Raw genomic sequence first — 57,671 nt, 5'->3', positions numbered from 1 at the left:
AGCTTTCTTTAGAATAGTCACTCGTCCAATCTTTGCCCTATACCAAAGGTTTGATTATTGGGCGTCCCAAAGTATTACTAGTATTCACTACTAGATTGTTCCACCAAAATACATGCGTGAAGAAGCGCATGGACATCAAAACAAAAAAAATGCAAGTACTAAAAAGAAATGGAAAAAAAGAAGATGTCTCTTTTGATAAAATCAAAAAACGCATTGAGTATCTATGCAACGGTCTTGACCTTCGTTATGTAGATTCTATTGAAATTTGCAAAAAGGTTATCCAAGGTTTATACGATGGTGTTAGTACAACTATCTTAGATAATTTGGCTTCTGAGACTGCTGCTACTATGGCTACTCAACATCCTGATTACGCAATTTTGGCAGCCCGTATATCGGTTTCTAACTTACACAAAAACTCTAACAATTCTTTCTCTAAAACAATGAAAGCATTGCACGAGTATATTGATCCTAAAACAGGAGAAAATGCCCAGTTAATATCCAATGAAACATTTGATATTATTTGGAAAAACCGCAAAGTGTTTGATACGGCTATCAAACATGAGAATGATTATGAATTTGACTACTTTGGTTTTAAAACCTTGGAGCGCTCTTATTTGTTGCGCATGGATGGTAAAATCGTAGAACGTCCTCAATATATGTTGATGCGTGCTGCCATTGGCATTCATGGACAGGATATTGTTTCTGCAATCCAAACCTATAGTTTGATGTCCGAAAAGTGGTTTATCCATGCTACCCCAACTTTGTTTAATGCTGGAACTCCAAAACCTCAATTGTCTTCTTGCTTTTTGTTGAGTGCTACCGAGGATTCCATTTCTGGTATTTTTGAAACCCTAACACGTTGTGCCAAGATTTCTCAGTCTGCCGGTGGAATTGGATTGAGCATTCACAATGTTCGTGCACAAGGTAGTTATATTAAAGGAACAGGGGGTACTTCCAATGGTATTGTTCCTATGTTGAGAGTATATAATGATACGGCTCGTTATGTTGACCAAGGAGGTGGGAAGCGGAAAGGTGCTTTTGCGGTTTATCTAGAACCTTGGCATGCTGACATTTTTGATTTCTTAGATCTTAAAAAGAATCACGGTAAAGAAGAAAAACGTGCTAGAGATTTATTCTATGCTATGTGGATTTCTGATTTATTCATGCAACGTGTAGAAGAGGATGTAGAATGGACGTTGATGTGTCCTAATGAATGTCCTGACTTGTACAATACGTATGGTGAAGAATTCGAAAAATTATATCAAAAATACGAAGCAGAAGGAAAAGGAAGAAAAACAATCAAAGCGCGTGAATTGTGGACCAAAATTCTTGAGTCTCAAATTGAGACTGGAACGCCTTACATGTTGTACAAGGATCACGCTAACTCAAAGTCAAACCAAAAGAATTTAGGTGTTATTCGTTCTAGTAATCTTTGTACTGAGATTATGGAATATACCTCTAAAGACGAAGTGGCTGTTTGTAACTTAGCTTCTATCTCTTTACCTAAATTTGTGATTAATGGTAAGTTCGATTTTGACAAACTATACGAAATTACTAGAATAGTTACTCGCAACTTGAACAAGGTTATCGACATTAACTATTATCCTGTACAAGAAGCCTACAATTCTAACATGCGCCACCGTCCAATTGGTATTGGTGTGCAAGGTTTGGCAGATGCCTTGATTTTAATGCGCTATCCATTTGATAGTACAGAAGGAAAAATGCTTAATAGAGCTATTTTTGAAACGATGTACTATGCTGCCGTAACAGAATCTGCTGAACTAGCAAAAGAAGAAGGTCCTTACCAATCTTATGAAGGCTCTCCTATTAGTCAAGGAATTTTGCAATTTGATATGTGGGATCAAACTCCTTCCTCAAAATGGGATTGGGATAAACTTCGCGCTAACATCAAAAAATATGGTGTTCGCAACAGTTTATTATTGGCTCCAATGCCAACAGCCTCAACATCTCAGATCTTAGGTAACAATGAATGTTTTGAACCCTATACTTCTAATATCTACACTCGCAGAACACTTTCGGGTGAGTATATTATTGTTAACAAGCATCTGCTGAAAGATTTGATTGAGCTGGGCTTATGGACAGAAGAAATCAAAGAGCAATTGATGGCTGCTAACGGATCTATCCAAAATATCAAAGAAATTCCAGACGATATCAAAGCGCTCTACAAAACAGCGTATGAAATTAAGCAACGTCATATTATTGACATGTCGGCAGATAGAGGGGCATTTATTTGTCAATCGCAAAGCTTGAATTTATTTGTAGAAAATCCAACATTTGCTAAATTAACATCTATGCATTTCTATGCATGGAAAAAAGGATTAAAAACAGGCATGTATTACCTAAGAAGTAAGGCAGCTGTTGATCCTATCAAATTTACATTATCAGCTAAACACCAACAAAAATTTGTTAAGGCGGAAACAGTTGATCCTGCCAATACGGATGAAGGTATTTCTTGTAGCCTAGATAATCCTGACGATTGTCTAATGTGTGGTTCTTAATAAAATGTCTTTTGTTTTGATAGCAAACAAGAATTAAAACGTACCATATAAAGGCGAGCAACTCCTTAGGGTTGTTCGCTTTTTTTGTTAGTAGCGAGTTATCAAATTTAGCAATTGCCTCAAAATTCTTGGAATAAGAAATCTTTTTTGTTCTATGACAAAAAAGAATTACTTTAGAGCATGCAAGTATACTCAACATTACAATTAGGCGAATTTCATCCTGTTTTTTGTGAAGATTTTTTATACTCAAAACAAATTCATCAAGACTGGTTAGTTGCTGGAGTCATGGATGGATGTTCTTCTGGCAAAGACAGTCATTTTGCGGCGACTCTATTTGGCAAAATATTAAAAAAAATCCTACAAGAATTTCCTTATCTAGCACTTAAGAACGCCAAATTGGAATTGGAACAGCTTTCAATACAGCAACTATCTCATCAAGTACTTTGTCAATTTTTTTCGCTCATTCAAACTGAAAAAAATAATCTTTTTTTGGAAATAGAAGAACTAGTCGCTACTTGTCTTATCTTAGTTTATCATTACCCAACTCAAAAGGCTTTGATAACCGTCAGTGGAGATGGCGTTGTAGCCATCAACGATCAAATTATAGTGATAGAACAAAATGACAAACCTGATTATTTAGCTTATCACTTACATAAAACATTTGATCAGTGGCTGACCAATCATACCACTCAATATAGCTTTGAGCAAGTAACTAACCTAGCCATTTCAACAGATGGTATTCTGAGTTTTGCGAAAAACAATACGGAAACAGTCTACGAAATTGACCCTATTAGGTATTTAATGCTTGATACAGATTTCAGTCAACAAGACAATATGCTTGACCGAAAATGTCTTTATCTAGAACAAGAGTATGGATTAAAACCTAATGACGATGTAGCAATTATTCGGCTATTTTAAATCCAATAAGGCTTTCGGAGGGCTCAAAACTCTAAAAATGATAAAGGCTTGGGAACTTTCTAGAGCAATTCTTCTTTTAAGAAGACGTAAAAAATCATATTAACATCATTTTATTTTCATGTTTCAAGCAACTCTAAAAAACCAGATCAACGAAGACATATCTATTTTAGTGCAACTAGATAACCACTCTTGGAATTACCTTTGTGAATGTGGTGATGCTAGCAATTGGACTGTTAAAGAAGTTCAAAATATCAATGCCGTTTTTATTAGCCACACACACATTGATCATTTTGTAAATTTTGATATGGTCATTCGACATCAAATTGGAATTCAGCGCAAAGTTGTTATTTGTGGTCCTAAGGATATTACACAGCAAGTTCAAGCCAAATTAAAAAGCTATACTTGGAATTTAATTGAGTTGGGGGCGGTTGTATATGAAATTCGAGAGCTAATTTCTGAAAATGAAATTAAGGTATTTGAATTGGAACCACCCGTTTGGGAATTAGTAGAAAAAAATCCTCTCTATAGCAATATTATTTTCCAAGAAAAAAATTTTACTGTCACTGGCATTTTACTCGACCACAAAATTCCAACTTTAGCTTATTTGTTCAAAGAAATAGATACCGTCAAAATCGACATTCAAGCCAGTGGGTTTCGTGGTGGCAAATGGGTTCGAGAACTAAAAGAAGCCTTTGAACAAAAGCAAGCAGAAAGAATAATTATTATTGAAGACCATCAATATCAGGCCAAAGACTTATTTCATTTGTTGCATCTACAAAAGGGTGATTCATTGGGAATTATTATGGATCATGCTGCTCATCCAGAAAATCACAGGAAAATTACAAGTCATTTTTCCGACTGCCGCCAAGTTTTTATAGAATGTTTTTACAAAAATGAAGATAAAGCTTTTGCCGAAACAAACTACCACAGTTATGCTGCTATGTCAGGAAAAGTAATGCGAGAAGCAAATGTTTTGCAGCCTGTTCCCGTTCATTTTTCTAGAAAATATGGTCCAGAAGATATCGAGCTATTGATACAAGAATTTAAAGCTGCGTTGTAATATAGTACAACATTAGCTCGTTGGCAATTAACAAGCTAATGTTGTAAATTGTTTTAATATTCAAATTCCATATTGGGTTTGGGAAAACCAAAGAGGTGCTTTTCTCGAATGTATTTGGCTACTTTTTGAGAAACAAATTTTGTCCATCCTTTCTCGTTCTCTCGCAACATTCTCAAAGCTTTGATGGAGTATATTTGCAATAAATCTTCATTATAACTTTCGATATCAACGACATGCCTATTTTCTACAATATGCTTGTACAAATATCGAATCCCATCAGGAATAGGTAAATTGCGGCACGTCATCAATTCGCTTCCTCCCTCGTTGTAAGCAGGATAAACATAAACCCGAACATTGCGTGTAAAAATTTCTCCATAAGAAGTAATCAACCGACCGTCTTTATTTCGATAATATTTGCTATTCACAATATCTAACAAGCCCTTTGCACTAATGACAATACCCAACTTGGCCACTCTATAATCTGCCAAGTAATTAATCAAACGCTTGTATTCGTTACAGTTTGTAATCATCACACATTTTCCCAGATGATTGAGCAAAGAAGCCCGATCTAAAAAATCCTGTTCCTCTACTTTCCCTGTATCCCGACACAAATCTTTTAACGTAATTTCAGCCAGTATGCTAGTTCCCCTTGTTGACAAATCTGCCTCTGCACTAAATTGTTTTGTAGCCGACTCAAACCGATCTAACGTCCTCAAAGTAGCAGGTCTGAAACTACCTCGAACAACCAAAGCATTGTGCTTATACATAAATTCTGAAGGATGAACAGGCACGCCTTTATTATTAAACATAGCCACATCCGTCATTTTTTGCTTGACCAGCTCCAAAGTAACCAAGCGATTGTCTATGTCTATAAATTGCGGTCCTGTCAACCTCAACATATCTATTTTGACTCGGTTTTGGATTCCCTCTAACAAAGAAGCCATTAATTTGGTATAATCTCCATAATAGTAATAAGACCCATATATCAAATTAACGCCCAGCATTCCCACTGCTTGTTGTTGCAAAGCAATATCATTATCCAACAATTCAATGTGCATTACAATATCATTAGGTTCTGCTTGCGGATGAAGCTGAAAGCGCAACCCAAGCCAACCTTGACCTTTGTTTGTTTTGTGATAATTAATTGTTTCTACGGTATCGGCAAACGCAAACAAACGAGACTCAGGGCGCGTGTTACTCAAACGGTCAAGCATTAAATCATATTCATGGTCTAACATTTTGTACAATCTAGATTCGCAAACATAACGCCCCGATTGCTCTGCTCCATAAATATCATCACTAACTAGCTTGTCGTAAGCCGAAATTGTTTTTGCAATTGTTCCTGAGGAAGCCCCTGCCTTGAAAAAATACTGCGCTACTTCTTGCCCTGCACCGATTTCTGCAAAAGAACCATAGGTGTTGCTGTCTAAGTTTATTTCAAGTGCTTTTTGACGGGTTTCAAGAATTTGTACTGCCATAAATAATGTAAAAATTTGATTGATTTGCTTAATATTTTTTAGAGTCTACTAACCTATTTTGCTTCGAAAGTAGTAAACCAACTATTAATTTTCGAATATACTAAAATAAAACCGCTTATAAAATTAGTAGTTCGTGGATTTTTTGCTTTACCCTCTCTCTCTTCAAATTACTCAATAAAGTTGATTCCTTTGAGTACTGTTACAAAACCAATATACTTCTTTGCTAATTTGATAGAATTATACGGTAGAACTTATTGTAAACGAGACAATATTACCTATCTTAGTTCTCTTATTTCTAATTTAGATTAACACGCTCATGCCATCCAAATTTTCCCTTGTCCTACTTCTATTTTGGACCATATACGCACAAGCTCAAAATAATACTGACAGCCTTGTTCAAGCCTTGCCCAGTATGCCTAATGATAGCAATAAAGTAATTGCTTATCAAACAATTGCACAACAATATTTAACGACTCATTTGGACTCTTCTGTTGTTTACGCTAAGCAGGGACTTCAGTTGGCAAAAAAACTAGGTCTTTATCAAGGAATTATCCGTTGTTTAAATGTAACAGGCAATTACTACGAACGTAAAACAGATTATCCTACCGCTTTAGATTATTATAACGAAGCACTAGAAATTTGTGAACAACACGACTACACAGCAGGTTTTGCTATTGTACTCAACAATATTGCGATTATCCATACCAGAACAGGAGCACACGAAAAGGCATTAGCACTTTATTTTGAAGCATTAAAAGCAGAAGAACAAACCAACAACCCTAAAGGAATTGCTCAAGCATATAACAATATTGGGATTGTTTATTATTATCAAAAAAACATAGATAAAACATTAGAATATTTTGAAAAAGCAATCGCCATTGAAGAACGTCTAGGAGATATTGAAATTTTAACCAAAGGTTATAACAATATTGGAGCATTGTACAACTACCAAAAGAAGTACCAAAAGGCTCTAAGTTACTATAAAAAATCCTATACGCTTAGCCAAAAATTAAAGGATAAACAGGAAATGTCTATTAATCTTAACAATATAGCTGTCGCCCATCATAGTTTAAGGAATTTGGACTCTGCGGTTATTTATCTCAATCAATCGATACAATTGCGAGAAGAATTAGGAGACAACAGAGGGGCAGCTTACTCTTACCATAATTTTGCGGCTGTTAGTAAAGATCAAGGCAAACCCAAAGAAGCAGAAAGGTTTTACTTAAAAAGCTTGGCTTTGTCAAAAGAGAAAAGCTTGAGAGAAATTGAAATGGAAACCTATAAAAGCTTAGCCCAATTATGGAGCGAACAGCAGCAATTCCAAAAGGCAAATGAGTATCTTAATTTGCATATTAATGCCAAAGATTCCATGATTAATGAGCAAAGCACCCAAGCTATTGCTGAAGCTGAATCAAAATACCAAGCCGAAAAAAAGGAAAAAGAAATTTTATTGCAACAAGCACAAATTGATCAACAAGCCTTAGAGATTAACCAAAAAAATATCCAGCTGCTTTCCTTGGGGAGTATGGCTGTTATTTTGATCTTGATTGGAGTTTTAATTTTTAACTATTTGAGACAACGCAATCTACAGCTTCAAAAGGAACATCAACTGAAAGAGGCCATGGGAAAAATAGAAACTCAGAAAAAATTAGCCCAACAACGGTATCAAATTTCTAGAGATTTGCACGACAATATTGGAGCTCAATTAACTTTTATTATTTCCTCTATTGACAACCTAAAGTATGCCTTTCAATTAGAAAATTCATTGAACAAAAAGCTTAAAAAAATTACAACCTTTACCTCAAATACCATTCAAGATTTGCGAGATACCATTTGGGCAATGAACAAAGATGCCATTAGCTTCTATGATTTAAAACAACGCATTAATACTTTCCTAGTCGCTGCTAAGGATGCCACGCAGCATATTGATTTTCGTTTTATCATCAACGATCAACTGCCTGTTAACGGCACTTTGTCTTCGGTTGAAGGAATGAATATTTATAGAATCATCCAAGAGGCCTTGAACAATGCCTTAAAATATGCCGAAGCAGATCAAATAGAAATTAGTATTAATAAAACAAACGGTACGCTCTATTTTAAAATTTGTGATAATGGCAAAGGTTTTGACGTAGCTAATGCCACCTTAAGCAATGGTTTACACAATATGCGCAAACGTGCCCAAGAAATGGGCGCTGATTTAGAAATAAACTCTCAACTGAACGTAGGAACTTTTGTCACTCTAAAACACGTTGTGCATTAAGAAACGGCTTCTTATCTCATTTTGTTAACAGAGCCCCAAGAAGCCGCGTAATTTGTTTTTAACCGATAATTATTGACGATGCCCATTCAAATTGCTATCGCAGAAGATAATATCTTCTTGTTACAAAATATTAAAGAAAAATTATCTTTTTTTGATGACTTACAAGTAGTTACCATTGCTACCAATGGCAAAGAATTAATGGAAAAATTGGAGGGCAACTTTCACTTGGATTTGATTTTAATGGATATTGAAATGCCTATTATGAATGGCATTGAAGCAACGGCTAATGTCAAAAAGAAATACCCACAAATTAAGATTGTTATGTTAACGGTTTTAGACGATTATGATAGTATTTTTAAAGCCATACAGGCAGGTGCCAACGGCTATTTGTTAAAAGAAATCAATGCTTCTGATTTGCACAAAAGTATCTTGGAAACCATAGATGGAGGTGCTGCAATGACACCAGTTATTGCTCAAAAAGCTTTGCAACTATTGCGAAACCCCAATCTAAAAAAAGCTAATTTTAATCAAGAAGAGATCAAACTAACCAAGCGAGAAGTTGAAATTTTAGAACAGCTCAGTCATGGTCTTTCTAATACAAAAATTGCTACTAATTTAAATCGTTCTCCCAAAACCGTTCGCAATCACATTGAACGAATCTACAAAAAGCTACAAGTGCATTCTAAACTTGAAGCGGTTCAAAAAGCTAGAAATAATTTTATTATTTAAGATTGCTGTAGAATTATAAATAACCATATAAAAAGATTTCTATAAACTTTAAAAATACTCATGAATTATCTATTTGTTGATAAAAATCCACTTATGATTGAGGCTTGGAAAATAGCCTTTGATTCGTTTAAAAATGTTCAAATACTTGAAGGAGATATTACAACTATAAAATGCGATGCACTAGTAAGCCCTGCAAATTCCTTTGGCTTCATGGACGGAGGAGTTGACTACGCTATTTCAGTCCGTTTAGGGTGGGATTTTCATCGTAGACTTCAAAAGGAAATCCAAGCATTACCTGAAGGAGAACTATTAGTAGGCAAATCCCTTACCTTAAAAACAGGAGATGCTCACATTCCTTATTTGATATCTGCTCCAACAATGCGAGTGCCCATGAGTTTTAATATTGCTACCTCTGTCAATGCGTATTTGGCGATGAAAGCTGCTTTGATTGCAGCTAAGAACCATCCATCCATTAATTCTATTGGTATTCCTGGTTTTTGCACAGGCGTAGGAAGAATGTCTCCTAGTGTTTCTGCCAACCAGATGCTACAAGCCTTTTGTGAAATTGAATTAGGTCAAAAAACAACTATTAATAATTTTGTCGATGCTCAAAAAGCTCATTTCAAAATTAATCCCCAAGGCAAAATATACGATTAGATACAAGGCTACTTGTGCCCAATAATCTCCACAAGTTTTAAAAAATTCGTTTGTAAATATCAAAATGGGGCAAATGCCCTATTTTTTGGTTGTGCATCTTGCTATATCTTTGTAATAACAAATACCAATTACATATTCTTTTAAATAGTTGCTTTTTACAATAGTTAGTTGCGCTGCTACTTCGTGGTCGTTAAAACCACGACACAGTAGCAACGAACCGAGCTATGCGAGCTCACACAAAGCTACCACATAAAGCATGCTATTTACAACCAAAAATTACCTAAAATGAAGAACGTATTTTTTTTCTTGGCAATCAGTGTTCTATTTATCGCCTGTATCAAAGATCCTTTTGCCCCTACTACCAACAACAACAATGGTACACCTGCTACTCCAAATGCTTGTCCTAACGCTGATGGAGCATTGTGGGCTGTAAAATCAGTCACCAAACAACAATCTGTTCCAAATGTTCCAGCCTTTGAAATTACAGTTGGAACAGGCGTTGGTTTTTTCACTTCCAACGGGCTTTCTGCTGCTACTCCCACTCGTGTTTCTATCGGTGACATCAAAGTCAACGGTACCAAAATGGACTATCAAGGAGAAACCTATCTTGCAACAGCAAGTGCCTCCCAAGCAACAGGTATTGACTGGTCTAATGGCGTTTCATGGGAGGCAACTGGAGATAATGGCTATCCAGCCTTTACTCACACGCCAACCAATAACTTTCCTACTGTTACCGAAATTACTAGTGGCGATGTCGTTACCAAATCTTCTGGCTATACACTAACTTGTAACACTGTATCGGGTGCCGATTCTGTTCTATTTTTAGTTGGTGGAGTACACAAGACAATGGGACCTAACGCTACTTCTTGTACATTCACAGCAAACGAGTTGAGCACCTTAGACAATGGAACCAATCTAGTTCAAATCGTTCCTTACACTTATAGTTCGGCTGTTTTTGGAGGCAAAACCATCTGTTTTGGCAAAGAAATGGTACAACAACTTTCTGTTACTGTTCAGTAATTTTCTAACCTCAGTACTCTCTCCCTAGCCCCATTTGTTCGCTTAACCCTTGTAGTATAACAACCCCAACTTGTTTATTCAAGTGGTTGAAGCTGATCAAAATTTACATGCCATTGTTGTTTTATGTATTTGGTAGCACAACAATGTGCAATAACAGATTCACTCTTATTTAGGGTGAATCTTTTTTATTGTAACGTTTTGAGTAATCTCTCGTAAAAAGAAGTTTTAATCTTTATACAATTCTTTCCAATTAAATGATATGCCTAATTTAGAAAAAGAACTTGCTAAGACAATTGATGATTTAATTCAACAATCTTATCATGTGTTTGACAAAGAAAATACGACCCCAAGTTTGCAGTTATTAGAAAAAGCTTGGGACTTACTCCCACTCCCCAAAGAAAACTGGCAAGAGAGTTATTATATCGCTCAAAATATCATTCATGCGTACCTCCAAGGTAAAAATATAGAGCAAGCCATAGCCTATTTACCAACCTTCATGCGTTGCGACCAACAAAATAGAAATTATGGCGAGAGCGAATTCTTAGCTGGTAAACTTGCCTTTGATCGTGGTCAAAAAATAGAGGCTTTGGATTATTTTATAATTGCGGGACACAAAGGAGGCAAACGTATTTTTAATGGTGTAGAAAATAAAAAATATAAGGATTTTTACACCAATCATCCTTCTACAGCTGCAAAAATTAAAGCTTATAAAGTCTCCTTAAAGCCGAAACAAACAACTCTTGGCATAACAAACTTAGAGCCAACAGCATATCCTATTTTTAGACAATTAGAACAAACAAACACAGAAAAGATTTGTCGGATTGCTTATAAAGATAAAAGTGTCTGGGTGGAAATTGGAAAGCCGCCAAAGACAAAAATTACAATCAAAACATTTTCTACACCAGCAGAAGCGATTCTGCACTGGAAAAAGAAAGAAGTAGAGTGGCTAAAAAAAGGGTATATTTATAGAAACCCCAATGCTATGGCGGGCATGGCTACCATGCATCGTTTTATTGGAACAGGGTATACTGGGGCACTTTCTTTTGAACCTAGTACAAATGGGATTTACGTTTCCAAAGTTGGTTGGAACAACAAAACTCCAAAAGAATTGATTAAGGACACACTTATTTTGATAGACAGATCTGGCGTTATTAAAGAAGAAATAGATTTGCCAGCTGCGCTTCCTTGGGATATTTGTTACAATGCCTTGCATCATTCCTTGTTTATCTATTTAGACAAACGTATTTATCAATACAATATCCATCAACAAACATTTACGCCATTAAGTGCCGCCAAAGATTGGGAACACAAGCAACTTTCAACGGCTGCTAATTGTCTTGCGTTTAGCACTAAACAACAACTTTTATTGACCAACAATATTTCAAATCTCCATCAGAAAAAATTTGACTTAACCATCCCCAGAAGCAATCCTTCTTTTGCCTTAACTCTTTCTTCTGATGCTCAATTATTAGCCATTCAACGCCGACAAAAAACGCTAGATATCATAGATTGTAATTCCTTACAAACAATTATAACCCTAGACGTCAGCACTAAATCCATCGGTCAAATGGCTTTTACAAAAGATAACAAAATGGTAGTGTTCATTGACATGGAAGGCTACTGGAACGTTCGCTTCTTTAGTTTGGAAACACAACAAGAACTGTTTTTTAAAGACATCCAAATTCCACCATATGAATATGCGTTTTATTTTGCCTTCAATTCAGACAATTCAAAATTAGCCATTACTTATAGAAATACAGTCAAAATTTTTGATTTTCAAACCCAACAGTTTTTGCACGAGTTTCAGTTTGAACATTCGATCAAAAAAGCCTCTATTAAGTTTGTTGGTGACTTACTTGGCGTTCGTACTGATTATGGCTTTTTTAGCCTTTATAGAGTTTAGTCATGTTCAATATTTCAACAATTGGCGGCAAGATTAGGCAAATCGAAAGATTATTTTTTATCGTTGCTTAGAATAGTAGTTAGCATTGTTACTCCCTACGGTCGTGAGCTCGCATAGCTCGGTTCGCTGCTACTTCGTGGTCGTTCGCTTTGTTACTCCCTTTGGTCGTGAGCTCGCTATGCTCGGTTCGCTCATGACCTTGGACTTTTGTGCTATATTGTTAGAACTTTTTCACTGCATTTTCTTTTCCACTAAAAATAAATACCTTTGTCTGTTGTTACTTCACTCATCGTAGTAATGTAACTATGATCCCAAATCCCGATTTTTAATCCTTAAGCAAGTTTACAGATAAAATCATATGGCAAAAAAGAACAAATTTTATGTAGTATGGGAAGGGCATGAAACTGGAATTTTTAAGACTTGGAAAGAATGCCAAAAACACATCAAAGGTTATGCAGGTGCCAAGTACAAATCTTTTGGCAGTTTAAGAGAAGCGGAAGATGCTTTTGCGGGCAGTTACTTTGACGCAATCACTCCTAGTAAAAAGAAAACAATTGACCCTAGTTTGGCAGGAACGCCAATTTGGAAAAGTATTGCCGTTGATGCTGCTTGTAGTGGCAATCCTGGATTGATGGAATATCAAGGTGTTGATACAAGTACTGGCAAACGATTATTCCACGTAGGACCTCTGCAACAGGGAACCAATAATATTGGAGAATTTTTAGCTTTGGTCCATGGGCTTGCCTTCCTAAAACAACACAATAGCAATCTACCGATTTACACCGATTCAAAAATTGCTATGGGATGGATTAAAGCAAAAAAATGCCGCACCAAAGTTGCCAAAACCAAAGCCAATGTTAAAATTTTTGATTTGATTACTCGTGGCGAAAATTGGTTAAAAAACAATAGTTTTGAAACAGAAATTTTAAAGTGGGAAACCAAAGCTTGGGGGGAAATTCCTGCCGATTTTGGTCGAAAATAAGTCCTTCGATTTAGAATTCCGCTAAAGAAAAAAAATTAGAGAAATTTTGAATTCTAAACTAGCTGGTACCAAGCACTGCTTTTCACTTCTTTTTTATTATATTTGAACTTTATTGCCTAAACCAAATTTATAATTTTTATAGCAACCATTACCTTTACTTTCCCTGATGATTTTTTTAAGCATCAACATCTTAGATCGCTTTGCTCTAAATCGTGGATTTCATCCTCCATCATCAAGCAAGTTTAGTAATGCTCGTTGCCTTTTCGATATACAGATACAAGTAATCGTTCAGAAAAATTACCATGTCCTTCTTTGAGGGATAATTTTTGTGACCTTTTATTTGTAAACCGCTAGTTAAAAGAAAGTTGATAGAAGATTTATGATTGCAATACAAATCCAACTAAATGCCAACTTATACCTTAGAGACCCTCAAGAAACAAAGTTAGGCAAAAGAATTATTGAGCATAGCATTATCTTAATTGATAAACTGGGATTTGAGAAATTTACGTTTAAAAAACTAGCTACTCAAATAGAATCTACAGAAGCCTCCATTTATAGATACTTTAAGAACAAACACAAACTCTTAATTTATTTGGTTTCTTGGTATTGGGAATGGATGAAATACCAAATTGACTTTAATACAATGAACATCGAAGATGTTGATAAACGTTTAAAAATAGCTTTGTCTGTTTTGGTTGAATCCTCTCGCAAAAACCCTGCAATTAGTTATGTCGATGAAAATCTATTGCATAATATTGTGGTAGCTGAATCTAGTAAGGCTTACCACACCAAACTTGTGGACAAAGAGAATAAAGAGGGATATTTTACCAATTACAAAGTGCTGTGTGAGAGTATTTCTAAAATTATTTTAGAGAAAAGTCCTTCTTATCCTTATCCCAAAGCCTTGGCTTCTACTCTAATTGAAATGGCAAATAATAATATTTATTTTGCACAACACTTGCCTGCTCTTACTGATATTAAAATTCCTGATAACGGAGAGTTAGAAGAAGTTCAGCGTTTGTTAGAGCATTTTGCCTTTGCATCTATTGCCGCTGCCGTTTAGATGATCCCTTGCCCTATTTATTGTTGATACAAATAGTAGCTGTTATGAAAATAATATTCATTATTCTTTCTTTCTTGATCTCTTGGGAGACGCTGAACGCTCAAAGTGAAGCCATACGAGTGGCATGGAACCAAGCTAAAGAACTTTGTAATGCCCAAGAATATACCCAAGCCAAACCTTACTTATTAAATGTTTATAAAGAAATGCCTCGCCCCTTGTGTTGCTACTGGTTGGCAATGGCTTATGACCTTGAGGAACAACCAGACTCTGCTATTTTTTATTACAAAACGTGTATCCAAAACAGTCCTAAAAAGCCTCAATTAGCTGCTTGGGATAATCTGATTCGCATACAATTGCGTCAATTAGATTTCGCTGCCGCTTATGCCACTGCTTGGGATGCGTTACAAAAATATCCTGGCAATAAAACATTGATAGAGGAATTTAAAGAAGTCTGCAAATGGTCTTATTTTATTAATCATTTAGATTTTCCCAAAAACTATCTAAGTAGCACTGTTGCCCACAAAGAATATGAGGTTAAAACAATTACAGAACAAGAATTGATTGTTAAAAATATTCGTGATGATAAAGGTCAATTCCTTCATGTTGGCAATCGACAGTACAAAGGGACTTATGAGATATGGAAATGCAGTTATAACAGCTCTAAAACACCTGTAGAAATTAAATTTAATTTAGCAGATCACGATATTGATAGACAGCTCGAATCCCAAGCTGCCACAGCAAAAGCTGCTTTTAATGATACCAACAACTCTCTTGATATCCGTCTTGGAGCTTTACTCACATTGCTTCCTCTTTCAGACAAACAGGTACTTGATTTGCTCGCCAATGACCAAGAGGCTATTCGACTTTGTACTTGCACCGAAGTAAAATCTACTAGCTCTAAAAAAGTAAAACGTAGTTGTTTATCCGACAAATCAGAGTTGGTTAGAACTACTTGTGAGCAGCTAGATGCTTTTAAATAAAGTTCTTGTTTATTGCTCTAATAAGTAATCGTTCAGAAAAAACTATATAAAAAACAACCTTCTTTTTGCGCTACTCTTCATCGAAACATCTTGCTTTAGCCCGCTACCACGCAGTAGCACCGCAGGTAAATCTGCACTTTTTCTCTTTGACTAGCACTAAAAATAAGTCTATTTTTTTAGCTATATTTTTTTCTGCCCACTTACTTAAATAAAAATACATTATATCCTTCATAGCCTTGCCTCACTAGAGACAGGGCTTTTTTATTTCTGACACACTCCGTAAAAATACCTACTTTTCCCAAACAAGTATTTTTCTCCTACCACATCTCAAATATAAAACAGACCTTCACTGTTCTAACATACTGATAATTAATCGATTAAAAATCGATAACACTTAAAACATAAAACACTAATTATCAACTAAATACAAATAAACTTTCTTCGTTTTTTGCTAAGAGAAGTAAAAAATCAACCAACTACTAATAATAGTATAGTATATTTTTATCATTTTAACAATACATATATCACTTATTAACAATTAGATACCTAAAATCCAACCACCTATTCTTCAACCAAACCAACAACCAACTACTATGAACAACATCACAATTAAAATCGGAAGCGCACTATTTTTTCTATTTGTAGCATTAGCCGCTTGCAACGAAACTCCAGAAAAACCCAATAAGGAAACTCCTCCTCCTAAACTAACATTAACTGCCAATGGCTTTGCACCTGTTCCAATGCCAGCAACACTAAGCACAGGTGAGCCATTTCCGACAGATTCTACTACTGTCAACGGTTGGGTTTTAAAATCTGAAGTTGATGGCAATAATTTAGAAACTAATGAAAGTATTATCCAACACGGTTGGGGACTGTGGCAAGCTTTAACAGAAATAACCTCCGAAATGCACGATAATCAACCATTAAGGCGTTTTGAAACTTGGTACACTCCAGAAGACATTATCAATGCGTATAACTTAAAAAATAAAAATTCGGATGCGCAATTAATCCATGTAAAACGCAATAGAGGTAAACTGACGCATTTCAACCAATTTACACATGGAAGCAACAAAATGGACCCTTCAGATGCTAGTGTGCTTGGTTTTGTAAAATACGATCCCGCAGCCGCAGAACATCTTTACGAAAAGAAGCTGTTTTATAAATCTGTTTTAGAAAGTTATAAAAAAGAAGGTGAGCTGGCTGCTATTCCAGAATTTCCGTTGGGTGGCATTGCCTTAAAACCAGTGTTCTCTACCCTAGATACGATTAATCCTGCTACTGGGAACTATGTTTTGCAAGTCTGGCCCGGTGAAGGTGGTAACAATGAACGCTCTTGGGGACCCTCTGATTGGGGAAACACAGTAGAAGTTACGATCGATGGTCAAACGGATGTTGCCAATCGTATCTATTCGATCAATGACTTTATTCATTTTAGAATAGACTCTACACAAGCTGCTGAAATTAAAAACAATCCTCAATTGCCTGGTGAAAACCCTCAAAAAGGGAACTATGCTATTTTAGTTGGTATGCATGTGACTTCTAAAGAAAACGTTCGTTGGACTTGGCAAACTTTCTGGTGGTCTGAAAATGCAGATCAACCACAGACACCAAGTTCTCCTTTGATTGCAGGGCTTAGAACTAATGCGGGATTAGATGCCGCAGCAAATCATTACGCAATGGCTGTTGCTTATAATATGGTGCAAAAAGCACAGCCAGACACAGGGGGTTCCAATCAAGATGTAACTTCTGTTTATGCTTACAACCCTTATTTAGAAGCTGGTTTTTCTAGTAGCCAATTTACACATGGTAATCAAGTCATCTCAGATACCTATGGTCCAGATTATGCCAAAATTCAAGGTAATTTAAACAACTGGGGTATGCAAACCAACTGCATGAGCTGTCATATACAGGCTACCGTACAAGGTGGTGCGGGCTATGTTGCCGATCAATATGTTGATATGCAAGCTCCTTACTTTAAAAGCACCGTCACCTTAGATTTTGCTTGGAGTATTGAAGGTAATATGATTGACGACCAAGGAAATCCTATTCAATAGAATAGGTGATTTTTACTCTAGGCGATATAACCAACTATAACGTTATATCGCCTAATTTTTTATTGCCATACAAACCAATAGAAATACAATAGTATTAATTGAATGGTAACAATACCATAAATAGGCAATTTAAACGCCCATTTTTGCGTTTTATGCCTCCAAACCTGCATGCCTAACAATACCCCTAGACTTCCTCCAACCGCAGCAGCAATAAAGAAGTGTTTTTCAGAAGTTCGCCATTCTTTTTGATTTGCTTTTTGTTTGTCCCACCCCATTCTTACAAAAGAATACAAAGAGGAGGTTCCAATCCAAATTAAACTCAAGGTAAATAGCGTCATTTGTTTTTAGTCATTTCAATCATTAGCAATATAAAATTTCACATATAGAAATTAAAAACCATTCTGTTCTTAAATATCTAACAACCCTTCTGGTAAATCCATGATGACAACTTTCTCACTTTTATCAACAGAGATAATCCAAGCTGCTCTCAGAGGGACTAAAATTTCTTTTTCACCATCGTGCACAGTTGCCATTTCTTGCTGAGGATACTCATCGACATATTTTATAACTCCAGCTTTCCCAATAGCTTCTAAGTGCAACTCATAGCCTTCTAAATAGCCAAATTCTAATCCTGTGTCATTGATTTCTTCTTCTGTCAAAGAAATATCGTCTCGACGCAAATATAACGGCTGACTAGTGAATAGGCTTGCCGCTTCTTTGGTATCAATATCTTCAAACTTAAAAATCAGGGTTCCTTTCCCTCTCAAATACTCAATAAAATAAGGTGTTTTTTCGCCCTTAATTTCAACAAAAAATGCCTCTACATCTGCCACATCATTCCAAAAACGCTCATCAATATCTCCTTTGATTTCACCGTTTAAACCATGTGGTTTTCTAAAACGTCCAATTTCAACGTAATCCATTTTCGCTCTAATAATTTTATAAAACCTTTCTATTTTATTTTTGTTATAATTATGCTTACAAAGATTAAAAATACTTGCGTATCTTTGTATAGTGTCTTGTTTATTTTTTAATAAAAATACTGATTTTCCAATTTATCAAGGCGAAAAAAACGAGCATACTCGTAGGGCTTTGAGTCTTTTTTCAACGCAGAGAAATTGGAAAATGCTATTTTTTAGCCATACAAATTAATTCGTAATAATGTCTAATAAAAGACAGTAGATCCATTCTGATTCAAATCAGAATTTCAATTATTACTAGATACTTTATCGTAGTATTTCGTTGATTAACTTGCTACACTCCTTAGGTGTCAGTACAGTACTATATCAAGAAAATCAGAACTTTTTATCACAGCGTATCGCATTTAAAACCAATAAGTCAATGAAATGGAAAGAGCTTAACAATATTAATGATCTAGAAACTGCTTTAAAAGCCTCTTATGAACAACCTGTTGCCCTATTCAAGCACAGTACACGTTGCTCTGTTAGTTTGATGGCTAAAAAGAGTGTAGAACGTTTTTGGGATTTGGATATTGACGCTTATTACTTGGATTTAATCGCCCACAGAGATGTGTCGAACGCTATTGCAGATCAACTAAATATAGAGCATCAATCGCCTCAAATGATTCTAGTCAAAGAGGGAAAAGCTATTTATAATGCCTCTCATGGTTCTATTGATGTTGATACTATGGGAGATTTGTTATAGCGCTGCTATTTTTTAAAAAAATGTTAACGATCCATATATTAGGCAGTTGAAATTGTTTTCGCTGCCTTTTTATATGTTTAAATCCCTCTAAAGAGCCCAGTTGTTAAAATTTTGATTTGGAAAATTCAAAATCTTGTTACATTTACACCTAATATGAAATATTCTTGAATTGAAGGCAAAACAGATTTATTTAAACTCTGAGAATCCTTAAAAAAATTTATCGTTACAATATTCTGTCTATCTTAAATTAGTAGTTCGTTAATTAGCTTCGCCACTACTCCGTGGTTTCAACGAACTATTGCTAAATCTAAACCTATGAAAACTATTTTCCTTGCAGTCTTATGCCTTTTTTCTACATTTCTTCTATCTGCTCAAGATGATGAAGGAACTTGGGATGCTTATATGGCAGCTTACGAAGATGACAACCCCGGTTCTACAATATTGCGAATGGACTTAATAGAAAAAGCTCCATTAAAAGAATACTCTAAGTTATTAATAACAGGCGTTACTTACAAAAGCAATAGAGAAGATGGGTTTCCTGACAAGGAGATGCTTCAAACGCTTTATGAGATAAATGATAAACTAGAAGCTTTATTAAAAAAGCATTTTGAAATTATCTATGTTGGCAGTTTTACATATAATTATGAAAGATTAGGATATTATTATATCAAATCAGATAAGAACTTAGAGAAAAAGCTTCAAAAATTTTATAAAAAAAATTACCCTGGCTTTAAATCGCAGATCACCATTAAAGAGGACATTGAATGGAAGGCTTATACTGAATTTTTATACCCTAGTGAAGAAATATTGGGTTATATGTACAATAAGAAAGTTGTAAAAGCTCTTTACGATGCAGGGGATCTATTAACAGAAAAAAGAAGAATTGATCATTGGCTTTGGTTTCATGATGAAACAAAATTAAAAGAGTGTATATCTGAACTTGAGCAACTAGGTTATACAATCGAAGGCTATAAAAAAGTAGAAGAACGAGAAAATTTATATAGTATCCAAATTTGGAAAAATGGCTTGCCTGATATGGAGAATATTAGTGCTGAAACCTCCAGTTTGCAAGTATTAGCAAAGAAATATGATGGAGAATACGATGGCTGGGAAACAATTGTTGTAAAAAAATAAAGATGCCATTCCGAATCTCTTTAATCACTACAAGCCCGCAGAAAAAAGAAAATCTGGTACATCTGACTTTTGCATCAACACCAAATCACCTATTTCATTTTCATGGATCAAAACCATACCTTCATTGGGACGATTTCTTAGCTCTTTTGCAAAGCTATGTGCTACAAAAACGACTTCTTGATTAACCAATTCTTCTACATCATATAAGCGTCCAATTCGGCTAACTGTTTTATATTCTTGACCATCAGCAAGTACCGTCAAAGCAATAAAACGTTTGGTTCCTTTTATCTCAGTTGCCTCAATAATTTGCCCTTCTTGAAAGCTTACTTCTGCATAATAATCTGCATTAATAGCCCTGCGAATAGGGTAATTCAAACGACGAGTTAACACTTCTTGCTGTAACCATAAATCTTGCAACTGCTCTGTTGGAGTTTTGCTATTGCAAATCACTCGAACAGGAAATCCTTCTGGCACATAAATCTGAGCAATAACTTGATCTGTTAGCACCTCTCCTTTTACCGTAATTCTCTGATCTACTTTGGGCATATAAATCCTCAAAATTTCGTTCTTTCGTCTCCCTCGAACACTATAATGTCCTTTATGTGCCAACTTTCGTAGCAACTCATCGGACATACTAAAAGATTCTATCTGCGTGAATGTCCGCACAATTTTTCGATCCCAATCAATAATTTCATAGGGAATCTGCAAATCAATCAAAATCGTATCGCTATTTCTTAAGGAAAAAGAGCGTACATATTCTTTCAATAATTGCGCCGACATTATCTGGCTAAATAGGAATAAATTAATAAGAACAAGAAAAACTTTCTTCATTGCGGGAATCTGTATTTTGGAGTGTTGCCCAACTTATGTTAAGCAAGAATGACTACTCCAAAAGAGTAATCATTCCTTAACTAAACAGTTAGACTATAAAAAAGTTTACGATATTATCGGACTACACCTCCGTTAATTGCTGCTTCTTGAGGTCCCACAAAAATCAACTTGCCCGCTTCATTTTCTGCCATTAGAATCATTCCTTGCGACTCAATTCCCATCATTTTGCGTGGTGCCAAATTAGCAACTAGAGTCACTTGTTGCCCAATAACCTCTTCAGGTTCATAATGCAACGCGATACCAGACACAACTGTTCTAGTCTCAAATCCTAAATCAACGGTCAGCTTAAGTAACTTCTTAGCTTTTTTAATTTTTTCTGCGGCAGTAATAGTTCCTACTCGGAAATCTATTTTTGTAAAATCATCAAATGCGCACGTTTCTTTTACTTGCTCAGGCTCTTTTTCTGCTTGTGCTTTTAATGCCTCCATTTTCTTTTTTAACACTTCCAATTTTTGTTTTTGCAATTCAATCAACGCTAACCTAGATTTATCTTTTCTATCATTGATTTTAGCAAATAACAATTCGGGTGCATTAATTTTATGTCCTCCAGGAATTAAATGCCCTCCTTGCTTCAAGACTTGTTTCAACACATCAAAATCACCAGACTGTAATGGTTCTAAAGCCAATAAGGTTCTCAATTTAGCTGCTGTAAAAGGCAAAAACGGTTGACTCACAACGCTCAAGACCGTTGCAATCTGTAAGCTTAAATTCATAACGCCTTTCACCAAATCCGAATCTGGCTCTGTTTTCCAAACTTTCCAAGGTTCATTGCGCTGCAATAAAATATTAGCATAAGCAGAAATATCCATAAGAGCTTGCACGCCATTTTTAAACTCATAATTCAAAATACAAGTTTCTAAATGCGCTACTTTAGACAACAAAACTTTATAGGCATCCCCTAGTGTTATAGTTTTTTCATCCTCTACATCTTTGATAGATATGGAAGCATCTGCTGCGGGCACCTCTCCTTTATAATAACTATGTGTTAAGTTAATGACTCGGTTGATTAAATTCCCTAAATTAGCCACTAATTCATTATCATGCAATGCCACAAATTCGTCCCACTTAAAATCACCATCTTTGTTTTCTGGCAAAGTACGAATCAAAGCATAACGCAAGGCATCTTCCTTATTTGGGAAAGCTTCAAAATCTTTCAAATATTCATGCTGCTCAATTACCCAGCCCTTAGATTTAGAAAATTTTCGTCCTTCTAAGTTCAAAAATTGATTGGCAGGAACTGCTTTAGGCAATACATAATCTCCATGAGCATGCAACATGGCAGGGAACACAATGCAATGAAAAACAATATTATCTTTTCCAATAAAATGCACTAGCTCTACATCATCTCCTTTCCAATAGGACTCCCAGTCCGTATTATTCTCCAAAGCCCATTGCTTTGTTGCAGAAATATACCCTATTGGAGCATCAAACCAAACATACAGCACCTTCCCTTCTCCTCCTTCTACAGGCACAGGAATTCCCCAACTCAAATCTCTAGTAATTGCTCTAGGCTGCAAGCCTTCCCCATCATTCAACCAAGAATTGCATTGTCCAATTACATGTGACTTCCAAGTTTTGGGATCATGCAATTGCACTCCATCTACCTTTCCTGTTTTAACCCATTCTTTCAACCAATCACCGTGTTTATCCAATCTAAAGTACCAATGCTTTGTTTTTCTTAGAACTGGTGTTTTTCCACTCATAGTAGAGCGAGGTTCGATCAAATCGGTTGGTGACAAAGTCGATCCACAGTTTTCGCACTGATCGCCATAAGCTTCTGTGTGATTACATTTAGGACAAGTCCCAATAATATAACGATCGGCTAAGAATTGATCAAAAGCTTCGTCGTAATATTGCTCTGACTCTTTAACATCAAACTCACCTCCCTTTTCAAGCAACTTCTTGAAAAAGTCTTGTGCCGTTTCGTGGTGCAATGGAGCACTAGTACGGTGATACTTATCAAAGGAAATTCCTAGACGCTCAAAAGTCTCCTTATTCAAATTGTGGTAAGTATCTATAATATCTTGTGGTGTTCTCCCTTCTTGTTTGGCACGAATTGTAATCGCAGCACCATGCTCGTCTGAACCACAAATAAACACAACGTCTTTTCCTTGCAACCGTAGAAAGCGTGCATAAATATCTGCTGGCAAATAAGCACCTGCCAAATGTCCTAAATGCAATGCTCCATTTGCATACGGTAGAGCTGCCGTTATCGTGTGTTTTTTGTTGTTCATTCTTATTGTTTTAAATCATAACCCAAGAAATATAGCACTTTACAAGCATTTCTTAAATAGACATACTTCTATAGAAAAGTATTCAGAATGGAATTATTCTTTCTGAGTAATTTTCGATTGAAATTTTAAGTAATTATCCAGAAGCTGACTAAAATATTTTACGGCTTCTTTTGACCCTTTACTTAACAATACAGCGCCATTTTAGTTCCCATAGGGGCAAAAATAAACACTAGCCTTAAAAAAGCTAGTGTTTATTGTATTTTTTATATAAAAATCTTCTGTAAGTTCTTTTCTTCTATCCCATCATTCTGGCATGTACAAAAGAATAACCACTAATGATAGTATATCCTATGAACACTAAGATATGGAATGGCAACATACCTACTATTCCATAAGAAACTGAAACAACAATTGTTGACAAGAATAGCAAAGCTAATAATAATTCTACTTTAGCAATTGGGCTCACTCCTTTAGATAGGTATTTATTAGCTCCCCAACCTTTTTGCTTTTTGTCTTCCAAATTAAATTTAGGCGTACGAACGAAAGGTGTTTTTTTACCAATATATCCTTCAAAGGCTGCCATTGCATTGTGCAATGCCATTCCCATTGATAACGCTAAAAAGAAAGGAAAACGAATGACAAAAGAGAATAAGTTTTTAATCGAAAATCCACCTCTGGTATGCTCATAAGACAACCAGAAAAATAGAGAAACCATAATCATATTTAACGATCCCAAAGCGGCATATCCCAAGATATCATTATAAATTGAGGTATCTCCTTGATGAACGTGTTGTACCCAAACTAAAGGAATACTGCTCAAAGAAAGTAGCAAAATACAAATAAAGATACCCGTATTCATCAAATGCGAAATAGCGTGCAACTTATCTACAAAGCCTAAATCTTTGGCTTTCATAACTCTAGGCAAATTCTTAACAGCACATTCTGCTGCTCCTTTTGTCCATCTAAACTGTTGGCTTTTGAAGGCATTCATCGCCACAGGCAACTCTGCTGGAGTTGTTACATCTCCCAAATACTTGAATACCCAACCTTTTAGCTGAGCACGGTAACTCAAATCCAAATCTTCTGTCAAAGTATCGGAAGACCAACCACCTGCATCTTCAATACAAGCACGTCTCCAAAGACCAGCCGTGCCATTAAAGTTCATGAAGTGTCCTGACATGTTACGTCCCATTTGCTCTACCACAAAATGCGCATCCAATGCCAAAGCTTGCATTTGAGTCAAAAACGAATAGTTTTTATTCATGTGTTCCCAACGCGTTTGAACCACACCAATTTTCTCATTTTTAAAATAAGGAATTGTGCGCTTCAAGAAATCTGCATGAGGGATAAAGTCAGCATCAAATACAGCCACAAATTCACCTTTAGAAATGGTCAAACCATAGGCAAGCGCACCAGCTTTAAAGCCAACTCGCTCTGGGCGGCGAACATGTTGTATGTTCCACCCATAAGGCTCCAACGCTTTGATTTTGTTGGCAATAATTTGAACTGTCTCGTCTGTAGAATCGTCCAAGACTTGGATTTCTACTTTTTCTTTAGGGTAGTCTAACAAAACAATAGCATCTAAAAGGCGTTCTACAACGTACAATTCGTTGTAAACAGGTAGCTGAATCGTTACTGTAGGCACAAAATCGTCCGTCATTACGGCATTGTTATTCTCTTTTCGGCGTCTCCACCAAAAGCTAATGGCAAGGTGCAATTGCACACAGCTATAAAGAAAGATAAAAATGAGGGGAAGCACGTACAACGCAATGATAAATATTTCCACGTTTATTTGTATTTGAATATTGTTGTAATAATTTTATAACCTGCTAAAATAGTTCCTTTGATAGTTCCTGAGATTTTAGATTTTCCTACTCGTACTCGATAAGAGACTGGAATTTCAGTAGTTTTAAGTCCTTGTTTTGCTGCCTTTACTTGCATTTCTACTGTCCAACCATAGGTTTCATCACACATATTCAAGTCTATCAGTCTGTCATATTTTATTGCTCTAAAGGGTCCCAAGTCGGTATAAACGACTCCATAAAACCATTTAATGAGCATTGTTGCTAGCCAATTGCCAAAAACTTGTTGCGGAGTCATCGAACCTTGTTCCTTGTCTCCCAACGCTCTTGAACCAATAACCATCTCTACATCGCTTTTCAAAATTGGTGCCACTATTTGTGGTAGCTCCTCAGGATGATCTGAATAGTCTGCATCCAGAAAAACCACAATATCTGGTTTTTGCTCCATTTTTTTGAGATAATCGATTCCTTTTAGGCAAGCAAAACCGTATCCTTGTTGTTGCTCATGCAGTACTGTTGCACCTGCTGATTTTGCGACCGTTGCCGTCTCATCATTCGAATTATTGTTCACCACAATAACTTCCTGAACAAGATCCATTGGAATATCTTGAATAACACGTCCCACTGAATTTTCTTCGTTGTAAGCAGGAATGATGACCACTATTCTTGCCATACTTCTAATTTAATGTTCTTTTTCCCACGCATTTAAATAGTATTATATTTTTAAATTCATTCTTCAAAATGCACATACAACACTATTTGAATTACTAAAAGTGGCTATCTTCTCGCAAAAATGGTTTAAATGTGCCGCAAAAGTAGTATAAAAAAAACAGTTTGCCATAAAAATTTAAACCTTTTCTATCTATTCTTTAAAATAATCATAGAAGCTTATTTTTTTAAAGTGACATTTTTATCTAAAAAATAACGTCTATAACGTTTTAGGTCTATTTTATTGCTCAAAAAAATCTTTTGAAAAGATTTCTAATCCATTAAGTATTGGAAAGTAAATAGTTTATTCCTAACTTCCAGTATATAATTTTGTAATTTGGGGCTTAAATATGAGGTCTTTTTAGAGCAGAATAGTGTTGTTTTATGCGTAGGCTTTTATTGTGCTCTAAAAATGAAACCATTAACGATTGCCACGAAACGATCATAGAATTTATAAAAAGCGAACTGTTCGATTTTTTAATCATGTTAATAAAAGGAAAAAAGACCGTGTCGCGAACCATACAACTTCATTATAGGTTTATTGTAGGTACTACGTTTTGTAATAATCGTTATTACTCGTACTACTTAATTTAGTAGTTCGTTGATTAGTTCGTGAGCGCTTTGCTTTTAGTTAGCTTCGCTGCCACTATGTGGTACTTCGTGGGCGCTGCGCTTTTAGTTAACTGCGCTACTACTTCGTGGTTTCAACGAACTATTGTTAATTATTTTCTTATTATAACTTAAAATAATGTTATCTCATGAGTGGATTACTCCTTCCCTTATTAGCAATTATCACAGGAATGCTGGCCGCTGCATCTGTTGTTGTCAAAAAATCTCCAGACGCAGCCAATCTTATAAAAAAAATCAAACCTTATGAAGCTGGAATTGGGGCTGCATCTCTTATTCTTGGCATTCTGAAACTACTAAATATTGCGCTAGCATTTAGAATAGGTTTGATTTGGGGACTTGTATATATATCTTGTGTTGCCTCTTGTATTGTAATGGGATTTCTTTTAGGTTATCCTGTACTTCAAGATTTATTATTGGATGAACTAAGTGAAGATGCAAGAGCTAAAAGTGCAGAAATGTACGAACGACTTACTCCTTACAAAGTAACATCAGGACTTGTTGCAATGGGTACTGGTTTGTATTTATTAGTAATAGGAATTATATTTTAATACTAGTCTAAAAATTTATGCCGAAAACTGTACAGACCATAACACTGTTGCGAGAATTAGAGCGATTGAATCAACGTTTATCTGAAATTGTTGCTAGAGACTTTGCCAATTTGAGCTCGGAACAATTGAATTGGCGAGAGCATGAAGAAAAATGGAGCATCGCAGAATGCTTGCTGCACTTAAACTATGTTGCTGATTATTATTTTCCTGCAACACTCAAAGCTATTAAAAATTCAAAGTCAAAAAAAAGCAAACCACAAGCAAAATTTACTAGAGGATGGCTAGGACATTATTACGCTAGCAAGTTTCGCCTTAATCTTGATAATCAAATGAAAAGCAAAATTGAATCGCCTTCTAAATATAATCCAAGAAGTATTTCATCTAGCCAATTGGAAGGCAAAGCGATTGTTCAAGAATTTTTAGCAAATCAAGATACCCTCTATTCTATGCTTCAAGATGCTCGTTTAATCAATTTGCAAAAAACTCGTGTTTATGCAGCTTTCTTAGGACTAGTAAGCATACAGTTGGGTGATATGCTCAAAATCTTAGTTTATCATACAGAAAGGCATATTGTCCAAGCTCAACGAATTTTGTATCACGACTATTTTCCAGGTAACTTACCTTTAAAAGATTTGCTGTCTCAACGAGATGAGTAAAATATCAAGAAAAAACTTGTTGCAAGTTGAATTTTATTAATTACTTTTGTCTGACGAAGTTGAAAAAATCGATGGAAGCACCTTTTCAATAAACATTGTTATGATGCTATCTAATAGAGTTCCAAAAAAAATTAATGGACGATATTAATCAATAAAAGATACGATTTTTATAAAATAATGAAAATTAGACAAGACCGTATGTTTTAACCAATGGTCTTAGTTAACGGATTTGAATGTTTATGGGTAAATAACTATCCAAATCATCAAATCATCAAACCTTCAAATTAAAATAAGTACTATGAGTTTACGTAATGACTGGACAAGAGAAGAAATCGAAGCCATTTACAACAAGCCAATTTTAGAATTAATCTATGAAGCGGCTACAATTCATCGTGAAAACAACGACCCTAGCGAAGTGCAGGTATCTACTCTTTTGTCAATTAAAACAGGTGGGTGTCCTGAAAACTGTTCCTATTGTCCACAATCGATTCATCATAATACCGACTTGGAACCTGAACGTTTATTAACATTAGACGAAGTAATGACAAAAGCAAGTATTGCGAGTCAAAATGGTTCTACTCGATTCTGCATGGGAGCTGCTTGGAGAAATGTAAAAGACAACAAGCAGTTTGATCGTGTTATTGATATGGTTAAAGGCGTAAATTCTCTAGGTATGGAGGTATGTTGTACTTTAGGTATGTTGACCAAAGAGCAAGCCGAACGCTTAAAAGAAGCTGGCTTACACGCTTACAACCACAACTTAGATACTTCTGAAGGACATTACGCAGAAATCATTACAACTAGAACATATCAAGATCGCTTGGATACCTTAGAACATGTTAGAGAAACAGGGCTAAATGTTTGTAGTGGTGGAATCATTGGGTTGGGAGAAACCGCAGAGGACAGAATTATTATGCTACACACTCTAGCTAACCTTCCTAAACATCCAGAATCTGTTCCTGTCAATGCATTAGTTGCCGTAAAAGGTACGCCTCTTGAAAATCAAGAACGAGTGTCAGTTTGGGACATGGTTCGAATGATTGCTACTGCAAGAATTATCATGCCTAAATCTCAAGTTCGCCTTTCTGCTGGACGCCAAGAGATGCCTATTACAGAACAAGCGTTGTGCTTTATGGCAGGTGCTAGCTCTATATTTGCTGGTGAAAAATTATTAACCACACCAAATCCAGATGTAGACCAAGATAAAATGATGTTTGAATTATTAGGATTAAAACCTATGGCAGCATTTAAAGGTCAAGAAAAAGAATTAGAAGCGACTGAATTCTAAAAATAATTCTATATAAATATCCCAAAGCACTGTTTTTTTTTAGAAAGCAGTGCTTTTTATGTTTTACTAACCTCCCTGTTCTTTATTCTCATCAAATAAATTCAGCATTTCATAAAACAATCTCAATAGGCACTCAAACAAGGCTCACTAAAGAGTTTGTGCTCTTGCTACCTTTCAAACACAGCTCTTTTTCAGGACTTTATGTTCACATTTTATAAAAATAGAATTCGCTATTACTATGAAAATTGCTTTTTTTGTTTTAATTTTATATAACTATCAAAAAATCAACGAATTACTAACAAGTTCATAGTATAGTTTCGTATTCCCATTTATCTGATCCCTCAAAATCATTGCTTATGGAGTTCTTTATCACCCCCATTGCCTTGATAGTAGGAACGTTCCTTTTAGGATTTATTATCCTTAGCTTCATTTATTGGATGCGAAAAGGCAACGTAGGTCATTTGCCTCCTAATCAGGCAAGCGCCGATTATCCTTTTACACATTTCAGGCATTTAACACCTGAAAGCTTGTAAATACCTAATCGATAGAAGCCAATCCACCCATTGATTGGCTTCTTTTTCACTATCCCCAAAGACCTCCTATTCCTGCTACTATCAGCATGGCAAACAAGCCTAAGAATAGCAAGGCTGTTGCCCTCCACAAATGGCTATTTTGTTCCAACAAATGCTCCATACGGTTAGAGAGGCTTTCTGGTTGATACCATTTTACTTGTCTTGTATATTGAAAGGTTACATAACTCCAGTAAATAAAGAGGCACCCCTGAACAAATGCCATTATTTCTAGCACAATTATGATCGTAGACCAGTCGTCATCTATAAAAATAGAAAGCCCAATCAGGCAAAGTAATGTGCCAATAACAAACCCTAGAGCAGATAATATGCTTAACCAAACTTCGACTCGTTTGATTTCAACAAAACAGCTGCTTTTATGCTCTGACTGAATTGTATTGTCATCTAGTAAATTATTATTCGCCATTTATAAGTAATAATAGCAAGTAAAACAGCCTTCTTTTTGTGCTACTCTTCATCAGAAAAACTTGTCTTAGCTCGCTAAGCCTTCCTTTTTCTTCTTTGATTAGCAAAAAAATAATCCCATTTTTTGTTCTTATTTTTTCTGACCTCTTACTTATTAGAAAATTAATGTATCATTATGCTTAAATAGTTAGCTGCCCTGCTACTAAATCAAATAATTGCAAGGAAAGAAAAAATCATTGAGCCAATTAAAACGACCAGAAAAAACAGCAGCAAAAGGGGACCTACCATCCAAAAATAACGCTGTTTTCTAAAGGCAAGTTCCAAGTCAGCTATATATTCACTTTCTTGATAATTCTTTAACGAACTCCAACTTTTGTATAAGAGATAATTGGTATATGTTGCTAAGGAACAGGCTACGATATAACACAATGTTGATCTGTAGTATGTTTTGATATAGTCATATTGAAAGCCCCAAATGACATCACTAATCACAAGTCCCCAAAATACCAATATTATAAAAGTCAAAATAATTATGGTCTTTTGTTGCCAATATAAAACCTTTGTGACTGCTTGTTTGGTGGATATTCCCATGCGATTAAAATTACTTTTGGTTGCTTCTCCAATTTTTAAATTCCAAGCACCTACTTTTAATCCAAATCTTTTTTAGAAAAACCCAAAGCCTTTAAGTACGCCATCATTTCTTTTTTGAAATTAAACGTGGGATGTTTTCGAATCATATCAAAGGCAAAATCAAAGTCTTTGTAACTGTATTGGATGGGGGTAGTTTCACCTAAAGTAGACATAACAACAGGCGCATTTGTTGCCGCTAGTACTTTTCTACTTGTATCTAAAAACGGGAAAATATAGTTGCGCACAAATTCTTGATATTTAGGCGGATGCAATTCATAATATTGATCTGCTAAACGAGCATATCGATGCATCGTTTCTCTATATTCCATCACAAAAACGTTGCTCAACTCATTTCTCCTAGATTGAAGCATGGTGACATCTTTAGCTTGCAATTGTGCTTCCATATCTTTGATAATTAACCGCAAACGTTCTTTTTTGAGCTTGTACTCATCTTCTAAAGAAAACAGTTTATCATTTTGTTGCAATTGGATTTGTTGAAGTTGAGCTTGTAACTTAGCAATAGCCTCCATTTGTTGTCCTCGAACATACAACCAAGTTACCAATACAACAACAATAAAAACTAAAATATTCACTACATAAAAAATCCAATCGGCCTGAATTGCTTCTATAAATGTCATCTTTAAAAGTTCTAGGTTATTAATTTTAGTAGTTAGCTTAGTTACTCCCTTCGGTCATGAGCCAGTAAGCTGGGTTTGTTACTCCCTACGGTCGTGAGCTCGCTATGCTCGGTTCGCTGCTACTTCGTGGTCGTTGGTTACTTCGTGAGCGCTTTGCATTTAGCTAGCCTTGTTACGTGCGTTCGCATAGTTCGGTTCGCTGCTACTGTATGGTTTCAACAAACTATTGCAATTTTGTAGCAAAAGATAGTAAAATAATATAATTATCACAAACTACTGTACCGAAAACAACAGCAATTCAACAAAAATAATTCACTCAAAAGCCTCCCTTTTTCGCGCAACATTTTTTAAACTTCTTTCCACTTCCACAAGAACAAGGATCATTGCGACCAATTTTTGAAGTTTTAGTATAAATTCGCTTAGGTTCTACCCCTTCCACAAAATACCATTTTCCTTCGACCCTCTTAAACAAAGAATCTTCTGTATGTACTTTCAGGAGATTTTGATATTTGTAATGTGCTTTAAAAACAACACGCCCTACGTCATCTTTTTCTGAGCCCTGTGTTCTTTGAAGAATTTCCAGACCTTTCCAATCGGCTTCTTTAGCCCAACTTTCAATTGTTTTTCGATCGCTGTCTGCTCTTCTATCAGGGTGAACCGTATGGATAATATAATCTATTTCCCCTTTTACATGTGCCGTATACCTTGAACGCATCAACGCTTCTGCTGTTGGTGCATTTTGTCTCCCTTCTAAAAAAGGAGCGCAGCAATTAGAGTAAGTTTGTTGGCTACCACAAGGACATTTTTCCATTGTTATCATTTTTTACCTTTCAATTGTCTGAATATACAAAGCTTCTACTTTTTTTCTCGCCCAAGGAGTTTTACGCAAAAACTTTAAGCTAGATTTAATACTAGGGTCGTGATTAAAACAACGGATATTGATTTTATATCCCAAGTGCTCCCAGCCATAAATTTCAACCAAGTATTCCAAAATATTCAGTAACGTTTTTCCATGAAGTGGATTATTCGGCTGTTTTTCCATATCAATTTTATTATTTACTGATTACTAAAATGTTATCACAGGAACAAACAAAACCCATTTTACTAATAATCAAGTTAATACAATTTAAAATTACTTCTACTAAGTTCTTTCGATAGACTATTATAGAAGTAAAAGTTTAAAAGTACAGCTTTTCAGAATATGTTAGTATATTTATTGTAATTTTCTGATCCAGTAGTTCGCGACTAGGTACATCAAACCTATAAGTTGACTAATATGCTGTATCATACCAACTACCGACATTAAACAGATATAATTAGCCCCTCAGTATTTAATATGGATACCAAAACCAGAGAGCATGCACAACAGTTAGAAGCTGTTTTTTTTTCGACCTTAGACTCCCTTCGAGGTGTTTGGGATGCCAACAACGCAAGTAGTGTCTTACTTTCTTTAGTATTTTTCAAACGAATTTTAGCCCTCCAAAAAGAGCACGTTTTTGATTTTATTGAAACAGAGCCAGAAGACTATCTTTGGTCAAGTAATTTTAGAAATAAAGTTATTGATGATCCAGAGTTAGCCATGCGCGACCTAATTATTACCCTAACGCAATTTTCCAAGCGAAATACTTCGCTCAAAAATATTTTTGCGCCGTTGGGGCTCGCTTTACAAGAAGAAAATAATCTACAATTACTCATTCAAGTTATTCTAGTATTGGAGGATTTAGATTTCTCAACCAAAGCCATTTCTATTTCCGAATTTGGCAGTTTCTTTAACGACAGTTTGTATAGAACCGCACTTCGAGCAAGTAATACTGGGATTAAACGAACGACCCCCAAAACAATTAATCAATTATTAGTAGAACTTGCCAATCCCCAAACCAACGAATCTGTCTACGATCCTACTGCTGGTCAAGGTTCTAGTTTGATTGCATTTCTAAACAAAGAGCCCAACTTGCATGTTTTTGCTCAAGAACAAAATATTCATATCTGGGCACTCTGTAAAATGAATTTATGGGCAAATGGAGCTTATCAAGCCCAAATCAGTAATGGAAACACCTTAGTAGATGACTTACAAGAAGATTTGAAAGTAGACATTGCCATTGCTCATTTTCCTTTTGGTCAATATACACCAACAGAAAAAATCAAAGAACAGTCCTATACTTCTATTCCTTTTGACGTAAGTACACCACATATTCCTTGCAATAGCCTGTTTATACAACTCATGTTGTCCAAATTAAACACCAAAGGGCGCTTAATTACCATCATGCCAATTAATACGCTAGTAGATGATAAAGAAGATAGAAAACTGAGAGAATTTCTTATTCGTAGAGATTTATTAGAAGCTGTTATCACGTTGCCTTATGGGTTGTTGCATTCTACGGGTATTCCCATCTGTATTTTGGTGATTAATAAAAATAAAACTACTTTGCGAAAAGAGCAAATTTTATTTATAAACGGTGCCAACTTGGATGTCAAAACGCAATCCAAACTAAACCGTGAATTAACTCCCAAACATGTAGAATGTATTCGGGCCGTCTTTCATCACTTAGACACCGACTGCACACCAGAACTGGAGGCTTGCGTTTCTACAATTCCTTTACATCAAGTTATCTTAAACGATTATAATTTAGATGCCAAGCGTTACGCCTCTCCTTTTATTGCACAACTTCGATTGTTAGAAGCGCACGGACAGTTAATTCGGCTCAAAGAAATTTTTAGATCCGAACGCCCAGCATTGTGGTTTGACGAAACACCTTATCAAGATATTCCTTACATACGCCCTCAGAATTTGGGTAAATCCATTACCAACTATCTAATTGACCCTAAAAATATTCCCAACACTGATGAGGTGCAGCAAGTTGCTGGTCAACTGATTAATGAATCTATTTTATTGGTCAACCGATCTGGTCGAAAATTGAGAACAAGTTACTTTGTTTTTCAAGGTACTCCTATATTGGTTAATGAAGACATCATGACCTTTCGAGTGGACGAAGATCGCCTCTTAATTGAATACCTCATTTTGCAACTACACGATGATCTTTTTATACAGCAACTCAATATGTATAAGATGGATTATCAACACAACATGATTACGGAAGAATACTTTGAAGGGCTTCAAATCAATTTACCCCCTTTAGAAGAACAGGCGACAATTATCAAAGAAACAAAAGTTCGTTTGCTTCAAGAAGAGGAAGAAAAAGTAGAGCAACTTCGAAATGATTTAAATTTAGGCAAACAAAGAGCTCAAAATGAACAATATAAAATTATTTCTTCCTTGCAACATGAATTAGGAAATCGATTGCCTGCTGTTCTTACAGAAATTAAAAACTTAAAATATTTTCTAAAAGACAAAGAGGAAGATCAAACACCAATTAATTTTTCAGAACCCATGTTTCCCGTTTTTGAGGACGAAGATATTGATACTGTTGACACCTTAGCCACCACGATAGAACGAATAGAATCCATACTCATTCATTCTATCAATAGCCTTGATTCAACAGGAGATATTATCAAAGCGGATCGAAGTAAACTCAATCTAGAACGAACGAAAATTAAAGATTTTTTAGAAGAAATTCAACAATTTTATACGCAAGAAACAAGTTTTAGAATTCAGATTGAAGTAGAGGAGGATGCCAAAGGGCGAGAAATCCCAATCTATACCCTCATTGATAAAACACAACTTACAACTGTTTTCACCAACCTTATTGACAATGCGAAACGCCATGGTTTTGTGCAAAACAACAAGCAGTATACCATTCAATTTAGAGTTGGCTTATCTTCTGATCAACAAGAGGTGATTATTCTTTATAAAAACGACGGAAAAGAGTTTCCTAATAACTTTTCTTTCGAAGATTTTATTGGTTATGGAAATTATGCAGGGCAAACAGGGCACTCTGGAATCGGGGGCTATCTAATTCACCAAATTATTGACAATCATAACGGAAATATCCATTATAGGAAACGGACAGACCGACGTGATCCCTTCAAAGTACAATTTGAAATTGCCTTGCCTGCTCTATCTACAAAATAGCATTTAAAGTTTTGAAATTAGACCGTCTGTTTTGTACCTTTAATTATTATAAACACCATATACTCTTACAGTAATTCTCTGTAAAAATGAAAGAATTTTACTACTAGAGTACCAAGAAACAACAAGTATGTTAAACAAAAAAACAGCTTTCCTATTTATCGTAATTGTAGTCTATTTTCTGTATTCTTGTGCCAATAACGAACAGGCTCAAAAAACAATAGAATCAGAGACAACTATCGTAGATAAACAACCCGAAACAGGTTACGATAGCTTACTCGCACAACGATTAGGAGCTGATGCCTATGGAATGCGTCAATATGTTATGGCGTTTCTAAAAAAAGGACCGAATAGACCTGAAGACCCTGAAGAAGCTAAACGATTACAAACCAAACATCTCGAAAATATAGGAAAACTAGCAGAGGAAGGGAAACTAGTTGTTGCAGGACCTTTTTTGGACGATGGAGAGCTGCGGGGCATTTATATTTTTAATGTAAAAACTATCGAAGAAGCAGAAATGTTAACCAATACAGATCCGGCCATACAATCAGGTAGCTTGGTAATGGAACTTCACCCTTGGTATGGTTCTGCGGCTTTAGTTGATGTTAATACAATTCATAATAAAATAAAGAAATAATAAATTGAAAGTATCTGTAGGAATTGATATAGGAGGAACCAATACCGTTTGGGGCATCATTGACGAGCAAGGGCAAGTCCAGTTGGAAGGTAATATTCGAACAAAGGACTATACGAATCCGAATGACTTTGTTGCCAAATTAGCGTTAGACATTAAAGAAGATCTTCAACTACACCCCCAGTTTGAATTAGTAGGAATGGGAGTTGGCGCTCCCAATGGAAATTATTTTAACGGCACAATAGAACATGCTCCTAATTTGATATGGAAAGGCATTGTTCCTCTACAAAAAATGTTTCAAACGCATTTTGATTTGCCTGTTTGGATTACCAACGATGCCAATGCTGCCGCTATAGGAGAAATGCTATTTGGAGCCGCTAAAGGCATGAAAGACTTTGTTGTTGTTACTTTAGGAACTGGCTTGGGAAGTGGTTTTGTTGTTAATGGCGAACTGATCTATGGACACGATGCTTTTGCAGGAGAGTTAGGACATACCATTATAGAACGAGATGGAAGACTTTGTGGCTGTAGTCGAAAAGGTTGCTTAGAAACCTATGCTTCTGCCACGGGAATTGTTCGCACAGCCAAAGAGCGTTTAGAACACTATGAAGGAAAAAGCTTGCTACAAGAACAAGAGCGTATTAGCTCAAGAATCATCGCCGAATGTGCAGAAAAAGGAGATGCATTAGCGTTGGAAATTTTTGATTATACAGCCCAACAATTAGGCTACAGCTTAGCTAATACGGTTGCCATTACGAGTCCAGAAGCCATTATTTTATTCGGAGGTTTAGCCAATTCGGGCGCCTTAATTGCAGCCCCCACCAAACATTATATGGAAGCCTACATGCTCAATATCTTTCAAAACAAAGTAAAACTACTTGTTTCTACCGTTCCTCAACATCACGCTGCTATTTTAGGAGCAGGAGCATTGGCGTGGAAAAATGTCAATGGGGCTTTGTAGATACATCCCTTTATAGAGAACACAAATTCAAAATCTTAGACATGCTATTGTATAGTAAGTCTAAGATTTTGAAACGCAAGCTGCTACCATTCCATACCAGGATAGGCACGCTGCATCCATTGCATTTCTGCTAAGACAAGCCCCATTTGTTCGGTATGTTTCCCTTGCTTGCCGCCTTTTTGAATCCACCCATCTTTAGGACGTGTTAATGTAGCTTCTTTTAAAATCGCATTTACACGCTCCTCCCAAAGCGGTCGGATGGCTTCCAAATCTACTCCTATTCCCTCTTCAAGCATTTTAGCATCTACCTCATCTGCCACAAACAATTCACCAGCATAATCCCAAATATCGTCTAAAGCCTCTTGCATTTTCTCATGGCTCTCTTCGGTTCCATCTCCCAAGCGGATGACCCATTCAGCACTATATCGGTAATGATATGTTAATTCCTTAATTGATTTTTTGGCGATGGCGACCAATTTTTCATTCTTGCTGTTACTTAGAGCAGCAAAAAAGTGATAATTAAAGGTATCGAATAAAAATTGACGAGCGATTGTATTGGCAAAATTTCCATTGGGCTGCTCGACCAATAAAACGTTCTTAAAATCACGAATATCACGCAAGAAAGCCAAGTCATCTTCTGACCGTCCTTTTCCTTCGACCTGTGCAGCATATTGCAACAAAACACGAGCATGCCCTACTAAATCCAAGGCAATATTGGTCAACCCAATATCGGTTTCTAAACTAGGACCATGCCCACACCATTCAGAAACACGATGTCCCAAAATTAGCGCATTATCAGCTATACGCAATACATATTCGAATAAAGCTTCTTTATTTTCCACAAGCTATTGTTGTTTAATTATTTTTTATAACTTCCATCCATTCCTCTCTTTAGCTAATTCCATTAAAAATCAACCAACTATACACACAAGTTATCATTTCAGAAATAGACCTATTTTTATCAAAGCCTCCTACATATGTCCGATTTCATCTGGGATTTCATAGAATGTAGGATGGCGATACGGTTTTGTTTTAGCTGCTTCAAACAGCATGTCGCCATCGTCTGGTATAGAAGCTGTAATATGCTTGGATTCTACCACCCAGATACTCACACCTTCTTGTCTACGAGTATAAACATCACGAGCGTTTTCAATTGCCATTTCTTCATCAGCAGCATGCAAACTTCCAGCATGTTTGTGGTGCAACCCCGCTTTACTTCTGATAAACACCTCCCATAGAGGCCAATCTTTCTTAGACATAATGGTTTTATTTTTAGTGGTTCCTAATAGTTAATTATTTTTTCTTCTTTCAGCACGTTTTTCAGCATGAGCCATGGCTGCTTCGCGTACCCAAGCACCCTCTTTATAAGCTTTGTTGCGAGCTTTTAAACGATCCTTGTTACAAGGACCACCGCCTTTTACAACTTGCCAAAATTCTTCCCAATCGATTTCGCCAAAGTCGTAATGCCCACGCTCCTCATTCCATTTTAAATCTTTGTCAGGAATCGTTAAGCCTAAAAATTCTGCTTGAGGCACTGTTGCATCTACAAAAGCTTGACGCAATTCATCGTTAGATTTTCGCTTAATTTTCCAAGCCATAGATTGCGCTGAATGGGTTGAGTCGGCATCGTTAGGACCAAACATCATCAAAGAAGGCCACCACCAACGATTTAGAGCATCTTGTGCCATTTCTTTCTGTTCGGGTGTTCCTTGTGCCAATGCCATTGTTATTTCATAACCTTGACGTTGGTGAAAACTTTCTTCCTTACAAATACGCACCATCGCACGAGCATACGGACCATAAGAGGCACGTGTCAACATTACTTGGTTCATAATCGCTGCTCCATCAACCAACCATCCAACAGCCCCAATATCCGCCCACGTTAATGTCGGATAATTAAAGATGCTAGAATACTTTGCTTTTCCAGAATTTAAGTCTTCAAACATTTGCTCTCTAGATGTTCCTAGAGTTTCGGCAGCACTATATAAGTACAAACCGTGCCCACCTTCGTCTTGAACCTTGGCAAGCAAGCCAATTTTACGACGCAAAGAAGGAGCTCTTGTAATCCAGTTTCCTTCTGGTAGCATTCCGACAATTTCAGAATGTGCATGCTGTGAGATTTGTCGTACCAAAGTTTTGCGATACTTTTCTGGCATCCAATCCTTTGGTTCTATTTTAATTTCAGCATCTATTTTAGCTTGAAATTTTGCCTCTAAATTCTCAATAGTATTTTCCATAATAAGTTATATTTAAAACCGCAAATTATTGTTCAAAAAATAATTTCAAACAATCTTTGGTATCTCTATTTTAGTACAATTATAACGCCAAATTCAACGATAAGTTTAGACTTCGTCAAAGTCTATAACTACCTTATCTGTCGTTGGATAAGCTTGGCAAGTTAAAATAAAACCAGCTTCTACTTCATCCTTTTCCAAAGCATAATTTAGCGCCATATCTACTGTCCCTTCTTTTATTTTTGCTTTGCATGTACAACAAACTCCCCCCTTACAAGCAAAAGGCAAATCAGCACCTTGTTTCAACGCTGCATCAAGCAAATTGTCTGTTCCAAAAGGTAAATCAAACTGAAAAGCCTTTCCATCCAAATTAACAGTTATTTGAGAGGACTTTCCTTTGTTGGTCTCCTTCACCTCAATTTTCTTTTCAACTCCTAATTTACCCAAGGGAGACGTAAATAGTTCAAAGTGAATTTTTGCTTCATCAAAGTCACGTTCTAACAAAGCATCTTTTACAGCAAAAATCATAGACTCAGGACCACAAGAAAAACAATCGTCAATCTCTGATACATCCAACAAAGTATCAAAAATAGCAGCACATTTTTCCTTATCAATACGCCCATTCATCAAGGGAGCATCCAACATTTCTCGACTCAAAAAATAATGCACTACTAGACGCTCCATGTAGCTATTTTTTAAGGCTTCAATTTCCTCTTTAAAGATAATTGAACCTGTATTCTTATTTCCATAAAACAAAGTAAAACGGCTCTTGGGTTCGGTTTCCAAAACTGTTTTCATAATCGAGATAATTGGCGTAATACCACTACCTGCGGCAAAACCAACATAGTGCTTCTCTTGATTTGGATCCAACTCTGTATAAAAGTTTCCCATTGGTGTCATTACATCCAAAGTATCACCAGCTTTTAGTTGATGATTGGCAAATGTAGAGAATTTACCATTATGCACCTGTTTCACAGCCACTCTCAACTCATCGTCATTCGGACTTGTGCATATGCTGTACGAACGGCGAATATCTTCATTGTTAATATCTTTTTTTAAGGTCAAATACTGCCCTTGCGTAAAATCATAAGCTAGCTTTAATTCTTCAGGAATTTCAAAAGCAATAGAACAGCAATCACGCGTTTCCTTGCGAACTTCTTTAACTTTTAAGGTGTGAAATGTTGGTTTCATTTATCTTGTAACTTAGGAAATCTATACCGTATTAATAATAGCATAGATTTTTTTTCTAAATAATAATTTTCAATTGTAAAATCATTGATTCGCAAGTAGTCGCAATTAGCTTGCTATCTTGCTTTTATAATAACAGCCAATAGTCCGCTAATTTTCATACTATTAGCGGACTACAAAGCTTTAAGTTTTTATTTCCAGTAGTCTTCAAAAACTGTATGTTTTTCAAGTAAACTAATGATGATCAGAACACAAAACAGCAATGCTATATTCTTAGACAATTACTTATGAAATGCTAACAATGGTAATTTGGTTTGCATTGTCATTTTTTTAGTAATACTAGCCCCTCCAAAAACTTTTCCCCAAAGACTTTTCTTGTGCGTCAACATCGCCAACACATCTATTTTATTGACTCGACAAAATGTCTCCAAGCCATCTTCTATTTCGTTGGCACTCCACACCGAATAAGTTACAGGCAAACTGGAAAAATTCTTTTGAAAAGAAGTTCTAAACGCAACCTCTTTCTTATCATCATAAGGCGCATCGGCTTGATTGATATGCACACAATGTACTTTTGCTTTGATTGCCGTCGCAATTAAAGTCAATTGCAACAACAATTCAGTGTCTTTATCATCAAAATCTGTAGCATAGGCAATGCTACCAACTCCTTTATAATCCGCTCCGATAGGAATCGCCAATACAGGACAAGTTGCGCTTTCAATTACATTAGCTGTGTTTGTTCCCCACACCTTGTCCAACGCTTTCCCCGATCCATGTGTGCCCATCACAATCAAATCAGCCTCATTTTCAGTTGCAATGTCTACAATAGAATTTTCAGAGCCTGACTGAACGATGTAACGTATTGCAACATCATCTTTGTCTCCCAAAGGAGGTCTTGTTGCTGCTTTTAGATGCTTTAGAACCTCTGTTTCTTTCTCGTTAATAATCGTTTGAATCATATCTACTGGGTAAGTTGACTCCACATAAGGAGGCCAGTACAAATGAACGACAACTAGTTCTGATCCTATTTCCTTTGCTATATTATAGGCGTAATAAAAGCCCCAACTTGAAGCCGATGAAAAATCGACCGGTACAATTATTCTATCCATGATGTTCCTATGTTTTTATATCTTAAAAATCAACTTCCGTATACTACAATATTTTATCCGTGAAACGCTAGCAAAGGTAATTTATTCCGCATTGCCATTGATTTTGTCACACTATGCTCTCCAAACAACTTGTCCCAAGTAGAACGGTTGTGAGTCAACATAGCTAACATATCTATTTGGTTTACACGACAAAAGATTTCCAACCCATCTTCTACATTATGTGCACTCCAAGCATGAAATACGATTGGCAAATCAGGTAGATTAGCTTGTAATTTTGTTTCAAAAACTGCTGCCTCCTCGGTCTTTGGAGCCTCGCTAAATAGATTGACATGCACACAGAATAAAGTTGCATTGGTTGCCTCAGCAACACGCCCTAATTGCGTGATTGACTCTATGTCTTTTTCATCAAAATTAGTGGCATACGCTATCGTTTTTACCGACTTGAAACTAGTCCCATTAGGAATCGCCAATACAGGACAGTGTGCATTGTTAATGACAGCACTTGTATTGCTTCCCCAAAGTTTATTCAAAACTTTATCATTGCCATCCGTTCCCATCACAATCAAATCCACATCTTGGCGTTTGGCATACAAAGTAATATCATCCTTCAAACCATAGTCAATATCATAAGACACTTTTACAGATTGAGAAGCTGTCGGATACTGCGTTGCTGCTTTTAAATGTTCTAAGATTTCTAGCTTTCTTTTGTGTGCGTTAGCTTGCAGTTTTTCTAAGGAATAAGTAGACTCCATAGCAGCCGTATACATATTCACTACAATAATCTCAGCACCAATAGATGCCGCTAATTCATAAGCATAACAAAAGCCCCAACTTGATGAAACTGAAAAATTGAATGGAACGAGTATTTTTTTCATAATGTTATTAGTAATTAAGCATGATTAAATATTTCTTATAATGCAATATTACCTTTATTCTAACTAAGAAAAAAAGACATTTCGTAAGTCCTAAAATGATTTAAATCACTAAATTAGCATTCTGTTCATTTCTTTTTATTTCAATATTAAATTGGTTGTTTCTCCAATTTTATTTTAAACCCTTTTGGTTTAAAACCACGCTATAAAAGTCTCCAACTAGTTTTAATCTAATATTCTAACAAGTTGAGAATAGCGTCCTCTACTTTTTGAGTAGACGGCAACATTGTTTTTTCTAAAACTTGGTTTAATGGAATTGCAGGAACGTCAATTGAACCGAGTGTTCGCACAGGAGCATCCAAATATTCAAAGCAATTCTCTTGGATTCTAGCAGCAACACTTTGAGCAAAGGTACAATTAACAGCCTCTTCTGTTACCACCAAACACCTACCATGTTTTTTAACTGCATCAAAAATAGTAGCTGTATCTAATGGATACAATGTCCGTAAATCAATAATTTCAACACGACCATCCAAATTCTTTGCTGCATTCAATGCCCAGTGTACCCCCATACCATAAGTAACAACAGCAATAGACTTTCCCTTTTCAACCTGTTCAGCATCTGCTTGTACAGTTATCGCTGCCTGTCCAAATGGAATCATATAGTTTTCATCAGGTAGTACCGTTCGTGCGGTTTCTGTTCCCTTTACTTTAGACCAATAAAGTCCTTTGTGTTCAAAAATAACCACAGGGTTAGGATCATAATAAGCCGCTTTCATCAATCCTTTTAAGTCTGCCCCATTACTAGGGTAAGCAATTTTGACTCCTTTGATATTAGCGACAACAGATTCTACACTAGAAGAGTGATAAGGTCCACCGCTGCCATAAGCACCAATTGGCACTCTTAAAATCATGCTAACAGGCCATTTTCCATTGGATAAATAACAAGAACGGCTCACCTCTGTAAACAATTGATTTAGACCAGGCCAAATATAATCTGCAAATTGTACCTCAACAATTGGCTTCAAGCCTACTGCGGACATACCTACTGTTGAACCAATAATAAATGCCTCCTGAATAGGGGTATTAAACACTCGACCATCTCCAAATTTTTGAGCCAAGGTAGCTGCCTCACGAAATACACCGCCCAATCGTCCGCCTACATCTTGGCCATACAGCAGACATTCAGGGTGCTTGCGCATCAATTCTTCTACTGCTGTCAAAGCACTATCTACCATTACCGTTGCCTCTGCCCCATCTGGTTGTCTAATTCCAGTCTCCTCTGTAACCGTTGTTGGTGCAAAATCATGCGTCAATAAATCTTCAGGACGAGGATCTTCAGCGGCTAATGCTCGCTCAAAATCTGCCAAAACAACCTCTTTTACCTCTTCTTCGATCGCTGAGATTTTCTTTTCTGTAAAACCAGCGTCTAGCAGCTGTTGAATCATAATCGGATAAGGATCACGAGTTTTATGTTCCTCTAAATCATCTCTATACCACTCCATTCGAACACCTGATGTGTGGTGGTTTAGCAAGGGTACTTTGGCATGTACCAAAAATGGGCGACGCTCTTTTCTTATTTTTGTAATAACTTCTTTTAATGCCGTATAACATTCTATAAAGTCATTGCCATTAATGCTAATAGCCTCTATTCCCTTAAATCCTTGTATAAACTCATAAGCATTCTGCGCACGGATTTCATCGGCACTTGCCGAAATATCCCAATCGTTATCTTGTACCAAATAAAGAATCGGCAATTGTTTTAATGCTGCCATTTGGAACGCCTCAGAAACTTCACCTTCTGTTACTGAAGCATCTCCCAAAGAACAAACAACAATCGGTTTCTCTACATCCTTGGTGTCCTCCACTAAATTTTGATTTTCTTTATACTGCACTCCCATTGCTACCCCTGTCGTTGGAATGGCTTGCATCCCTGTAGCAGAAGATTGATGTGGAATTTTAGGCTTATCATCATCTTTCAAACTAGGATGAGAATAATAAGTTCTTCCTCCTGAGAATGGATCATCTCGTTTGGCCAATACCTGTAGCATTAACTCATAAGGAGTCATACCAATTCCCAATAAAATAGAATCGTCTCGATAATAAGGTGCTACAAAATCTTGCGATTTTAATTGCAACCCTAATGCTAATTGAATTGCTTCGTGTCCTCTAGAAGTTGCATGCACGTACTTAGAGGCAACTTTAACATTTGCTTCATAGGTTTCGGCCATTGTTTTAGCAGTAGCCATCAAACGAAACGCTTCTTCTAAAGTTTTTTTAGTCACCTTACTCATTGGTTTTGAAATCGTTTTGGTTCTTTTAGTTGGTGTTTTGGTTTTTGACATAGTACTAGACGATTATTTTGTTTCTCCAAATATACGAACAACTGTTCGCTTTTTTTGTTTTGTAGCGTATTATTTTAAAAAAATACCAAGTATAATATACAGTTATTTAAATACAATAAGTTGCTATTTTTTACTTTTTGAATAAAAAAAAGAAATAGTGAACAATCCTTAAGAGTTGATAATTCTTTAACAATACAATAATTTCTCTTAAGAAACAGTTATAAATACATTGGCAATGTCTACATCAACAATTGCCCAATCATTCTTAAACCAACCAATTCTCATGCTCAATCTCCCTCCTTAAGTCACTCCCACCCAACCTCCTAATAGTTCTGTTCAATATTTTATCATAAAAACACCATACTATGAGCAGTTTAACATATTTCTGGAAAATAGGTATTGGAATATTCATTCTTCTGTTTTGTTCGTCTTTTGCTTATCGGGTCATTCCTGTCGTTACTTTAAATGGACAAACAAGTGGCTCCATTTTTTCTCATGAATTTTCGAAATACGATGGTTTACATATAGATACTACCAATCATTCCTGTGCCGTATCTCACTATACGTTGTACCACATTTCTCTTACAAAAGACATCGCCATCTACAAAGGCACCTGTGCTACCTTTTCACCTCCGATACAAGCCTCTGTCCAGCAAGCAGAAAAAGGAGATAAATATATTTTTATTAATGTAAAAGTACATTGCCAAGGAGAACGGATTCCTATTCATGTCAACCCGCTTAACTTCAATATCAAATAATCACATCAACGTACGCTGTACAAAGGCTTACAAACTATTTTCATTTAAGCACACCTATCCATTAACTGGATAGGTTAAAGCTTAATTATAATACCTCTTTTCCCTATGATTATGGTATATTTGTTCATCAAAAATCTTAAAAATATCTAAAATCATAGAAATGAAACTATCCAAAACAATTGGCGTTTTTGCCTTGTATTTTACAGTTGCTTATTCCCCCTTGAATGCACAAAATGTCAATATTCCTGATGCCAATTTCAAAGCCTATTTAGTGGCTAATAGTAATATTAACACCAATAATGACACAGAAATACAAGTTAGTGAAGCCAATGCATTTAATGGGAAAATAGATTGCTACAATTTAAATATAACCGATCTAACAGGCATAGAGACCTTTATTAATTTAACAGAGTTAGAATGTTATAGTAACCAACTAAGTGGCTTAGACTTAAGTCAAAATATTAATCTTACGCATTTAGACTGTGACAACAATCAACTAACGAATATAAATCTTGTTCAAAACACCAATTTGATTGAACTAAAATGTTCTTACAACCAATTGACAAATTTAGACATTAGCCAAAACACCAATTTAAGTAAATTCAAATGCGATCATAATCAATTGGCAAATCTAGATCTCCACCAAAATACAGCGTTGAGAAGACTTGATTGTGACCACAATCAACTAACAACACTAGATCTAAGTCAGAATGCTGATTTAACAAATTTAAACTGCTACAACAATCAACTCAGTAGTTTGGATATGAGTCAAAATACTGACCTAGTTATTTTAAACTGTTACAACAATCAACTTCTAGATTTGGATGTAAAAAATGGCAACAACACTAACTTCATGCTATTCAATGCAACCAACAATCCAAATCTAACTTGCATTCAAGTAGATGATTCTACTTTTTCTGCCAACAATTGGGCTGATATAGATGCGGGGGCTTATTTTAGCAACAATTGCACCCTTATCAATAGTTTTCAAACTGTTTCAATTATATCAGGGGCAACGATTTCTCCCAATCCTACCTCCAACCTAGTCAACATAAACTTGGGAACAGTCTATCCCAAAGCAGCCATTCAAGTAATGAATTTAGTTGGGCAAGTTCTTTTTGAAAAGAAGTTCAACAATGTTTCAGAAACAGAAATACAACTCGAAGGTCCTAAAGGCGTATATCTCATTAAAATCCAAACAAAGAGCACTCAACAAACATTTCGAATTATCAAAAACTAACCGAATACTGACGAAAGTTCTATTCATAAGAATACAAAAGGCTCTTGGAATTTAATCTTCCAAGAGCCCTTTTATTTTACAAAAACAGGTGATATCTGTTATTTATTAGTTATTTTTTATTTACAACCAATCGTTCCGTGATTGACTGCTCACCAATAACAAACTGTACCATGTAAACACCTGTTGTCAAGTCTTTTGTACTCAGCTCAATGCGTCTTGACACTACAGTACCCAATTGTTTCTCTAAAACGGTTTGTCCCATTGTATTCATAACACGAATAGTAACATCAGAGCTTTTTTCTAGGTCTAAGTCAACAAATACATTAGCATTTGCTGGATTAGGATACATACTCAAATTATTCAAATTAGCAATACCTTCAACCCCAACAATAGTTACTGTAACAGTAGTATCACTAGTACAACCATTCGCATCTGTTACCGTTACGCCATATGTTGTGTTGTTTGTCAAACCAGTAGCGGTAGCCGTAGTTTGGTTGTTAGCAGCAGCATCCCATTGGTAAGTATACCCACCTACGCCACCTGTAGCAGAAGCCGTAGCAGTACCATCACCATTATCTAAAATAGATGCAACAAGCAACATTGGTTCTGTTATAGTTCCTCCTGCAACGTCTGTACAACCATTCGCATCTGTAATTGTACCAGAATAAGTACCTGCTGACAATGCTAATAAGTCCGATGTAGTGGCACTATTACTCCATGCATAAGTATATGGACTTGTTCCACCTGATACTGAAGTTGTAATAGATCCATCGTTACCACCATTACAAGATACATTTACAGGTGTTCCTATACTCGCAACAAGTACTCCTGGTTCTGTAACAACAACCGTATCAATTGTCAAACAACTCAAAGCATCTGTCGTTGTTACCATGTACATTCCAGCTGACAAACCTGTTGCTGTTGCTGTCGTTTGATTATTGGCATTAGCATCCCATTGGTAAGTATATACTCCTGTACCTCCCGTTGCTGTTACCGTTGCTTCTCCATCAGACAAACCATTACAGCTTATATCCGCTCCATTGTAGTTAGAAGTAACAGAAGCAGATCCAACTGGAGCATTAGGGTTAGAAATAACAACACTACTTGTCGCAGAAATACCGTTGGCATCTGTATAAGTAAACATGTACGTACCAGCTGCTAAACCTGTTGCTGTTGCTGTTGTTTGGTTGCCTGCGTTGGCATCCCACAAGAAAGTATAAGGCGCTGCACCACCAGATGGCACAGAGGTAGCTGTTCCGTCTGTTCCTCCACAACTAGCATCTGTAGTTGTATTTGTTGTTGTCAATTGAACCGTTACACATGGGTTGGCGACAACAATATCATCAATTTCCAAAATAAATTTATCTGAAGAATTGTTACGGAAAGCTACATAAATATCTTGTCCTGCGAATGCTGTCAAACTTACAGTGCGTGAAACAAAAGAAGTATCTTCCGCAGCAATATTAAATACCATTGTACCTCCTGTCGTAAAGTCGCTAATAACAGGGCTCGCTCCTGCTATTGTTGAAGTCACCCATACTTCATAACCATCTGCAAAACTAGGATCTCTTGCTACTGCCTCCCATGACAAATTAGCCCCAGAAACAACACCAGATATTTGTGGCGTAATTAACCAATCATCACTTGTACCTGCAGGATCTAACCAAGAAGTTACGGCAGCAACAGAATCTACTATAGCCCCTGTTTCGGTGCTACCAGAAAGTGTCCATTGATCAAAAGTGGCTACATTAGCATTAGCATTTCCATCATTATCAATAATTGTCAATCCACTTGGCATTACACCTCCTGTACCTTCAAAATCTTCAGAATATATAACAACCCCATCGCTAGCAATAACGACACTGCTCGTATCTGATGCGCCATTTGCATCTGTGTAAGTAAACATATATGTACCTGCCGCTAAACCCGTTGCCGTTGCCGTTGTTTGATTATTGGCATTTGCGTCCCATAAAAAAGAATAAGGCGCTATACCTCCTGAAGGGTTAGAAGTGGCCGTACCATCAGAACCATTACAGCTCGCATTCGTAGTCGTATTCGTTGTACTTAATGTAACAGTAGCATTGTTCTCAATAACAATATCATCAATTTCTAAGATAAACTTATCAAAAGAATTATTGCGAAAACCTACATAGATACTCTGCCCTGCAAAAGAAGATAAACTTATCATATGCGATACAAAAGATGTATCTTCTGCTGCAATGTTAAATACCATTGTACCACCTGTCGTAAAATCGCTAATAACAGGGCTTGCTCCTGCTATTGTTGAAGTTACCCATACTTCATAACCATCTGCAAAATTAGGATCTCTTGCCACTGCTTCCCAAGCCAAACTAGTTGCCGAAGTAATCCCAGATACTTGTGGTGTAATTAACCAATCATCACTTGCACCCGCTGGATCCAACCAAGAAGTTACAGCAGCAACCGAATCTACTACTGCTCCTGTTTCAGTACTGCCAGAAAGTGTCCATTGATCAAAAGTGGCTACATTAGCGTTAGCATTTCCATCATTGTCAATGATTGTCAATCCACTTGGCATTATACCTCCCGTTCCTTCAAAATCTTCGGAGTACAGGACTTGTGCTTGCGAGGATTGAGAAAAAATAGTCATTGAGCATATTGCCCAAATAACAAATTGTTGTATTTTATTCATATTGTCTGTTTAATTTAAAATACCAATGACATAGTTTCTTGTAGAGTTCTTTAGAAGGAATATCCAAAGAGTATTACAAGACACCTAAATTGATACTTTTGTACGTTTAAAATGAGGTTTTTACTTAAAAATAAATCTCAAAATAGTTTTTTTTCGTGTAAAAATCAAGCATTAAACAGACATTAATATATAAAACAGGGTTCTTAAAAAGCACTTTTTATCCTATAAGAACTAAAAAACGCCAAAAACAAGTTTATTAGCCCTTAAGGCTTTTGGTAAAAAAAATCAACAATGTACGTTTCAATCAACAAGTAAATATGTTTTGCCCTTTTCGATTGTACTTCTTTATAAATTAATACATGGCTAGACCATCCTATTAACTATTTTCTCAAATAGCAACGCCGTCTAAAAGCAAATTGGCTATTTGTTTCTTCAACAACTCTGGCTGAATACTTCGAGTTGGTTTGTACCAATAGTGCAACCAACGCACCGAAGTTAATATTGTATATAAAGCTATGTTTGAATTGATATTTTTTAATTCACCAGCTTCAATCCCTTTAATTATTATTTGTTGAAAACGATTTTCATAATCTTTTCGAAGTGTTAAAAAAGTCTTTAAGTTAGAGTCTTTCCCTTCATTTGCCAAATGCTTCCACTCATCATTAAAAACCGTTACAGAAGTAGGATTTTTAACAGCTATATCAACGTGCAAAGCAATTAACGCTTTTATTTTTTCTATTGTAGTGATGGGTTGACATTCAATCTCATTCATCCCTTCAACGAACAACTTAGCATTGTCAAAACAGATCTTTTGTAGCAACTCTTCTTTGGAACCAATATGGCTGTACAAACTAGAGACTTTTAAATCTACTCGCTCGGCTAAATCTCTCATGGATGCAGCTTTGTAGCCTTTTTCTCTAAATAATTGTGCGGCTGCCTCATAAATTGCCTCCTTTTTACGCTTCTTTGGTTTGCTCTTTTCGATCATGCTGTATAGAATAAATAATTGTTAGGCTACAAACTTAACGAAAATTAGGGTGAATAATAAAAAACCATTAGTTTTGGGGCATAAAAACAATCGTTCAAAAAAATAAACTGTCTGTAGTAGTTTAAATCAAACTCAAGCAGATTACAATACTTTTCATACTACTTACAAAAACAAATCAAAATGAAATTTTTTGTTGATACTGCCAACTTAGCGCAAATTCAAGAAGCACATGACTTAGGTATTTTAGATGGTGTTACAACCAATCCATCTCTGATGGCAAAAGAAGGTATTAGTGGTCAAGAAGCTGTATTAGAGCATTACAAAAAAATCTGCGAAATTGTAGATGGAGATGTTAGTGCAGAAGTTATTGCAACCGACTTTGAAGGTATTGTAAAGGAAGGAGAAGCTTTGGCTGCATTACATCCTAATATTGTTGTTAAAGTTCCAATGATTAAAGATGGAATCAAGGCCATCAAGCATTTTTCTAGCAAAGGTATCCGTACCAACTGTACACTTGTTTTCTCTGCTGGACAAGCTATTTTAGCAGCTAAAGCAGGCGCAACTTACCTATCTCCTTTTATTGGACGTGTGGATGACATTTCTTGGGATGGTATGGACTTAATCGACCAAGTGGTGCATATTTATAACTTTTATGGATTCAAAACAGAAGTTTTAGCTGCTTCTATTCGTAATCCTCTACATATTGTAAAATGTGCAGAGATTGGAGCGGATGTTGTTACTTGTCCATTAAGTGCTATTTTAGCATTATTGAACCATCCTTTGACAGATATTGGTTTGGCTAAATTCTTAGCAGATCACAAAAAGGTAAATGGCTAATCAACCTCTCATTTACATTGAAGCCCTTGAAGAAAGTATCTTCAGGGGCTTTTTTATTATAAATCTAACGGTTCATTCATCGTTCATTATGACACTTTATAAAAAAATCGCAAACTTCCCCGATTTTAAAACAATACTAAGGGAAATTTGCGATCTAAAAGATCCGTTTTTAACCTTTGTGTTGAGCTAAGTACGTTTCTATTTATAATGCCCAATCCATAATCTTTTTAATCCATTTCAAACTTAATTTATAAGGCGCATAGCGAATCGGTTCTTCTATTAAGAAAGAGCGATGCAACACGGCTTTTTGATGCGAAAATAGGTCAAACGAATGTTGCCCATGGTATGCTCCTATTCCACTATCTCCAACTCCTCCAAATGGCAAATGCCCATTTGCAATATGCATCAACGTATCGTTAATAGTTACTCCCCCAGCAGAAGTTTCTTCTAAAATTCGATCAATTTTTTTATCATTTTTAGAAAAAATGTACAATGCTAATGGTTTAGATTTATCATTAACAAAATCAATCGCTTCTCGTAGATTGCCATATTCAATTATTGGCAATATAGGTCCAAAAATTTCATCTTGCATCACCCCAGTTTCTAATCCCACGTTTTCCATCAAGGTAGGGGCTATATACTTATCCGCTCGATCTGTTTGACCTCCCTCGATAACGTCGCCATCATTAAGATAGCTACTCAAGCGATCAAAGTGGTTTTCATTAATAATTCGACCTAAGGCTTCACTCTCTTGAGGATTTTCACCAAAAAACTCATGGATGTAAAACTTCATTTTTGCAATGAGAGCATCCTTAATTTTATGATCTACCAGCAAATAATCTGGTGCAATACAGGTCTGCCCCATATTAATGAACTTCCCCCAAACAATTCTTTTGGCAGTATAATCTAAATGAATATCGGTATCTACTATACAAGGGCTTTTTCCTCCCAATTCTAAAGCAACAGGAGTCAAATGCTTTGCAGCTGCTTGATAAACAATTTTACCAACATTAGTACTTCCTGTAAAGAAGATAAAATCAAATTTTTGCTCTAGCAACAACTGTGTTTCAGGGACAGCACCCTCTATCATTTTAATATATTGTGCATCGAACGTTGAGTTAATCAATTTTGTTAACAAACGAGATGTATGCATGGCATATTCCGAAGGCTTTAAAATTGCTGTATTACCAGCTACAATAGCCCCTACTAAAGGAGCTAATAGCAACTGAACAGGATAATTCCATGGAGCTATTATCAAGACATTGCCATACGGGTCTGCTTTTGTATAGCTACTTGCTATATAATGGAATGGTGGTGTTTTCACCTTTCTTGGTTTAGCCCAAGATTTCATTTTTTTTATAGCCTCATTGATATCTACCAAAACAAATCCGATCTCAGTAGCATAAGCCTCAAACTCGTGTTTTCTTAAATCCTTGTGTAAAGCATCTATGATTGCAGTTTCATTATCTACAATCATTTTCTTTAACTTTTCTAATTGCTCCTTTCTAAACGTTAAATCTTTGGTAGCATTACTAGCAAAAAAATCTCGTTGAGCTTGCAAGATAGTTTGCACTTTCGCAGCTGTTAAATTAGTATTGGTTTCTGTTGTTGTATCCATGATATTGTAATTGATTGATTGTTGATCTTCTTAAATTTGTTGCCTTTGGTGAAAACAACAAGTTCAAAACAGTTTTTCAGCTATTTATTAAACCCTAAAAAAAAGAAATGGTTCTCACAAAAAAGCATTTGTAAGAACCATTAAGATAATATATCTAACTTAGATTAACAAATTGTCCTTCTTAAAAACCGTAGCTAGAACAATCTGTTGTAAATTCGTTGCTGGCAAATTTAGGGTAAGCCGTTATATTTTTATATTCGTATTTTTCAAATAAACCTTTTTCATCATACAACATTTGCACAATCGGCATGTAAGTTTTTTTGTCGATATAAACAATTACCTTTTTTGCATAATTACTCGGTACACTTAAAGTCGTCCCTTTTTTTATTGTTTTAGCATAAGATATCTTGTTTCTCTCTTTGATCAAAAAATCAGAAGCAACAATTCTTCTAGAAAGCTGCATTAGATTTTGATCTCTGTCGGTAGTGTAGGAAATATACTTAAATTCTGTTGGCGGATAAATATACAATTTGTAACAGGTTTTACCATCATAAGTAACCTCCCCTTTGTAAGCATACAAAGCACTTCTAGACTTGCCTGCTTTTCTAGCTGTTGACTCAAATCCATCCAATAGTATATTAACAAATCCCATTCCTGCATCATCAACCGTGTGGTGATTCTCTGCGACCACTTTGGAATCATAAATACTCAAACTCACATTAATCCAAGGAAAACCATTTGGATTGATGTACCCCTTGTTATTATTCCAACCATCAACATACAATAGTTCAACCCCTTTATCCAAATCTTTCATGTATACTTTTCGTGGGCTTTCTTGTATATGAAATTTCATTTTCTTGTAGACATACTTATCTCCAAATCGTTCTTTGGAATGTAATACAAAAGATGATTTATTCATTTTTTTTATAGCAGCACGCATTTTATCAATAATCTCTACAGGATCTTGCGCTACTGCTGAGCCAAGAAAACAAAAAGAGAGCAAAAAGGCAGTTAAGTGTACTTTCATTGGTTGATTAAATATATTGTTTAAACATTTGGTTGATTAAAAAAAAGGCGAAAAACAAACCATCCTAAAAACCTAATCTAGAATGGTTTATTAATTTTATATTTGCAAATACGATACCAATTTTATGGCATCTAGCTTCGTGTTTATTTTTGAAGAACTATCTTTCTAGAAACGACATCACTTCCTACACGCAATTGTAATATATAAACCCCATTAGCTTGTCGGCTCAAATCAATTGGTTGATTAAAAGTTCCTGTAAAGTTTTTCATTTGCTGTGCATAGACCGTTTTTCCTAGTACATCACTAACAACTAAATCTACATCTTTGTTCACTCCATTCAACTGAAACTGAACATTAACAGCCTCTGATGTAGGGTTCGGATAAACTGTCAAAGAACGATCAACCTGCTTGATTTGATCAACGCTTACATTACAATATTGCACCATTACGCTATCTACGTAATTAATTGTATCAATATAATGAGATATGGTTACTTCTATTGTCATTGAACCAGTCGTCAAGGTATGTGTTCCTGCTCCAAGAAAAGCGCCTAAGGTAACCGGACCGCTTCCACAAGGATCATCATTATCTAATGGTCCCAAAGCACTGTCATCATCCCAAATTTCCAAACTGTAGGTTTGTCCATTTGCCAATTCAATTGGGCCAGGAAATACCATTGTATCTCTCGGGTATTCATTGTTCTGAGTATTTCCAATTAGAGCAAAGTTAGGGTCTGTATTAACAGTATCACCATTACCTATCATGATGATATACATATCTGGTGCTCCTGAAATAACCAAGGGAGGAAAGCCAACATCATCGTTACAACTATTTCCAGGATCTGAAGCAACAACAATAGATTCTAACAAATAAGGAAATGTATCAATGATAACTTGTTGTGTAATTGCTACAGTAGTATCTCTTGTGATGTTAAAATCATACCATACTGTATCTGGATTCTCCAAAGTAGATGTCATTCCATTTCCAAAGTCCCATGAATAAGAAAACCCAGGGTTCCCATTACTAGGCACTAAGTTATTAATGACTGCTCCAAAAGGAGCACAACCTGCTGCTGTATCTAGTGTAAAAGAAGCGTTTGTATCAGGAAACACGATAAATTCTAATGGAATTGGAGGCGAAGGCACAACAAAGCCAGCGATTCGAATTCCCAAGTTTACATTAACAATAAATGTTCCTGCCGCACCTGGTGTACCACAAAGCGTAATACATCCATCTCTAGTTTGAGGAGGCGCTTCATCATAAACCATTGGAGTTGGGCGATCTCCTACCCATGCCAAACCTGGAGGTAGTCCCGTTACACTAAGGATTGTGAAATCATCAATATTCACACCAAGAGGCACGTTTGTACCAGGAGGAGCCACAGCCGCTAAAGGATCTGTTGTATAAGGCAAACGATAACTCATTGACTCCTCGTAGTAAGCATTTTTATATGCCGCAGGCAATGAATCAACTAAAATTGTATCCGCTGGAATTCCCGCAGGTAAAACAATGGTACAATTTGGACATTGTGCGTTTGCTTCATTCAGCCATCCCAAACACAATAATGACAACAAAGTCAAAAACAAGTTGTTGTTCTTCATTCTTTTGTTTTTTTTTGATAAACGATTGATTAAACCTGTTTTATATTGTTAATTCAGATTTAATTTTTTAAGTATATTTTTTGGTAAGCAAACGAACAGTCAAAAGCATAGAAAAATTGTTTTTTGTACCAATCAAAGAAAAAAACCAACGCCACAATGAGTTAAAACGTTTTTTTTCGATGAGGAGCAATCAAAAAGAATTTCTATTTAAGTTACTATTTTTCTGAACGATTACTGATAAGCACCAACGTAAAAATAAGTTTTTTTTTATTTTTTTACAATCCTTTTAACTATTTGGTCAATTAATCTAGTAATCAGTTGCTTAAGCACTTCGACAAAAGATCTGCCAAATTCATTTCGAATTCTTTGATTATGGCAAGAATAATATCGTACCACTGTCTAAATCTTATTAAAAACTTACTTTTATATACTTTGAATATCATAAAAACCTTAAATTGTTATCTACAAAGTTAGTTACTCACTATCATAGTGAATTAAACTTGCTTCCAAACTTTTTAAGCTACACCATATAAGATGAATATATTCTTCTCTTCCCCTACAAACCATTTGCAATTATAACACTTATTCTAATTTTTACTACCTTATCTATATACCTAAAAGGCTACTAGAAAACAGTTTCCTAGCAGCCTACTCTGATTTTCTTTTATAAAAATTGTAATTACTCAAAAATCACCTTAAGTAATTGATTGTTTCGTCCGTCTGTCAACTCTACATAGTACATTCCTGCCGCAAGATTATGAACTGGAATTGTGGTGTTAAAATCACCCGAAACATTCCCTAATACTTGGCTGTGTACACGTTGTCCCAAAGCATCAAATAGATTAATCGTCAAATCAACTACTTCTTTGGTTGTAAAATAAACATTTAATGCATCAGTATTGGCTGGATTTGGGTATAACATAAACAAAGAAACTTCACTCAACTTCTCCACTACCAAAGGATTATCAACAACATAAGCATATTGCTTTTCCAAGTGAATACCATAAGGAATAAAATTATTACTACCCGTTCCTCCACAATCAGGAGAAATATAGGTTCCATTATTGTTTAGTAACTCAAAAGTAGCTACTAATGAATTCAAAGAAATTTGAGTATTATTCAGTTCTTCAAAAATAGGCAGCAATTCTTCCATATTGTTAAGATCTCCTGCACCTGAAATTCCTAGATTAGCAATGCTATCACAAAAACCTGCTAGATAAGGTTTGTTTGAAGCTGTTGCCAAAAGTGAAAATAAATCACAACAAGGTTGCCCATTTTGCATTCCATTTAAAATAGAATCGACTAGCGTCTGCCAAACACTTAAGTCATAACCAATTGCAGTTATATCAAATGTATCTCCCACTACAAGTGTTACTCCATGACGTGTTTTATCCATGGGCATAAAAATACCATCTTCATCTGCTCCTATAACAACATCTCCACCACCTTGGGTCGTATCTGGTTGCCCTAATGCATCTAATGCTGCCTCATTTCTTTTTGTGATTAAATACTCTACTGTTGGCAAATCTGGCGAAGCATTAACAGCTAGAACTGGGCTAGGTGTATTCTCATTGGTTGCAATAAGTGTTCCGTGTAATCCTGGATTTAGTTCAGGGGCAACGGTTGCACTAGAACAACAGGTATTAGCAAGCACTGTCGCTGTTGCATGATACGTATATCGTTCTCCACCATTCAAGCCATAAGGAACAAAGTCATTACTCGCTGTTCCACCACATTCAGGAGAAATATAGGTTCCATTTCCATTAATTAAGTCAAACACATAAACGATGGCTTCTACAGAAAATTGATCTTCAACAAAAGGACTAAAAACAGTCAATACATCTTCAAAGCTAGTTACATCTGCACCTGAGTAAATTCCTGCATTATTCAATGTATCACAGAAACCTGCTAAAGCTGGCTCACTCAGAACGATAGCCATAAGACTAAACATATTGCAACAAGGTTGCCCATTACCATTACTACCATTTAGTAATGAATCGGTCAATTCTTGGATCAAAGCCAAATCATAGCCGATTGCCATTACATCAAACATATCTCCAGCAGCTAGTGCAATATTGTAACGAGTTTGATTGGCGGGTATAAAAACACCATCCACGTC

48 protein-coding genes are annotated in these 57,671 nt (G+C 35.9%); 24 read left to right on the top strand and 24 right to left on the bottom strand.

All coding sequences use genetic code 11. The annotated features are described in order from the left end of the window. The first annotated feature begins 149 nt into the window (after window positions 1–149). From CG11_RS03330 to CG11_RS03320, 3 genes are all read left to right on the top strand, one after another. The gene (locus CG11_RS03330; RefSeq protein WP_052593398.1) at window positions 150–2,519 is read left to right on the top strand and encodes a ribonucleoside-diphosphate reductase subunit alpha; all 2,370 of its coding nucleotides are present in this window, start codon (window positions 150–152) and stop codon (window positions 2,517–2,519) included. Window positions 2,520–2,699: 180 nt separating this feature from the next. Further along, window positions 2,700–3,437 carry a protein phosphatase 2C domain-containing protein gene (locus CG11_RS03325; protein ID WP_052593119.1) on the top strand — a complete coding sequence of 246 codons (738 nt, stop codon included), beginning with the start codon at window positions 2,700–2,702 and terminating at the stop codon, window positions 3,435–3,437. Between the two features lie 118 nt (window positions 3,438–3,555). Then, a complete protein-coding gene (locus CG11_RS03320) occupies window positions 3,556–4,497 on the top strand; it encodes a peptidase (RefSeq protein WP_052593117.1) in 942 nt (313 codons plus the stop codon). A gap of 53 nt (window positions 4,498–4,550) precedes the next feature. Here the strand turns inward: CG11_RS03320 and CG11_RS03315 are convergent, their stop codons facing one another. Continuing rightward, the gene (locus tag CG11_RS03315) at window positions 4,551–5,975 is read right to left on the bottom strand and encodes a hypothetical protein (RefSeq protein WP_052593115.1); all 1,425 of its coding nucleotides are present in this window, start codon (window positions 5,973–5,975) and stop codon (window positions 4,551–4,553) included. A gap of 316 nt (window positions 5,976–6,291) precedes the next feature. Here CG11_RS03315 and CG11_RS03310 point away from each other — a divergent pair, with 316 nt between their 5' ends. The 9 genes from CG11_RS03310 (at window position 6,292) to CG11_RS03270 (ending at window position 17,623) form a co-directional block, all read left to right on the top strand. After that, window positions 6,292–8,235, top strand: a complete 1,944-nt coding sequence (locus tag CG11_RS03310; protein ID WP_052593113.1) for a tetratricopeptide repeat protein — start codon at window positions 6,292–6,294, stop codon at window positions 8,233–8,235. 78 nt (window positions 8,236–8,313) lie between these two features. Then, on the top strand, window positions 8,314–8,964 hold the full coding sequence (locus CG11_RS03305) for a response regulator transcription factor (protein ID WP_052593111.1): 651 nt from the start codon (window positions 8,314–8,316) through the stop codon (window positions 8,962–8,964). A 60-nt stretch (window positions 8,965–9,024) separates the two neighbouring features. Next, a complete protein-coding gene (locus tag CG11_RS03300) occupies window positions 9,025–9,621 on the top strand; it encodes a macro domain-containing protein (protein ID WP_052593109.1) in 597 nt (198 codons plus the stop codon). 285 nt (window positions 9,622–9,906) lie between these two features. Further along, complete coding sequence (locus CG11_RS03295; protein ID WP_052593107.1) at window positions 9,907–10,641, top strand: hypothetical protein; 735 nt, start codon at window positions 9,907–9,909, stop codon at window positions 10,639–10,641. 259 nt (window positions 10,642–10,900) lie between these two features. After that, window positions 10,901–12,544 (top strand): WD40 repeat domain-containing protein, encoded by a 1,644-nt coding sequence (locus tag CG11_RS03290; protein ID WP_052593105.1) that lies wholly within the window; start codon window positions 10,901–10,903, stop codon window positions 12,542–12,544. 358 nt (window positions 12,545–12,902) lie between these two features. After that, window positions 12,903–13,526: a viroplasmin family protein gene (locus CG11_RS03285; protein ID WP_052593103.1), complete on the top strand. Its 624-nt coding sequence runs from the start codon at window positions 12,903–12,905 to the stop codon at window positions 13,524–13,526. 379 nt (window positions 13,527–13,905) lie between these two features. Beyond that, window positions 13,906–14,589, top strand: coding sequence for a TetR/AcrR family transcriptional regulator (locus tag CG11_RS03280; RefSeq protein WP_052593101.1), 684 nt, complete (start codon window positions 13,906–13,908; stop codon window positions 14,587–14,589). A gap of 44 nt (window positions 14,590–14,633) precedes the next feature. Continuing rightward, window positions 14,634–15,569 (top strand): hypothetical protein, encoded by a 936-nt coding sequence (locus CG11_RS03275; protein ID WP_052593099.1) that lies wholly within the window; start codon window positions 14,634–14,636, stop codon window positions 15,567–15,569. A gap of 593 nt (window positions 15,570–16,162) precedes the next feature. After that, a complete protein-coding gene (locus tag CG11_RS03270; RefSeq protein WP_052593097.1) occupies window positions 16,163–17,623 on the top strand; it encodes a hypothetical protein in 1,461 nt (486 codons plus the stop codon). Window positions 17,624–17,682: 59 nt separating this feature from the next. Here CG11_RS03270 and CG11_RS03265 read toward each other — a convergent pair whose 3' ends face one another. Together CG11_RS03265 and CG11_RS03260 are read right to left on the bottom strand one after the other, a co-directional pair. Continuing rightward, window positions 17,683–17,961: a DUF1294 domain-containing protein gene (locus tag CG11_RS03265; protein ID WP_052593095.1), complete on the bottom strand. Its 279-nt coding sequence runs from the start codon at window positions 17,959–17,961 to the stop codon at window positions 17,683–17,685. A 69-nt stretch (window positions 17,962–18,030) separates the two neighbouring features. Further along, the gene (locus tag CG11_RS03260; RefSeq protein WP_052593093.1) at window positions 18,031–18,546 is read right to left on the bottom strand and encodes a ribosome maturation factor RimM; all 516 of its coding nucleotides are present in this window, start codon (window positions 18,544–18,546) and stop codon (window positions 18,031–18,033) included. A 418-nt stretch (window positions 18,547–18,964) separates the two neighbouring features. Between CG11_RS03260 and ytxJ the strand changes: the two genes are divergently transcribed. Both ytxJ and CG11_RS03250 read left to right on the top strand, forming a co-directional pair. Next, a complete protein-coding gene (gene ytxJ, locus CG11_RS03255; RefSeq protein ID WP_052593091.1) occupies window positions 18,965–19,288 on the top strand; it encodes a bacillithiol system redox-active protein YtxJ in 324 nt (107 codons plus the stop codon). A 315-nt stretch (window positions 19,289–19,603) separates the two neighbouring features. Next, entirely contained in the window at window positions 19,604–20,422 is an 819-nt protein-coding gene (locus CG11_RS03250; RefSeq protein ID WP_052593089.1) for a DUF695 domain-containing protein, read from the top strand. 27 nt (window positions 20,423–20,449) lie between these two features. On the opposite strand, the gene CG11_RS03245 is transcribed toward CG11_RS03250, so the two are convergent. The 4 genes from CG11_RS03245 to CG11_RS03230 all read right to left on the bottom strand — a co-directional run bounded on the left by CG11_RS03245 (window position 20,450) and on the right by CG11_RS03230 (window position 26,022). After that, window positions 20,450–21,253 (bottom strand): hypothetical protein, encoded by an 804-nt coding sequence (locus CG11_RS03245; protein WP_081909447.1) that lies wholly within the window; start codon window positions 21,251–21,253, stop codon window positions 20,450–20,452. Between the two features lie 113 nt (window positions 21,254–21,366). Continuing rightward, window positions 21,367–23,547: a methionine--tRNA ligase gene (gene metG / locus CG11_RS03240; protein WP_052593086.1), complete on the bottom strand. Its 2,181-nt coding sequence runs from the start codon at window positions 23,545–23,547 to the stop codon at window positions 21,367–21,369. Between the two features lie 295 nt (window positions 23,548–23,842). Continuing rightward, on the bottom strand, window positions 23,843–25,333 hold the full coding sequence (locus CG11_RS03235) for a cellulose synthase family protein (protein WP_052593083.1): 1,491 nt from the start codon (window positions 25,331–25,333) through the stop codon (window positions 23,843–23,845). 2 nt (window positions 25,334–25,335) lie between these two features. Continuing rightward, on the bottom strand, window positions 25,336–26,022 hold the full coding sequence (locus CG11_RS03230) for a glycosyltransferase family 2 protein (protein WP_052593081.1): 687 nt from the start codon (window positions 26,020–26,022) through the stop codon (window positions 25,336–25,338). A 793-nt stretch (window positions 26,023–26,815) separates the two neighbouring features. Here CG11_RS03230 and CG11_RS03225 point away from each other — a divergent pair. The 4 genes from CG11_RS03225 (at window position 26,816) to CG11_RS30075 (ending at window position 29,712) form a co-directional block, all read left to right on the top strand. Further along, entirely contained in the window at window positions 26,816–27,235 is a 420-nt protein-coding gene (locus CG11_RS03225; protein WP_052593079.1) for a hypothetical protein, read from the top strand. A 17-nt stretch (window positions 27,236–27,252) separates the two neighbouring features. Beyond that, window positions 27,253–27,891 carry a DinB family protein gene (locus CG11_RS03220; RefSeq protein ID WP_052593077.1) on the top strand — a complete coding sequence of 213 codons (639 nt, stop codon included), beginning with the start codon at window positions 27,253–27,255 and terminating at the stop codon, window positions 27,889–27,891. 298 nt (window positions 27,892–28,189) lie between these two features. Further along, entirely contained in the window at window positions 28,190–29,179 is a 990-nt protein-coding gene (bioB, locus tag CG11_RS03215) for a biotin synthase BioB (protein ID WP_052593075.1), read from the top strand. 356 nt (window positions 29,180–29,535) lie between these two features. After that, window positions 29,536–29,712 (top strand): hypothetical protein, encoded by a 177-nt coding sequence (locus CG11_RS30075; RefSeq protein WP_156039641.1) that lies wholly within the window; start codon window positions 29,536–29,538, stop codon window positions 29,710–29,712. 49 nt (window positions 29,713–29,761) lie between these two features. On the opposite strand, the gene CG11_RS03210 is transcribed toward CG11_RS30075, so the two are convergent. The 4 genes from CG11_RS03210 to CG11_RS03190 form a co-directional block, all read right to left on the bottom strand. Continuing rightward, window positions 29,762–30,175: a hypothetical protein gene (locus CG11_RS03210; protein WP_052593072.1), complete on the bottom strand. Its 414-nt coding sequence runs from the start codon at window positions 30,173–30,175 to the stop codon at window positions 29,762–29,764. Window positions 30,176–30,821: 646 nt separating this feature from the next. Then, window positions 30,822–31,442: a hypothetical protein gene (locus tag CG11_RS03200; RefSeq protein ID WP_052593068.1), complete on the bottom strand. Its 621-nt coding sequence runs from the start codon at window positions 31,440–31,442 to the stop codon at window positions 30,822–30,824. 316 nt (window positions 31,443–31,758) lie between these two features. Further along, window positions 31,759–32,253 (bottom strand): YchJ family protein, encoded by a 495-nt coding sequence (locus tag CG11_RS03195; RefSeq protein ID WP_052593066.1) that lies wholly within the window; start codon window positions 32,251–32,253, stop codon window positions 31,759–31,761. Window positions 32,254–32,265: 12 nt separating this feature from the next. Then, a complete protein-coding gene (locus tag CG11_RS03190) occupies window positions 32,266–32,484 on the bottom strand; it encodes a VF530 family DNA-binding protein (RefSeq protein WP_052593065.1) in 219 nt (72 codons plus the stop codon). Between the two features lie 294 nt (window positions 32,485–32,778). On the opposite strand from CG11_RS03190, the gene CG11_RS03185 reads away from it, so the two are divergent. From CG11_RS03185 to CG11_RS03175, 3 genes are all read left to right on the top strand, one after another. After that, a complete protein-coding gene (locus CG11_RS03185; protein WP_052593063.1) occupies window positions 32,779–35,472 on the top strand; it encodes an N-6 DNA methylase in 2,694 nt (897 codons plus the stop codon). A gap of 127 nt (window positions 35,473–35,599) precedes the next feature. Next, complete coding sequence (locus CG11_RS03180; protein WP_052593061.1) at window positions 35,600–36,106, top strand: YciI family protein; 507 nt, start codon at window positions 35,600–35,602, stop codon at window positions 36,104–36,106. A gap of 4 nt (window positions 36,107–36,110) precedes the next feature. Continuing rightward, a complete protein-coding gene (locus CG11_RS03175; protein WP_052593059.1) occupies window positions 36,111–37,064 on the top strand; it encodes an ROK family protein in 954 nt (317 codons plus the stop codon). 83 nt (window positions 37,065–37,147) lie between these two features. Here the strand turns inward: CG11_RS03175 and paaC are convergent, their stop codons facing one another. The 7 genes from paaC to CG11_RS03140 all read right to left on the bottom strand — a co-directional run bounded on the left by paaC (window position 37,148) and on the right by CG11_RS03140 (window position 44,812). After that, window positions 37,148–37,906 (bottom strand): 1,2-phenylacetyl-CoA epoxidase subunit PaaC, encoded by a 759-nt coding sequence (paaC, locus tag CG11_RS03170; protein ID WP_052593057.1) that lies wholly within the window; start codon window positions 37,904–37,906, stop codon window positions 37,148–37,150. Window positions 37,907–38,035: 129 nt separating this feature from the next. Continuing rightward, entirely contained in the window at window positions 38,036–38,323 is a 288-nt protein-coding gene (gene paaB, locus CG11_RS03165) for a 1,2-phenylacetyl-CoA epoxidase subunit PaaB (RefSeq protein WP_052593056.1), read from the bottom strand. 30 nt (window positions 38,324–38,353) lie between these two features. Beyond that, on the bottom strand, window positions 38,354–39,301 hold the full coding sequence (gene paaA / locus CG11_RS03160; protein ID WP_052593053.1) for a 1,2-phenylacetyl-CoA epoxidase subunit PaaA: 948 nt from the start codon (window positions 39,299–39,301) through the stop codon (window positions 38,354–38,356). A 105-nt stretch (window positions 39,302–39,406) separates the two neighbouring features. Then, window positions 39,407–40,489 (bottom strand): 1,2-phenylacetyl-CoA epoxidase subunit PaaE, encoded by a 1,083-nt coding sequence (gene paaE, locus CG11_RS03155; protein ID WP_052593051.1) that lies wholly within the window; start codon window positions 40,487–40,489, stop codon window positions 39,407–39,409. 278 nt (window positions 40,490–40,767) lie between these two features. Next, complete coding sequence (locus CG11_RS03150) at window positions 40,768–41,595, bottom strand: universal stress protein (RefSeq protein ID WP_052593049.1); 828 nt, start codon at window positions 41,593–41,595, stop codon at window positions 40,768–40,770. A 53-nt stretch (window positions 41,596–41,648) separates the two neighbouring features. Then, window positions 41,649–42,470, bottom strand: a complete 822-nt coding sequence (locus CG11_RS03145) for a universal stress protein (RefSeq protein ID WP_052593047.1) — start codon at window positions 42,468–42,470, stop codon at window positions 41,649–41,651. A 227-nt stretch (window positions 42,471–42,697) separates the two neighbouring features. After that, on the bottom strand, window positions 42,698–44,812 hold the full coding sequence (locus CG11_RS03140; RefSeq protein ID WP_231512756.1) for a thiamine pyrophosphate-dependent enzyme: 2,115 nt from the start codon (window positions 44,810–44,812) through the stop codon (window positions 42,698–42,700). Between the two features lie 365 nt (window positions 44,813–45,177). On the opposite strand from CG11_RS03140, the gene CG11_RS03135 reads away from it, so the two are divergent. Both CG11_RS03135 and CG11_RS03130 read left to right on the top strand, forming a co-directional pair. Beyond that, the gene (locus CG11_RS03135) at window positions 45,178–45,570 is read left to right on the top strand and encodes a hypothetical protein (RefSeq protein WP_052593045.1); all 393 of its coding nucleotides are present in this window, start codon (window positions 45,178–45,180) and stop codon (window positions 45,568–45,570) included. Between the two features lie 160 nt (window positions 45,571–45,730). Beyond that, entirely contained in the window at window positions 45,731–46,810 is a 1,080-nt protein-coding gene (locus tag CG11_RS03130; RefSeq protein WP_052593042.1) for a T9SS type A sorting domain-containing protein, read from the top strand. A gap of 109 nt (window positions 46,811–46,919) precedes the next feature. Here the strand turns inward: CG11_RS03130 and CG11_RS03125 are convergent, their stop codons facing one another. Together CG11_RS03125 and CG11_RS03120 are read right to left on the bottom strand one after the other, a co-directional pair. Then, a complete protein-coding gene (locus CG11_RS03125; RefSeq protein WP_052593040.1) occupies window positions 46,920–49,481 on the bottom strand; it encodes a choice-of-anchor J domain-containing protein in 2,562 nt (853 codons plus the stop codon). Between the two features lie 388 nt (window positions 49,482–49,869). Further along, window positions 49,870–50,469, bottom strand: coding sequence for a TetR/AcrR family transcriptional regulator (locus CG11_RS03120; protein WP_052593038.1), 600 nt, complete (start codon window positions 50,467–50,469; stop codon window positions 49,870–49,872). 180 nt (window positions 50,470–50,649) lie between these two features. Between CG11_RS03120 and fsa the strand changes: the two genes are divergently transcribed. Further along, window positions 50,650–51,306 (top strand): fructose-6-phosphate aldolase, encoded by a 657-nt coding sequence (gene fsa, locus CG11_RS03115; RefSeq protein WP_052593036.1) that lies wholly within the window; start codon window positions 50,650–50,652, stop codon window positions 51,304–51,306. 202 nt (window positions 51,307–51,508) lie between these two features. Here fsa and CG11_RS03105 read toward each other — a convergent pair whose 3' ends face one another. The 4 genes from CG11_RS03105 to CG11_RS03090 form a co-directional block, all read right to left on the bottom strand. Next, window positions 51,509–52,924 (bottom strand): aldehyde dehydrogenase, encoded by a 1,416-nt coding sequence (locus tag CG11_RS03105; RefSeq protein ID WP_052593032.1) that lies wholly within the window; start codon window positions 52,922–52,924, stop codon window positions 51,509–51,511. Window positions 52,925–53,105: 181 nt separating this feature from the next. Further along, window positions 53,106–53,951, bottom strand: a complete 846-nt coding sequence (locus tag CG11_RS03100; protein WP_052593030.1) for a DUF1571 domain-containing protein — start codon at window positions 53,949–53,951, stop codon at window positions 53,106–53,108. 143 nt (window positions 53,952–54,094) lie between these two features. Next, entirely contained in the window at window positions 54,095–55,552 is a 1,458-nt protein-coding gene (locus CG11_RS03095) for a T9SS type A sorting domain-containing protein (RefSeq protein ID WP_052593028.1), read from the bottom strand. Window positions 55,553–56,231: 679 nt separating this feature from the next. After that, a partial coding sequence (locus CG11_RS03090; protein WP_052593026.1) for a T9SS type A sorting domain-containing protein occupies window positions 56,232–57,671 on the bottom strand: 1,440 nt, incomplete at its 5' end.

This window comes from Aureispira sp. CCB-QB1 (genome assembly GCF_000724545.1).
GTDB lineage: Bacteria > Bacteroidota > Bacteroidia > Chitinophagales > Saprospiraceae > Aureispira.
The sequence above is the reverse complement of the archived record's forward strand: the minus strand, read 5'-3'. Positions and strand labels throughout refer to the sequence as shown.

Excerpts from the sequence above, each read along its gene's own strand:
- CG11_RS03330 (WP_052593398.1), top strand. The coding sequence starts at position 150 with ATGCAAGTACTAAAAAGAAATGGAAAAAAAGAAGATGTCTCTTTTGAT.
- CG11_RS03325 (WP_052593119.1), top strand. The coding sequence starts at position 2,700 with ATGCAAGTATACTCAACATTACAATTAGGCGAATTTCATCCTGTTTTT.
- CG11_RS03320 (WP_052593117.1), top strand. The coding sequence starts at position 3,556 with ATGTTTCAAGCAACTCTAAAAAACCAGATCAACGAAGACATATCTATT.
- CG11_RS03315 (WP_052593115.1), bottom strand. The coding sequence starts at position 5,975 with ATGGCAGTACAAATTCTTGAAACCCGTCAAAAAGCACTTGAAATAAAC.
- CG11_RS03310 (WP_052593113.1), top strand. The coding sequence starts at position 6,292 with ATGCCATCCAAATTTTCCCTTGTCCTACTTCTATTTTGGACCATATAC.
- CG11_RS03305 (WP_052593111.1), top strand. The coding sequence starts at position 8,314 with ATGCCCATTCAAATTGCTATCGCAGAAGATAATATCTTCTTGTTACAA.
- CG11_RS03300 (WP_052593109.1), top strand. The coding sequence starts at position 9,025 with ATGAATTATCTATTTGTTGATAAAAATCCACTTATGATTGAGGCTTGG.
- CG11_RS03295 (WP_052593107.1), top strand. The coding sequence starts at position 9,907 with ATGAAGAACGTATTTTTTTTCTTGGCAATCAGTGTTCTATTTATCGCC.
- CG11_RS03290 (WP_052593105.1), top strand. The coding sequence starts at position 10,901 with ATGCCTAATTTAGAAAAAGAACTTGCTAAGACAATTGATGATTTAATT.
- CG11_RS03285 (WP_052593103.1), top strand. The coding sequence starts at position 12,903 with ATGGCAAAAAAGAACAAATTTTATGTAGTATGGGAAGGGCATGAAACT.
- CG11_RS03280 (WP_052593101.1), top strand. The coding sequence starts at position 13,906 with ATGATTGCAATACAAATCCAACTAAATGCCAACTTATACCTTAGAGAC.
- CG11_RS03275 (WP_052593099.1), top strand. The coding sequence starts at position 14,634 with ATGAAAATAATATTCATTATTCTTTCTTTCTTGATCTCTTGGGAGACG.
- CG11_RS03270 (WP_052593097.1), top strand. The coding sequence starts at position 16,163 with ATGAACAACATCACAATTAAAATCGGAAGCGCACTATTTTTTCTATTT.
- CG11_RS03265 (WP_052593095.1), bottom strand. The coding sequence starts at position 17,961 with ATGACGCTATTTACCTTGAGTTTAATTTGGATTGGAACCTCCTCTTTG.
- CG11_RS03260 (WP_052593093.1), bottom strand. The coding sequence starts at position 18,546 with ATGGATTACGTTGAAATTGGACGTTTTAGAAAACCACATGGTTTAAAC.
- ytxJ (WP_052593091.1), top strand. The coding sequence starts at position 18,965 with ATGAAATGGAAAGAGCTTAACAATATTAATGATCTAGAAACTGCTTTA.
- CG11_RS03250 (WP_052593089.1), top strand. The coding sequence starts at position 19,604 with ATGAAAACTATTTTCCTTGCAGTCTTATGCCTTTTTTCTACATTTCTT.
- CG11_RS03245 (WP_081909447.1), bottom strand. The coding sequence starts at position 21,253 with ATGAAGAAAGTTTTTCTTGTTCTTATTAATTTATTCCTATTTAGCCAG.
- metG (WP_052593086.1), bottom strand. The coding sequence starts at position 23,547 with ATGAACAACAAAAAACACACGATAACGGCAGCTCTACCGTATGCAAAT.
- CG11_RS03230 (WP_052593081.1), bottom strand. The coding sequence starts at position 26,022 with ATGGCAAGAATAGTGGTCATCATTCCTGCTTACAACGAAGAAAATTCA.
- CG11_RS03225 (WP_052593079.1), top strand. The coding sequence starts at position 26,816 with ATGAGTGGATTACTCCTTCCCTTATTAGCAATTATCACAGGAATGCTG.
- CG11_RS03220 (WP_052593077.1), top strand. The coding sequence starts at position 27,253 with ATGCCGAAAACTGTACAGACCATAACACTGTTGCGAGAATTAGAGCGA.
- bioB (WP_052593075.1), top strand. The coding sequence starts at position 28,190 with ATGAGTTTACGTAATGACTGGACAAGAGAAGAAATCGAAGCCATTTAC.
- CG11_RS30075 (WP_156039641.1), top strand. The coding sequence starts at position 29,536 with ATGGAGTTCTTTATCACCCCCATTGCCTTGATAGTAGGAACGTTCCTT.
- CG11_RS03210 (WP_052593072.1), bottom strand. The coding sequence starts at position 30,175 with ATGGCGAATAATAATTTACTAGATGACAATACAATTCAGTCAGAGCAT.
- CG11_RS03200 (WP_052593068.1), bottom strand. The coding sequence starts at position 31,442 with ATGACATTTATAGAAGCAATTCAGGCCGATTGGATTTTTTATGTAGTG.
- CG11_RS03195 (WP_052593066.1), bottom strand. The coding sequence starts at position 32,253 with ATGGAAAAATGTCCTTGTGGTAGCCAACAAACTTACTCTAATTGCTGC.
- CG11_RS03190 (WP_052593065.1), bottom strand. The coding sequence starts at position 32,484 with ATGGAAAAACAGCCGAATAATCCACTTCATGGAAAAACGTTACTGAAT.
- CG11_RS03185 (WP_052593063.1), top strand. The coding sequence starts at position 32,779 with ATGGATACCAAAACCAGAGAGCATGCACAACAGTTAGAAGCTGTTTTT.
- CG11_RS03180 (WP_052593061.1), top strand. The coding sequence starts at position 35,600 with ATGTTAAACAAAAAAACAGCTTTCCTATTTATCGTAATTGTAGTCTAT.
- paaB (WP_052593056.1), bottom strand. The coding sequence starts at position 38,323 with ATGTCTAAGAAAGATTGGCCTCTATGGGAGGTGTTTATCAGAAGTAAA.
- paaA (WP_052593053.1), bottom strand. The coding sequence starts at position 39,301 with ATGGAAAATACTATTGAGAATTTAGAGGCAAAATTTCAAGCTAAAATA.
- paaE (WP_052593051.1), bottom strand. The coding sequence starts at position 40,489 with ATGAAACCAACATTTCACACCTTAAAAGTTAAAGAAGTTCGCAAGGAA.
- CG11_RS03150 (WP_052593049.1), bottom strand. The coding sequence starts at position 41,595 with ATGGATAGAATAATTGTACCGGTCGATTTTTCATCGGCTTCAAGTTGG.
- CG11_RS03145 (WP_052593047.1), bottom strand. The coding sequence starts at position 42,470 with ATGAAAAAAATACTCGTTCCATTCAATTTTTCAGTTTCATCAAGTTGG.
- CG11_RS03140 (WP_231512756.1), bottom strand. The coding sequence starts at position 44,812 with ATGTCAAAAACCAAAACACCAACTAAAAGAACCAAAACGATTTCAAAA.
- CG11_RS03135 (WP_052593045.1), top strand. The coding sequence starts at position 45,178 with ATGAGCAGTTTAACATATTTCTGGAAAATAGGTATTGGAATATTCATT.
- CG11_RS03130 (WP_052593042.1), top strand. The coding sequence starts at position 45,731 with ATGAAACTATCCAAAACAATTGGCGTTTTTGCCTTGTATTTTACAGTT.
- CG11_RS03125 (WP_052593040.1), bottom strand. The coding sequence starts at position 49,481 with ATGAATAAAATACAACAATTTGTTATTTGGGCAATATGCTCAATGACT.
- CG11_RS03120 (WP_052593038.1), bottom strand. The coding sequence starts at position 50,469 with ATGATCGAAAAGAGCAAACCAAAGAAGCGTAAAAAGGAGGCAATTTAT.
- fsa (WP_052593036.1), top strand. The coding sequence starts at position 50,650 with ATGAAATTTTTTGTTGATACTGCCAACTTAGCGCAAATTCAAGAAGCA.
- CG11_RS03105 (WP_052593032.1), bottom strand. The coding sequence starts at position 52,924 with ATGGATACAACAACAGAAACCAATACTAATTTAACAGCTGCGAAAGTG.
- CG11_RS03100 (WP_052593030.1), bottom strand. The coding sequence starts at position 53,951 with ATGAAAGTACACTTAACTGCCTTTTTGCTCTCTTTTTGTTTTCTTGGC.
- CG11_RS03095 (WP_052593028.1), bottom strand. The coding sequence starts at position 55,552 with ATGAAGAACAACAACTTGTTTTTGACTTTGTTGTCATTATTGTGTTTG.